The sequence below is a fragment of the Palleronia sp. genome (assembly GCF_042089775.1).
GTDB lineage: Bacteria > Pseudomonadota > Alphaproteobacteria > Rhodobacterales > Rhodobacteraceae > Palleronia.
Genome location: NZ_JBELKF010000016.1, coordinates 1 through 54,752, shown reverse-complemented (window position 1 = coordinate 54,752; position 54,752 = coordinate 1). Strand labels below are relative to the sequence as shown.

Annotated in this window: 56 protein-coding genes (1 of these 56 running past the window's edge); 30 read left to right on the top strand and 26 right to left on the bottom strand. The window is 67.5% G+C overall.

The window, feature by feature from the left end:
- The 6 genes from ACFDS3_RS06540 to ACFDS3_RS06515 form a co-directional block, all read right to left on the bottom strand.
- Positions 1–540, bottom strand: part of the annotated coding region (locus ACFDS3_RS06540) for a molybdopterin-dependent oxidoreductase (RefSeq protein WP_375261541.1) (this coding region is incomplete at its 3' end). The annotated region extends 1,576 nt beyond the left edge of the window; 540 of its 2,116 annotated nt are in view.
- A complete protein-coding gene (locus ACFDS3_RS06535) occupies positions 537–2,219 on the bottom strand; it encodes an NAD(P)H-dependent oxidoreductase subunit E (protein WP_375261540.1) in 1,683 nt (560 codons plus the stop codon). The genes ACFDS3_RS06540 and ACFDS3_RS06535, both read right to left, overlap by 4 nt.
- Positions 2,220–2,257: 38 nt before the next feature.
- Complete coding sequence (gene folD, locus ACFDS3_RS06530) at positions 2,258–3,148, bottom strand: bifunctional methylenetetrahydrofolate dehydrogenase/methenyltetrahydrofolate cyclohydrolase FolD (protein WP_375261539.1); 891 nt, start codon at positions 3,146–3,148, stop codon at positions 2,258–2,260.
- 181 nt (positions 3,149–3,329) lie between these two features.
- Positions 3,330–4,544, bottom strand: a complete 1,215-nt coding sequence (locus ACFDS3_RS06525) for a urate hydroxylase PuuD (RefSeq protein WP_375261538.1) — start codon at positions 4,542–4,544, stop codon at positions 3,330–3,332.
- Between the two features lie 72 nt (positions 4,545–4,616).
- Positions 4,617–5,966: a proline--tRNA ligase gene (gene proS / locus ACFDS3_RS06520; RefSeq protein ID WP_375261537.1), complete on the bottom strand. Its 1,350-nt coding sequence runs from the start codon at positions 5,964–5,966 to the stop codon at positions 4,617–4,619.
- A gap of 64 nt (positions 5,967–6,030) precedes the next feature.
- Complete coding sequence (locus ACFDS3_RS06515) at positions 6,031–6,834, bottom strand: glycosyl transferase (RefSeq protein WP_375261536.1); 804 nt, start codon at positions 6,832–6,834, stop codon at positions 6,031–6,033.
- A gap of 132 nt (positions 6,835–6,966) precedes the next feature.
- Here ACFDS3_RS06515 and ACFDS3_RS06510 point away from each other — a divergent pair, with 132 nt between their 5' ends.
- From ACFDS3_RS06510 to ACFDS3_RS06490, 5 genes are all read left to right on the top strand, one after another.
- Positions 6,967–8,076, top strand: coding sequence for an AI-2E family transporter (locus ACFDS3_RS06510; RefSeq protein ID WP_375261535.1), 1,110 nt, complete (start codon positions 6,967–6,969; stop codon positions 8,074–8,076).
- Positions 8,076–8,789: a chromosomal replication initiator DnaA gene (locus ACFDS3_RS06505; RefSeq protein WP_375261534.1), complete on the top strand. Its 714-nt coding sequence runs from the start codon at positions 8,076–8,078 to the stop codon at positions 8,787–8,789. The genes ACFDS3_RS06510 and ACFDS3_RS06505 overlap by 1 nt, the downstream gene beginning before the upstream one ends.
- A complete protein-coding gene (locus tag ACFDS3_RS06500) occupies positions 8,786–10,963 on the top strand; it encodes an RNA degradosome polyphosphate kinase (RefSeq protein WP_375261533.1) in 2,178 nt (725 codons plus the stop codon). The genes ACFDS3_RS06505 and ACFDS3_RS06500 overlap by 4 nt, the downstream gene beginning before the upstream one ends.
- 66 nt (positions 10,964–11,029) lie before the next feature.
- Positions 11,030–11,761: an NAD(P)-binding domain-containing protein gene (locus tag ACFDS3_RS06495; RefSeq protein ID WP_375261532.1), complete on the top strand. Its 732-nt coding sequence runs from the start codon at positions 11,030–11,032 to the stop codon at positions 11,759–11,761.
- 70 nt (positions 11,762–11,831) lie between these two features.
- Positions 11,832–13,391 carry a Ppx/GppA family phosphatase gene (locus ACFDS3_RS06490; protein WP_375261531.1) on the top strand — a complete coding sequence of 520 codons (1,560 nt, stop codon included), beginning with the start codon at positions 11,832–11,834 and terminating at the stop codon, positions 13,389–13,391.
- On the opposite strand, the gene ACFDS3_RS06485 is transcribed toward ACFDS3_RS06490, so the two are convergent.
- The 4 genes from ACFDS3_RS06485 to puuE are packed head-to-tail and all read right to left on the bottom strand — an operon-like array spanning position 13,388 to position 17,093.
- Positions 13,388–13,723 (bottom strand): hypothetical protein, encoded by a 336-nt coding sequence (locus tag ACFDS3_RS06485; protein WP_375261530.1) that lies wholly within the window; start codon positions 13,721–13,723, stop codon positions 13,388–13,390. The genes ACFDS3_RS06490 and ACFDS3_RS06485 overlap by 4 nt on opposite strands.
- A 57-nt stretch (positions 13,724–13,780) precedes the next feature.
- The gene (xylB, locus tag ACFDS3_RS06480; RefSeq protein WP_375261529.1) at positions 13,781–15,220 is read right to left on the bottom strand and encodes a xylulokinase; all 1,440 of its coding nucleotides are present in this window, start codon (positions 15,218–15,220) and stop codon (positions 13,781–13,783) included.
- 5 nt (positions 15,221–15,225) lie between these two features.
- Positions 15,226–15,699 carry an ureidoglycolate lyase gene (locus ACFDS3_RS06475; RefSeq protein ID WP_375261528.1) on the bottom strand — a complete coding sequence of 158 codons (474 nt, stop codon included), beginning with the start codon at positions 15,697–15,699 and terminating at the stop codon, positions 15,226–15,228.
- Complete coding sequence (gene puuE, locus ACFDS3_RS06470) at positions 15,696–17,093, bottom strand: allantoinase PuuE (protein WP_375261527.1); 1,398 nt, start codon at positions 17,091–17,093, stop codon at positions 15,696–15,698. Before puuE ends, ACFDS3_RS06475 begins: the two co-directional genes overlap by 4 nt.
- A gap of 124 nt (positions 17,094–17,217) precedes the next feature.
- Here puuE and uraH point away from each other — a divergent pair, with 124 nt between their 5' ends.
- A complete protein-coding gene (uraH, locus tag ACFDS3_RS06465; protein WP_375261526.1) occupies positions 17,218–17,568 on the top strand; it encodes a hydroxyisourate hydrolase in 351 nt (116 codons plus the stop codon).
- On the opposite strand, the gene ACFDS3_RS06460 is transcribed toward uraH, so the two are convergent.
- From ACFDS3_RS06460 to ACFDS3_RS06445, 4 genes are all read right to left on the bottom strand, one after another.
- The gene (locus ACFDS3_RS06460; RefSeq protein WP_375261525.1) at positions 17,553–18,401 is read right to left on the bottom strand and encodes an ATP-binding protein; all 849 of its coding nucleotides are present in this window, start codon (positions 18,399–18,401) and stop codon (positions 17,553–17,555) included. The two genes, uraH and ACFDS3_RS06460, sit on opposite strands and share 16 nt — an antisense overlap.
- 105 nt (positions 18,402–18,506) lie before the next feature.
- The gene (gene tatC, locus ACFDS3_RS06455) at positions 18,507–19,427 is read right to left on the bottom strand and encodes a twin-arginine translocase subunit TatC (protein ID WP_375261524.1); all 921 of its coding nucleotides are present in this window, start codon (positions 19,425–19,427) and stop codon (positions 18,507–18,509) included.
- Positions 19,424–19,918, bottom strand: a complete 495-nt coding sequence (tatB, locus tag ACFDS3_RS06450; RefSeq protein WP_375261523.1) for a Sec-independent protein translocase protein TatB — start codon at positions 19,916–19,918, stop codon at positions 19,424–19,426. Before tatB ends, tatC begins: the two co-directional genes overlap by 4 nt.
- A gap of 33 nt (positions 19,919–19,951) precedes the next feature.
- Positions 19,952–20,224 (bottom strand): twin-arginine translocase TatA/TatE family subunit, encoded by a 273-nt coding sequence (locus tag ACFDS3_RS06445; protein WP_375261522.1) that lies wholly within the window; start codon positions 20,222–20,224, stop codon positions 19,952–19,954.
- A gap of 226 nt (positions 20,225–20,450) precedes the next feature.
- Between ACFDS3_RS06445 and ACFDS3_RS06440 the strand changes: the two genes are divergently transcribed.
- The 10 genes from ACFDS3_RS06440 (at position 20,451) to selD (ending at position 30,599) form a co-directional block, all read left to right on the top strand.
- Positions 20,451–21,335, top strand: a complete 885-nt coding sequence (locus tag ACFDS3_RS06440; protein ID WP_375261521.1) for an aldo/keto reductase family oxidoreductase — start codon at positions 20,451–20,453, stop codon at positions 21,333–21,335.
- The gene (locus ACFDS3_RS06435) at positions 21,332–21,814 is read left to right on the top strand and encodes a flavin reductase family protein (RefSeq protein WP_375261520.1); all 483 of its coding nucleotides are present in this window, start codon (positions 21,332–21,334) and stop codon (positions 21,812–21,814) included. The genes ACFDS3_RS06440 and ACFDS3_RS06435 overlap by 4 nt, the downstream gene beginning before the upstream one ends.
- A 116-nt stretch (positions 21,815–21,930) precedes the next feature.
- Positions 21,931–22,080, top strand: a complete 150-nt coding sequence (locus ACFDS3_RS06430) for a hypothetical protein (protein WP_375261519.1) — start codon at positions 21,931–21,933, stop codon at positions 22,078–22,080.
- Between the two features lie 707 nt (positions 22,081–22,787).
- Entirely contained in the window at positions 22,788–23,261 is a 474-nt protein-coding gene (locus tag ACFDS3_RS06425; protein ID WP_375261518.1) for an NUDIX hydrolase, read from the top strand.
- 68 nt (positions 23,262–23,329) lie between these two features.
- Positions 23,330–23,722, top strand: a complete 393-nt coding sequence (locus ACFDS3_RS06420; protein ID WP_375261517.1) for a DUF1178 family protein — start codon at positions 23,330–23,332, stop codon at positions 23,720–23,722.
- A gap of 71 nt (positions 23,723–23,793) precedes the next feature.
- Positions 23,794–24,459: an ABC transporter ATP-binding protein gene (locus ACFDS3_RS06415; protein WP_375261516.1), complete on the top strand. Its 666-nt coding sequence runs from the start codon at positions 23,794–23,796 to the stop codon at positions 24,457–24,459.
- Positions 24,459–26,831, top strand: coding sequence for an FtsX-like permease family protein (locus tag ACFDS3_RS06410; protein ID WP_375261542.1), 2,373 nt, complete (start codon positions 24,459–24,461; stop codon positions 26,829–26,831). The genes ACFDS3_RS06415 and ACFDS3_RS06410 overlap by 1 nt, the downstream gene beginning before the upstream one ends.
- Complete coding sequence (locus tag ACFDS3_RS06405; protein WP_375261515.1) at positions 26,821–27,870, top strand: lipocalin-like domain-containing protein; 1,050 nt, start codon at positions 26,821–26,823, stop codon at positions 27,868–27,870. The genes ACFDS3_RS06410 and ACFDS3_RS06405 overlap by 11 nt, the downstream gene beginning before the upstream one ends.
- Positions 27,863–28,420, top strand: coding sequence for a pyridoxamine 5'-phosphate oxidase family protein (locus ACFDS3_RS06400; RefSeq protein WP_375261514.1), 558 nt, complete (start codon positions 27,863–27,865; stop codon positions 28,418–28,420). Before ACFDS3_RS06405 ends, ACFDS3_RS06400 begins: the two co-directional genes overlap by 8 nt.
- A 25-nt stretch (positions 28,421–28,445) precedes the next feature.
- Complete coding sequence (gene selD / locus ACFDS3_RS06395; protein WP_375261513.1) at positions 28,446–30,599, top strand: selenide, water dikinase SelD; 2,154 nt, start codon at positions 28,446–28,448, stop codon at positions 30,597–30,599.
- Here the strand turns inward: selD and mnmH are convergent.
- The gene (gene mnmH, locus ACFDS3_RS06390) at positions 30,583–31,632 is read right to left on the bottom strand and encodes a tRNA 2-selenouridine(34) synthase MnmH (protein ID WP_375261512.1); all 1,050 of its coding nucleotides are present in this window, start codon (positions 31,630–31,632) and stop codon (positions 30,583–30,585) included. The genes selD and mnmH overlap by 17 nt on opposite strands.
- A 112-nt stretch (positions 31,633–31,744) precedes the next feature.
- On the opposite strand from mnmH, the gene ACFDS3_RS06385 reads away from it, so the two are divergent.
- A complete protein-coding gene (locus ACFDS3_RS06385) occupies positions 31,745–32,545 on the top strand; it encodes a lytic transglycosylase domain-containing protein (RefSeq protein WP_375261511.1) in 801 nt (266 codons plus the stop codon).
- Between the two features lie 20 nt (positions 32,546–32,565).
- Here ACFDS3_RS06385 and ACFDS3_RS06380 read toward each other — a convergent pair whose 3' ends face one another.
- The 3 genes from ACFDS3_RS06380 to ACFDS3_RS06370 are packed head-to-tail and all read right to left on the bottom strand — an operon-like array spanning position 32,566 to position 34,472.
- A complete protein-coding gene (locus ACFDS3_RS06380; RefSeq protein WP_375261510.1) occupies positions 32,566–33,546 on the bottom strand; it encodes a diguanylate cyclase domain-containing protein in 981 nt (326 codons plus the stop codon).
- A gap of 2 nt (positions 33,547–33,548) precedes the next feature.
- Positions 33,549–34,136: a heme NO-binding domain-containing protein gene (locus tag ACFDS3_RS06375; protein ID WP_375261509.1), complete on the bottom strand. Its 588-nt coding sequence runs from the start codon at positions 34,134–34,136 to the stop codon at positions 33,549–33,551.
- A gap of 57 nt (positions 34,137–34,193) precedes the next feature.
- Positions 34,194–34,472 carry a DUF3572 domain-containing protein gene (locus ACFDS3_RS06370; RefSeq protein WP_375261508.1) on the bottom strand — a complete coding sequence of 93 codons (279 nt, stop codon included), beginning with the start codon at positions 34,470–34,472 and terminating at the stop codon, positions 34,194–34,196.
- Positions 34,473–34,574: 102 nt separating this feature from the next.
- Between ACFDS3_RS06370 and ACFDS3_RS06365 the strand changes: the two genes are divergently transcribed.
- The 3 genes from ACFDS3_RS06365 (at position 34,575) to ACFDS3_RS06355 (ending at position 37,167) form a co-directional block, all read left to right on the top strand.
- Complete coding sequence (locus tag ACFDS3_RS06365) at positions 34,575–36,014, top strand: diguanylate cyclase (protein ID WP_375261507.1); 1,440 nt, start codon at positions 34,575–34,577, stop codon at positions 36,012–36,014.
- A gap of 98 nt (positions 36,015–36,112) precedes the next feature.
- Positions 36,113–36,502, top strand: coding sequence for a DUF983 domain-containing protein (locus ACFDS3_RS06360; protein ID WP_375261506.1), 390 nt, complete (start codon positions 36,113–36,115; stop codon positions 36,500–36,502).
- Positions 36,475–37,167 (top strand): NUDIX domain-containing protein, encoded by a 693-nt coding sequence (locus tag ACFDS3_RS06355; protein WP_375261505.1) that lies wholly within the window; start codon positions 36,475–36,477, stop codon positions 37,165–37,167. The genes ACFDS3_RS06360 and ACFDS3_RS06355 overlap by 28 nt, the downstream gene beginning before the upstream one ends.
- A gap of 8 nt (positions 37,168–37,175) precedes the next feature.
- Here ACFDS3_RS06355 and ACFDS3_RS06350 read toward each other — a convergent pair whose 3' ends face one another.
- The 3 genes from ACFDS3_RS06350 to ACFDS3_RS06340 are packed head-to-tail and all read right to left on the bottom strand — an operon-like array spanning position 37,176 to position 39,354.
- A complete protein-coding gene (locus ACFDS3_RS06350; RefSeq protein ID WP_375261504.1) occupies positions 37,176–37,694 on the bottom strand; it encodes a lipocalin family protein in 519 nt (172 codons plus the stop codon).
- Complete coding sequence (locus ACFDS3_RS06345; RefSeq protein WP_375261503.1) at positions 37,694–38,314, bottom strand: GDSL-type esterase/lipase family protein; 621 nt, start codon at positions 38,312–38,314, stop codon at positions 37,694–37,696. The genes ACFDS3_RS06350 and ACFDS3_RS06345 overlap by 1 nt, the downstream gene beginning before the upstream one ends.
- On the bottom strand, positions 38,314–39,354 hold the full coding sequence (locus ACFDS3_RS06340) for an aldo/keto reductase (RefSeq protein WP_375261502.1): 1,041 nt from the start codon (positions 39,352–39,354) through the stop codon (positions 38,314–38,316). Before ACFDS3_RS06340 ends, ACFDS3_RS06345 begins: the two co-directional genes overlap by 1 nt.
- Positions 39,355–39,733: 379 nt before the next feature.
- On the opposite strand from ACFDS3_RS06340, the gene ACFDS3_RS06335 reads away from it, so the two are divergent.
- The 9 genes from ACFDS3_RS06335 (at position 39,734) to ACFDS3_RS06295 (ending at position 49,870) form a co-directional block, all read left to right on the top strand.
- Complete coding sequence (locus ACFDS3_RS06335; protein ID WP_375261501.1) at positions 39,734–40,354, top strand: ImuA family protein; 621 nt, start codon at positions 39,734–39,736, stop codon at positions 40,352–40,354.
- A gap of 175 nt (positions 40,355–40,529) precedes the next feature.
- A complete protein-coding gene (locus ACFDS3_RS06330) occupies positions 40,530–42,116 on the top strand; it encodes a 2-isopropylmalate synthase (protein WP_375261500.1) in 1,587 nt (528 codons plus the stop codon).
- A 126-nt stretch (positions 42,117–42,242) separates the two neighbouring features.
- A complete protein-coding gene (locus ACFDS3_RS06325; RefSeq protein ID WP_375261499.1) occupies positions 42,243–43,226 on the top strand; it encodes an HWE histidine kinase domain-containing protein in 984 nt (327 codons plus the stop codon).
- 154 nt (positions 43,227–43,380) lie between these two features.
- Complete coding sequence (locus tag ACFDS3_RS06320; protein ID WP_375261498.1) at positions 43,381–44,418, top strand: rod shape-determining protein; 1,038 nt, start codon at positions 43,381–43,383, stop codon at positions 44,416–44,418.
- A gap of 27 nt (positions 44,419–44,445) precedes the next feature.
- Positions 44,446–45,351, top strand: coding sequence for a rod shape-determining protein MreC (gene mreC / locus ACFDS3_RS06315; RefSeq protein ID WP_375261497.1), 906 nt, complete (start codon positions 44,446–44,448; stop codon positions 45,349–45,351).
- Positions 45,344–45,880 (top strand): rod shape-determining protein MreD, encoded by a 537-nt coding sequence (locus tag ACFDS3_RS06310; RefSeq protein ID WP_375261496.1) that lies wholly within the window; start codon positions 45,344–45,346, stop codon positions 45,878–45,880. Before mreC ends, ACFDS3_RS06310 begins: the two co-directional genes overlap by 8 nt.
- The gene (gene mrdA / locus ACFDS3_RS06305) at positions 45,877–47,802 is read left to right on the top strand and encodes a penicillin-binding protein 2 (protein ID WP_375261495.1); all 1,926 of its coding nucleotides are present in this window, start codon (positions 45,877–45,879) and stop codon (positions 47,800–47,802) included. The genes ACFDS3_RS06310 and mrdA overlap by 4 nt, the downstream gene beginning before the upstream one ends.
- Positions 47,799–48,944 carry a rod shape-determining protein RodA gene (rodA, locus tag ACFDS3_RS06300; protein WP_375261494.1) on the top strand — a complete coding sequence of 382 codons (1,146 nt, stop codon included), beginning with the start codon at positions 47,799–47,801 and terminating at the stop codon, positions 48,942–48,944. The genes mrdA and rodA overlap by 4 nt, the downstream gene beginning before the upstream one ends.
- Positions 48,941–49,870: a 2-hydroxyacid dehydrogenase gene (locus ACFDS3_RS06295; RefSeq protein WP_375261493.1), complete on the top strand. Its 930-nt coding sequence runs from the start codon at positions 48,941–48,943 to the stop codon at positions 49,868–49,870. The genes rodA and ACFDS3_RS06295 overlap by 4 nt, the downstream gene beginning before the upstream one ends.
- Positions 49,871–49,893: 23 nt before the next feature.
- Here the strand turns inward: ACFDS3_RS06295 and ACFDS3_RS06290 are convergent, their stop codons facing one another.
- Positions 49,894–50,673: an SseB family protein gene (locus tag ACFDS3_RS06290; RefSeq protein WP_375261492.1), complete on the bottom strand. Its 780-nt coding sequence runs from the start codon at positions 50,671–50,673 to the stop codon at positions 49,894–49,896.
- A 350-nt stretch (positions 50,674–51,023) separates the two neighbouring features.
- Between ACFDS3_RS06290 and ACFDS3_RS06285 the strand changes: the two genes are divergently transcribed.
- Positions 51,024–51,176, top strand: coding sequence for a hypothetical protein (locus ACFDS3_RS06285; RefSeq protein WP_375261491.1), 153 nt, complete (start codon positions 51,024–51,026; stop codon positions 51,174–51,176).
- Between the two features lie 32 nt (positions 51,177–51,208).
- Here ACFDS3_RS06285 and ACFDS3_RS06280 read toward each other — a convergent pair whose 3' ends face one another.
- From ACFDS3_RS06280 to ACFDS3_RS06265, 4 genes are all read right to left on the bottom strand, one after another.
- The gene (locus ACFDS3_RS06280; protein WP_375261490.1) at positions 51,209–52,555 is read right to left on the bottom strand and encodes an MmgE/PrpD family protein; all 1,347 of its coding nucleotides are present in this window, start codon (positions 52,553–52,555) and stop codon (positions 51,209–51,211) included.
- Positions 52,556–52,592: 37 nt separating this feature from the next.
- Positions 52,593–53,558: an NAD(P)H-dependent flavin oxidoreductase gene (locus tag ACFDS3_RS06275; RefSeq protein WP_375261489.1), complete on the bottom strand. Its 966-nt coding sequence runs from the start codon at positions 53,556–53,558 to the stop codon at positions 52,593–52,595.
- Positions 53,559–54,494 carry an HpcH/HpaI aldolase/citrate lyase family protein gene (locus ACFDS3_RS06270; protein WP_375261488.1) on the bottom strand — a complete coding sequence of 312 codons (936 nt, stop codon included), beginning with the start codon at positions 54,492–54,494 and terminating at the stop codon, positions 53,559–53,561.
- Positions 54,494–54,752: CoA-transferase (locus tag ACFDS3_RS06265; RefSeq protein WP_375261487.1), on the bottom strand; the 259-nt coding region annotated here is incomplete at its 5' end. The genes ACFDS3_RS06270 and ACFDS3_RS06265, both read right to left, overlap by 1 nt.

Sequence of the window (54,752 nt, the reverse complement as noted above, 5' to 3'; positions counted from 1 at the left end):
ACGTCCCGCCATACCCATCACGTCGTTCACCTGCACCTCGCGGCAGGCGCGGACGCACAGATTGCAAGAGATGCAGGCATCGAGGTTGACCGCGATCGCAGGGTTCGTCGCGTCGTGCTCGGGCAGGTGCGCGCCGCCGAACTTCGACGGTAGCCGGTCGCCCGTGACGCGATCGGTGATGCCCATGTCCCGCGCCCATTCCCAGAACGGCGCCTCGCCGTCGGCGCTGCTCTCGGGCGAGGGCATGTCAGCGCCAAGCAGCTCGAAGACCATCTCGCGCGACTTCCGGGCCCGGTCGCTCGCGGTTTGAACGATCATGCCATCGGTCACCTCGCGCGCGCAGGAGGCGGCGAGCACCCGCTCGCCCTCGACCTCGACCATGCAGGCGCGACAGTTCCCGTCAGCCCTGTATGCCGGCGCGTCGCGCCAGCACAGATGCGGGATTCTTGTGCCGTGGCGCTTTGCCGCCTGCCAGATCGTCTCGCCTTTTTTCGCTGTGATTTCCGAGCCGTCGAGGATGAAGTTGATCCGATCTGTCATGTCAGGTCCTCCCTGAAATACCGCAGCAGGTGTTTGACCGGGTTCGGCACCGCCTGCCCCAGTCCACAGATCGACGCATCGCGCAGCACGTCCTCGAGGTCGCCGATCGCATCCTCGTCCAACGTGTCTTCCCGAAGGAGGTGCGTCAACTTTTCGGTCCCGGCGCGGCAGGGCGTGCACTTGCCGCAGCTCTCATGAGCGAAGAAGTCCACGAGGTTCAGCGCGACGTCGCGCATGTTGTCTTCCTGGCTGAAGATCACGACGGCATGAGAGCCGACGAAGCCCTGCAGCTCGGCCAGCGCGCCCCCGAAGTCGAGCCGCAAGTTGCCTTTGTCAGCGGGCAGGATGCCGCCCGAGGCTCCGCCAGGCAAGAACCCCTTGAACGTGTGGCCGTCGGCCATGCCGCCGCAGGCCGCGATCAGGTCGTTCGCAGTGGACCCCGCCGGCGCCTGGATCAGCCCCGGGGTCTTCACCCGCCCCGAGACGGACCACGAGCGGATGCCCGGATGGTCCGGCAGCCCCATGTCCCGGAACCAGTCGATCCCGTTGGAAAGGATCTGCGGCACCCAGTAGAGCGTCTCGACATTGTTATTCAGCGTGGGGCGGCCGAACAGGCCCACCTGCCCGATCACCGGCGGCCTCAGCCGCGGCATTCCGCGCTTGCCCTCAATGGATTCGACCATCGCCGATTCCTCGCCGCAAATATAGGCGCCCGCCCCGCGGCGAAGCTCGATGAAGCCGCGCCCGATCAGCTCGGCAGCTTCGAGCGCCGCGATCTCGCGGCGGATGACCTCGTAAGCGGCGGCGTATTCCCCGCGCATGTAGATGTAGATACGCTCGGCCTCGACCACATGTGCGCCGATCAGGGCGCCCTCGAGCATGGGGTGCGGGTTGCGCTCCATGTGGTAGCGGTCCTTGAAGGTGCCAGGCTCGCCCTCGTCGGCGTTCACCGTCATCAGCCGCGGACCCGGGTTCTGGCGCACCAGCTCCCATTTCCTGCCGGTCGCGAAGCCGGCGCCGCCAAGACCCCGCAGGCTGGAATCCGTCAGTTCACGGATCACCCGCTCGACCGTCAACTCTTCGTCACGAAGCCGCCGAAGCTGCTCGTATCCGCCTTCCGCGCGATATGTCCGAAGGTCTGTGTATGCCGGAAGGGCAAGGGCCGTCTCTCCCCGCTCGACCATGCGCGTCAGCATCTCGACGTCTGCGCACCCGACCTCGCGGTCCCCCACGCGCGCGGCCGGCGCGACATCGCAGCCCCCCATGCACGGCGCGCGCAGGACGCGGACCCTGGCAGGATCGACGCCGGCCTGCATCTCGGCAATCAGGCGCTCTGCCCCGGCCATCATGCAGGCGATCCCGTCGCAGATCCGGATCGTCAGTTCGGGTGGAGGGATCTCGCCCTCTTTCACCACGTCAAAGTGGTCGTAGAACGTCGCGACCTCGTAAACCTCGGCCTGTCCGATCCGCAGCAGGTCGGCCAGTGCCCGCAGATTGGCTGCGGATATATGCCCGTGCGCGCCCTGGATGGCGTGGAGGTACTCGATCAGACGATCACGCACCGGCACCGGATCAATGAGCGCGCGAATCTCGGCAAGGGCCGCGTCGTCCAGCATCCGCCCCCTGGTCTTGGCGACGGATCGCCCCTCTCGCGGCAGGCCCGCGGCCAGCTCGGTCATGACGTTTCCCCCCTCAGTAGCCCGACCCGACGCGCGAGTCAGACGGTCAGCCCCTCCGGCAGTGGCAGACCATTCGTACGGCAGCATGCCGTAACGGTATTGGCAAGCAAACAGGCAATCGTCATCGGCCCGACGCCACCCGGAACGGGAGTGATGGCGCCCGCCACCTCGTTGGCCGCATCGAAATCCACGTCGCCAACCAGCCGGGTCTTTTCACCCTCGGGGATACGGTTGATCCCGACGTCGATCACGGTCGCCCCCGGTTTGATCCAGTCGCCCTGGACCATCCGGGGCCGCCCCACGGCCGCGACGAGGATGTCGGCGCGCCGCAGAACTTCGGGCAGATCCCGGGTGCGGGAGTGAGCGATCGTCACGGTGCAGTTCTCGTTCAGAAGCAACTGCGCCATTGGCTTACCGACGATGTTGGACCGGCCGAGCACCACGGCGTTCAAGCCGGACATGTCGCCCAGGTGTTCGCGTAGCATCAACAGGCAGCCCAGCGGCGTGCACGGCACCATGCTGTTCTGGCCCGTTCCCAGCAGCCCGACATTCGACACGTGGAACCCGTCAACGTCCTTGTCGGGCGAGATCGCGTCGATCACCGCGCTTGCGTTCATGTGCACCGGAAGCGGAAGTTGCACAAGAATCCCATGAACTTGTGGATCGTTGTTCAACTGATGGACGAGGTTCAGAAGGTCTGCTTCGGTCGTGTCGTCGGGCAGGCGATGCTCGAACGAGGCCATGCCGGCCTCAACCGTCTGTCGATGCTTAGAGCGAACATAAACCTGGCTCGCCGGATCCTCGCCCACGAGGACGACGGCGAGGCCGGGCACCAGGTCGTGCTCGGACCGAAGGCGGGCGACATGGGCAGCCACTCTGTCGCGGATGCGGGCGGAGAAGGCTTTGCCGTCTAGGATCTGCGCGGTCAAACTGCGTCTTCCTTTCGTCAGGGTCCCGGCGTCCGAGCGCGGGAGGATGAGAGCCGGCGCCTGCCAGACGGCGATCGGCACAAGGACTGCCACGACACTTGCCGGACCCACAGACCGGTTGCGACGGCATAGACCACCAAACCGGCGCAGACGCTCCTGCGCGGCAAGTATCGCCGGAGCGTCAGGAGGCGCCCTCGAACCACGCGCGCAGCGTCGCGCGCTCTTGCTCGGTGATGTAGGTCAGGTTCGCCGGAGGCATGGCGTGACTGACTCCGGCCTGCAGGTAAACGCGGCGCGCCTCGCGGGCGATGGCCGCGGGCGTGTCCAGCACCACCCCTTTCGGCGCCCAGTGCATCCCGTCCCAAGCGGGCTCGCGCGCGTGGCACATCGAGCAGCGTCCCATCACGATCGAGCTTGCCTCGTCGAAATGCTCGGCCTCGGCATAGCGCAGGGCGGCACCGCTGAGCGGCGCGGCGTCGGCGGTGGCCGTCCGCAGCGGCGCGGTCGAAAGCCAGGCTAGGATCACGAACAGCACGGCCGTCACGCCCCAGGTCCACCACGGCGCACTGCCGCGAGCGTGCATCGTGTTGAAGAAGTGGCGGATCGAGACGCCGATCAGGAAGACGAGCGACGCGATGATCCAGGCGTTCTCTGTCCCGAAAGCCAGCGGGTAGTGGTTCGACAGCATCAGGAACACGACCGGCAGGGTCAGGTAGTTGTTGTGCGTCGACCGCAGCTTGGCGATCTTGCCGTATTTCGGGTCGGGCTTACGTCCGGCCTTCAGGTCCGCCACCACGATCCGCTGGTTTGGGATGATGACGTGCGCGACGTTGGCCGTCATGATCGTGGCCGTCATCGCGCCCAGGTGCAGCAACGCGGCGCGGCCGGTGAAGACGTGGTTCAGCGCCCAGGACGCCACGACGATCCCCGCAAAGAGGACTAGCATTACCGCCGTCGGACGCTCCTTCAGGGGCGACTTGCACAGCGCGTCATAGGCAATCCAGCCACCCACGATGAACGCGGCCGAGATCAGGATCGCTTGCCACGCCGCGAGGTCGGCCTTCTCGGGGTCGATCAGGTAAAGCTCGGCCCCCGCCCAATATAGGATCGACAGAAGCGCGAAGCCCGACAGCCACGTCCAGTAGCTTTCCCATTTGAACCAGGTGAGGTGCTCGGGCATCTGGGGCGGCGCCACCAGGTATTTCTGGATGTGGTAGAAGCCGCCGCCGTGGACCTGCCATTCCTCGCCATCGGCCGGACCGGGGATGTTCCGGTTCAGCCCCAGGTCCAGCGCGATGAAATAGAACGACGAGCCGATCCACGCGATCGCGGTGATGACGTGGAGCCAGCGGGCAGCGAACGCCCCCCATTCCCACATGACGGCATAATCGTACATCCCGGCCCCTTCGTCTGTCCCGACCGCGCAGTCTTGCCATCCCGCGGCGCCGGTCAAGCGCCGCGGTGCCGATCAACCGGGCGTCTGGCCGATTCCGTAGATCTGGGCGACGCGGTCGATGGCGGCCTCGGGCGACATCTCTTCGCTTGCGCCGCTCCGGCGCGAGGTCAGCTCGACCTTTCCGTCCTTCAGCCCACGCGGGCCGACGGTGATGCGCCAGGGCAGGCCGATCAGGTCAATTGTCGCGAATTTCGCGCCCGCCCGCTCGTTCCGGTCGTCGTAGAGCGGCTCGAGCCCCATGGCGGTCATCGCCGCCAGAAGACGCTCGCACGCTGCATCGCAATCGCCGTCACCCTGGCGGAGGTTCACGATGCCCACGTGGAACGGCGTCACGCCCTCGGGCCAGATGATGCCCTTTTCGTCGTGGTTCGCCTCGATCAGCGCGCCGACGAGGCGGCTTACACCAATTCCGTGCGAGCCCATGTGGACCGGCACCTTCGTCCCGTCCGGTCCGGCGACGGTGGCGCCCATCGGCTCGGAATACTTGGTGCCGAAATAGAAGATCTGCCCTACCTCGATCCCGCGGGATTCGCGGCGGCGGTCCTCGGGGATCTTTTCGAATAGCGCCTGGTCGTGGGTCTCGTCCGTGCGGGCGTAGGGGGTGGTCCAGGTCTCGCAGATGTTTCGCAGTCCGGCGCGGTCGTTGTAGTCGATCTCGCGCTCACCCAGCTTCATGTCGAGGATCGTGCTGTCGTAGAAGACCTCGGATTCGCCCGTGTCGGCCAGCACCAGGAACTCGTGCGTGTCCTCGCCGCCGATCGGACCCGAATCGGCGCGCATCGGAATCGCCCGCAGACCCATGCGCTCGTAGCTGCGCAGGTAGCTGACCATGTGGCGGTCATAGGCGTGCCTCGCGTCCTCGTAGGTGAGGTCGAAATTGTAGCCGTCCTTCATGTAGAACTCGCGCCCGCGCATGACGCCGAACCGGGGACGGACCTCGTCGCGGAATTTCCACTGGATGTGGTACAGTGTCAGCGGCAGGTCGCGATAGCTCGAGACATGGCTGCGGAAGATGTCGGTAATCATCTCCTCGTTGGTCGGACCGTAGAGCATGTCGCGCTCGTGCCGGTCGCGGATTCGCAGCATTTCCGGGCCATAGGCGTCGTAGCGGCCGCTTTCGCGCCACAGGTCAGCCGGCTGCAGCGTCGGCATCAGCATGGGGATGTGGCCGGCCGCGATCTGCTCTTCGTGGACGATGCGCTCGATGTTGCGCAGGACCTTGAAGCCAAGGGGCAGCCACGAATAGATTCCGGCGCTCGCCTGCTTGATCATGCCGGCCCGCAGCATCAGTCGGTGGCTGGCGATCTGCGCGTCCGCAGGGGTCTCCTTCAGGACGGGCAGGAAGTAGCGGGAGAGGCGCATGTGTTCTGGCTCCTTCAGCGCGGTGCGTTGACGGGGTTAGGCGAAAAGGCCCTGCCCCCGCAAGTCACTCTCGCCAGTGCTCGGCCACCCACGGCGCGGGCCGGATGAAGTGGCGTAGATGAGTGATGGGCCCGCCCTTGCGGCGACTGCCGTCGAACAGCAGCCGAAGATGGCCCCCGGCGCTTTCGGCACGCTTGGGGCCATAGCGGCCGGCGATGGCATCCTCGGGGGTGAGGTGACCGGGGAAAATGACGATGCGGGCCTGCGCCGGCAGCTTCGGCGGCAGGAAATAATTGAGCGGCGTCGTCCGGCGACAGTCGCGCCGGAAATGGATCACCCAGCCGCGGGGGAAGAGCTTCACCCCGCCGGGCGCGTTGCGGGTGACGAACCGCTGCTCGTAACGGTAGGTCTCGGCCACGCCCAGGGGATCGACGCGAAACTTCGCCTGCAGCGGCTCGAGCTTGCCCACCGGGAAGCGGAAGACCGAGGTCTGGCCCAGCCGCTCCAGCGGGTTCGAAGGGTTGCGCGACAGGATCACGTCCTCGGGGTCGCCATAGTCGAAGAACGGGTCGAGCGAGCCGGTAATCACCAAGTCGAGGTCGAGGAACAGGACCGGCCCCGACATGTCGGCCAGCCGCGGCCCCCAAAGGCGCGACTTCGGCCATATGCCGGTCTTGGTCTTCGGGATCTCGTAGTCGATCTGGGGCAGCGGTCGTGTCTCGACCTCCTCGCGGATGCCGGCCGGATCGTCACAAAAGCAGACGAAGCGAAAGGGCGGCGTGATGTTGCGTGCCACCATACCGTAAAGTCGATTTATGTAGCGCGGCCCGTATTTCGTGCCCCAGTGGATGCAGATTACCTGTTTCATCGCCACCCCTGATAGGCGCCGCACGAGGGCGCTACAAGCGCGGCCTGACTTGCGGTATGGAACGGCGACGGCCGGATTGATCCTGCCCGCAACTTCCCGATAAGCGCAGCACCGCGCGAGCCACGAGGCCACATGACCCTGCCTGTCCGAGATCAGCTGAAGTACTGGAGCGCCGCGCTTGCGGTATTCCTGTTCATGTTGTGGTGGCTCGGCGACGTGATCCTGCCTTTCCTGCTTGGCGCGGCCGTGGCCTATATCTTCGACCCGATCGCGGACCGGCTGCAGGCGATCGGGCTGGGCCGGGTCGTATCGGTCGCGATCATTACCGTGGTGATGCTGCTGCTGTTCGCGGCGTCGATCCTTTTGGTGATTCCCACGCTCATCAGCCAGGCCGCGGCATTGTCCGACCGCATCGCGCTGTTGATCGAGCATGCGCCGAACACGGTTGCAGGTGCCCAGCAATGGCTGTCGGAAAATCACCCCCGGCTGGTCGAGCATCTGCCCGAAGCAGCCGACATCGAGACTACGCTCGGCACCATGTTGCAGAATGTGACCTCGGGGATGCGCGAGAGGGGGGGCATGCTGCTGGAAGGTGCCCTGGCCAGCGTGACCGGTCTGATCAACGTGCTGGTGCTGGTCCTGATCGTGCCGGTCGTGTCGGTCTACCTGCTGGTGGACTGGGACCGCATGATGGCCAAGATCGACAGCCTCCTGCCCCGTGACCACGCACCGGTGATCCGCACCCTGGCGCGCGAAGTCGACGATACGCTGGCCTCGTTCGTGCGGGGCCAAGGCCTCGTCTGTGCGATCCTCGGTGTATACTACGCCGTCGCGCTGGCGCTGGTGGGCCTGCAGTTCGGGCTGATCGTGGGGGCGATTGCGGGGTTCCTGACATTCATCCCGTATGTCGGCGCGCTGGTGGGCGGCGTGCTGGCGATCGGCCTGGCGCTGTTCCAGTTCTGGGGCGACTGGCTGTGGATCGTGATTGTCTGGGCAATTTTCCAGTCCGGCCAGTTCATCGAGGGCAACTTCCTGACCCCCAAGCTGGTGGGCGACAGCGTAGGCCTGCATCCGGTCTGGCTGCTCTTCGCGCTGTCGGCCTTCGGGTCGGTCTTCGGCTTCGTGGGGCTTTTGGTCGCGGTGCCGCTGGCCGCAGCGCTCGGCGTGATCGCCCGGTTCCTGACCGCCCGCTACCGGGCCAGCGCGCTCTACCAGGGCTCGGGACAGGGGCCGCAATCCTGATGGCAGAGCAACTTCCCCTGAACCTGCAGATCCGCCCCGCGCTTGGCCGCGAGGATTTCGTCGTCACGCCGTCGAACGCAACCGCGCTCGGGCTGCTGGAAAGCCATCGCTGGCCGGGCGGGCGGCTGGCGCTGATCGGACCGCCGGCCAGCGGCAAGACCCACCTCGCGCATGTCTGGGCCGAGCGGGCGGGCGCCGTCGTCGTCTCGGCCAAGGACCTGCCGCGGTTCGACATCGCGACGCTGGCCAGCGCCGGCCGCGTCGCGGTCGAGGAAGTCGCCGCGATCGCGGGGCACCGCGGCGCCGAAACGGCGCTGTTCCACCTCTACAACCGCCTCGCCAGCAGCGGCGGCCGACTGCTGGTGACGGGCCGCGAGCCGCCTGCCCGCTGGCCCGTCGCCCTGCCCGACCTGCGCTCGCGCCTGTCGGCGCTGACCGTTGCCGCCCTCGACGCGCCGGACGATGCGCTGCTGGGGTCGCTCCTCGAGAAGCAGCTGCGCGACCGGGGGCTCGAGCCCGACATGTCGGTGCTGACCTACCTTGTGCCCCGGATGCCGCGCACGGCCGAGGCGGCGCGCGATCTTGCGGCCGAGATCGACCGCCTGACCCTCAGCCGCAAGCGCGGAGTCGGCCGAGAGTTGGCCAAGGAGGCCCTGTCACGTATCGCCGTGTCATCGTCCCGTCACGAACCGGAGGCAAAGGACGCGCCATGACCGTTACCGATTTCCTCTCCGCCCCGTTTCCCGATCCCGTCCCGCCAGCCGAAGGCGAGGACCTGACCGGCCCCGCGCGCTTCTTCAATCGCGAGCTGTCGTGGCTGGCCTTCATCTGGCGCGTCGTGGAAGAGGCCGAAAACCCGCGCGTTCCGCTGCTGGAACGCCTGCGCTTCCTGTCGATCTCGGCCAGCAACCTCGACGAGTTCTATACCGTCCGCGTGGCCGGCCTGCGAGAGCTTGCGCTGAACGGCAATACCACGCCCGCCGCCGACGGCCTGACCCCGGCACAGCAGCTGACGCGCATCAACGAGAACGCGCGCCGGCTGATGGATCGCCAGCAGGTCGTCTTCGCCGAGCTGAAGCGCCTGATGGCCGAAGAGCGCATCCACATCCTGACGCGCGAGGACCTGACGAAAGAGGATCGCGGCCGGCTGGAAGAGGTGTTTCTCAACGAGGTCTTTCCGATCCTGTCGCCCCTTGCGATCGACCCCGCGCACCCGTTCCCCTTCATTCCCTCGACCGGCTATTCGCTGGCGCTGGAGCTCGAACGGACCGCCGATAAGCGCATCCTGCGCGCGCTGGTCCCGATCCCGCAGCAAATCGACCGCTTCATCCGTCTTGGCGGTGCCGAGGGCGAAGCGCGCTTCGTCCCGCTCGAAGAGCTGCTGTTGCTGCATATCGGCACGCTCTACCCGCGCTACAGCGTCAAGGGCCACTGCACCTTCCGCGTCCTGCGTGACAGTGACCTCGAGGTCGAGGAAGAGGCCGAAGATCTTGTCCGCGAATTCGAGGTCGCGCTGAAGCGCCGCCGCCGCGGCGAGGTCGTGCGGCTGAACATCTCGGCCAACGCGCCGAGTTCCCTCAAGCGCCTCATCATGGACGAACTGCCCGTGAAGGAGGACGAGACGATCGAGACCGGCGGCCTGATCGGCGTCAGCCACGTATCCGAGCTTGTCCTGAAAGAGCGCCCGGACCTCCTCTGGCCAACCTTCATCCCGCGCGTCCCCGAGCGGGTCCAGGACCATGACGGCGACATGTTCGCTGCGATCCGCCAGAAGGACATGCTGCTGCACCACCCCTACGAGACGTTCGACATGGTGGTCCGCTTCCTCAAACAGGCGGCGGCCGATCCGAACGTGGTCGCGATCAAGCAGACGCTCTATCGCACGAGCCACGACAGCCCGATCGTCGACGCACTGTGCGAGGCCGCCGAATCCGGCAAGCAGGTCACCGCCCTGATCGAGCTGAAGGCGCGCTTCGACGAGGCCGCGAACATCCGCCAGTCCCGCAAGATGGAGCGGTCGGGCGTGCACGTCGTCTACGGGTTCATCAACCTCAAGACGCACGCCAAGCTCAGTGCCGTGATCCGGCGCGAGGGCGACAAGACCGTCACCTACAGTCATTTCGGCACGGGCAACTACCATCACATCACCGCACGCATCTATACCGACCTGTCGTTCTTCACGACAGACCCGGCGCTGGGGCGCGATATGACGCGGCTCTTCAACTACCTGTCGGGCTATGCGCAACCCGAGGACCTCGAGAATCTTGGCGTCTCGCCCCTGACGCTGAAGCAGAAGCTTCTCGACATGTTCGAGCAGGAAGCGAAGAACGCCGAAGCCGGCAAGCCCGCGGCAATCTGGGCCAAGATGAACTCGATCATCGAGACTGACGTGATCGACAAGCTCTACGAGGTCAGCCAGCGCGGTGTGAAGGTCAGCCTGATCGTCCGCGGGATCTGCGGCGTGCGCCCCGGCATCAAGGGCTTCTCGGAAAACATCCGCATCAAGTCGATCATCGGCCGCTTCCTCGAACACTCGCGCATCGTCTGCGTGGGCAACGGGTCGGAGCTTCCCTCGGGGAAGAGCCGGGTTTTCATCTCGTCCGCGGACTGGATGGGCCGGAACCTCAACCGCCGGGTCGAGACATTGGTCGAGTGCAAGAACGCCACGGTGAAGGCCCAGATCGTCAGCCAGATCATGGCCGCGAACCTCGCCGACACGGCCCAAAGCTGGATCCTGCGCCCCGACGGTACCTTCGACCGTCCCGGTCCCGACCAGGACGCCCGCCCTTTTTCGTGCCACCGCTTCTTCATGGAAAATCCCTCCCTCTCGGGCCGCGGCTCTGCCGGAGCGAAGGACGTGCCCGAACTCACACATGCCGAGATCTAGCGCCAAGATTGCCTTCCCGGGGCCGAGCGTGCATCACTCGGCCCCGGGGCAATGCAAGGGGGGTGCATGCGCATCGGCATCATCGGGACCGGGGCGATTGCTGCGGCTGTGGTCGAAGGCATCGCCGGCGACGGCCACCGCATCACCGTTTCCGAACGCAGCCGCACACGGTCGGGTGATCTTGCAGCACGCTTTCCCAACGTAACGGTGGCCGACAATCAGGCAGCAATCGACGCCAGCGACGTGGTGCTGATCGGTCTGATGGCCGATGCTGCCCGGGACGTACTGGCGTCGCTGCGTTTTCGGGAGGGGCAGCGGGTCGTCTCGCTCATGGCCGATGTCACGCTCGACGACATCGCGCCGATCGTCGCTCCGGCCGTGGCCGCAGTGGTGATGATCCCGTTCCCTGCCATTTCAAACGGCGGCTCGCCCATCCTGACCTTCGGCGATACCGCCCTGATCGAGGACCTCGCCGGCCACCGCAACACCGTCGTCCCCGTCGCGACCGAGGCCGAGCTTGGTGCCTACATGGCCGCACAGTCGGTCGCTTCGGGTGCTGCGCTGGTCGTTGCCGAGGCGAAGCGGTGGCTTGCGCCGCAGGTCGGCGACCCCGAGGCCGCGGACGCCTTCCTGCGCCGGCTCGTCACCTCGGCCTTCGACGCGCAGGGGGCCGAGGAAGTGCTTTCGAGCCTCGACACGCCCGGCGGCTACAACCAGCGAATGCGCAACGCGCTGCAGGGAGCCGGGACAGCCGACGTCCTTCACGCCACATTCGACAGACTTTCTGGCAACTCCTGACGGCCGGTCACGGTTGACCCGCAAGCACCCGGCGCCAACATCGCGCGCGCATGGACCCGGAGACACGACGATGGCCCCGCCCTCACCGCCTTCTGACGAGTTCGGACCCTTTGGACCGCCCCTCTTCGACGATCCCTCCGCCCGCGCCGTCAGCCGGGTGGCCGTGATCGACATCGGCTCGAACTCGATCCGGATGGTGATATTCGACGGAGCCGCACGGTCGCCCGCCTATTTCTTCAACGAGAAAGTCATGGCCGGCCTCGGCGCCGGGTTTGCCGAAACCGGGCGCCTGAACCCCGCCGGCAAAGAGCGCGCCATGGCCGCCATGCGCCGCTTTGCGCAGCTGGTGAAGGGCATGGGTGCCTCGCCCGTGATTGCCGTGGCCACCGCCGCCATGCGCGAGGCCGAGGACGGTCCGAGTTTCCGCGACGAGGTCGAGCGCGAGACCGGGATCGCCATCACCATCATCAACGGTGAGGAAGAGGCGCGCCTGTCGGCCCAAGGAGTCTTCGTCGGCTGGCCGGGCGCCGAGGGACTCGTCTGCGACATCGGCGGCTCGTCGATGGAGCTTGCGCGGATCGGGGGCGGAAAGGTGGGCACGCGGCTGACCTCACCGCTCGGGCCGCTGCGCCTGCAAGGGATCAAGGGCAGCAAGAAGGCGCTTGCCGCGCATATCCGCGGGATCGTCGACGGGTTGCGCGACGAGGTCGGCGTCCGCCACGACCGCCTGTTCCTCGTTGGCGGCTCGTGGCGGGCGATCGCCCGGATCGACATGGAGCGTCGCGGCTATCCACTCCACGTCCTGCACGAATACCGCATGACGCCCAAGCAGGTGCGGGAAACGGTAAAGTTCATCCAGAAGACCCCGGTCGCCGACCTGCGCCGCGCAACCGATATCGGCGAAAGCCGCATGTCGCTGGTGCCGCTGGCCAGCCTCGTCCTGAAAGAGGTCGTGAGCCGCCTGAAGCCCAGCGAGATCGCCGTCTCGTCCTACGGCATCCGCGAGGGTGTCCTCTACGAGCAGATGCCCCAGGCCCTGCGCGACCGCGACCCGCTGATCGAGTCCTGTCGGTTTTCGGAGCAGAAGGACGCGCGCCAGCCGGGCTTCGGACGCGCGCTCTATCATTTCATCCTGCCGCTCTTTCGCTCGCGCCCCGCCTCGCGGCTCAGGATCGTTCGGGCGGCTTGCCTTCTGCACGACGTGAACTGGCGCGCCCATCCCGACTACCGGCACGAGGCCTGCTTTGACAGCGCCACCCGCGCCAACCTCGGTGGCCTGACGCACGAAGAGCGTCTGTATCTCGGGCTTGCGCTTCTGCACCGCTACAAGGGCTCTCATAAGGGGACGCGCTTCGATCAGATGACGGGCATCCTGGACGAGGACGAGATGCGCGAGGCCGAGGTGGTGGGCCGCGCCATGCGCTTCGGAGCGATGTTTTCGGCCACCGAGCCCCTTGGTCACGGAGAGATGCGGTGGTTCCCTAAGCGGCGCCACCTGGAGCTGCGGCTGACCGACGACGCGCTCGACCTGTTCGGAGAGGTCGCGCAATCGCGCTTCAACGCGCTCGTAGGCGCCCTGAACGCCACGTCCGAGGTCAAGCGGTTCCGGCGCGCGCGGGCGACAGGCTAGATCTCGATCTCGTTGTCCATTGGCGCCGAGTCATCCGCGGGACGCTTGCGGCGAATGATGATGTCTCCGTTCGGCAACCGCTCCGGAGGGTGATAGGCGCTCAGGTCGTCCACGTTCAGCTGGTCGAAGTCGAACTCCCGCAGGGCATCGGCAAGGTCGCGCATCCGCGGTTCGACCTCGCCCACGAGCCCGTCGAGCAGTCGTCGGGCGCCCTCGCTCATCATGTCCATCCCCTCTTCGAGGTCAGAGGCGCGGTCTTGGTCGGGCTCCTGCGCGAGGGACGGCGTGGCGAGCAGAAGCATGCTGAGGCAAAGGGCGATGGCGTGTTTCATGTTCAAAGAACGCGCGAGGCGGCACCATGTCACCCGCCTCACGCAAGCGTGATCGCCTCAGGCCGACAAGCGGACCCAGGCGTCGCGATAGCGGGCGTAGGCGTCGCCATACGCGTTCACCAATGCGGGGTCCGGCGTAATTTCGGACTGCACATCGGGCGCGGTCAGCACCTCTGCCGGATCAGCACCAGCGGCCAGTGCGCCAAGACGGGCTGCCCCGAAGGCGGCACCGAAGTCGCCCGAGACGGGCTTGAGCAGTGTCAGCCCGGTGGCCGCCGCGGCGATTTTAAGCCACGCGTCCGAGCGTGCCCCCCCACCCACGGCGAAGGCGCTGTCGATCTCGGTGCCCGCGTCACGCAGGGCGGCGGCGCAATCGGCGAAGGCGAAGGCAACGCCGTCCAGCACGCCATGCACAAGGTCCGGTAGCGCCATCCCGCGCTGAAGGCCAAGAAAGGCTCCTGTCGCGTCGGGTGCGTTGTGCGGCGTCCGCTCGCCCGACAGGTACGGCAGGAAGGTCGCGGCCGAGGGGCCCTTGATCCGCTCGGGCAGCAGGGCCGTCAGCTCGGGGCCTGTCTTGCCGGTGATCTCGCCCAGCCAGGTCAGGCTGTCCACCGCCGACAGGATCACGCCCATCTGGTGCCAGGTGTCCGGCACCGCATGGCAGAATGCGTGAACCGCCGCCTCGGTGTTCGGCGCGAACCGGTCCGTCGTTGCAAAAAGCACGCCCGACGTGCCCAGCGACAGAAAGCCCGTGCCTGGCTTGGTCAGCCCCATCCCGCAGGCGGTCGCGGCGTTGTCGCCGCCGCCGCCAGCCACCGGCACCTCGCCCACGCCCCAACGCTTGGCCAGCGCGGCGCGAAGCGTGCCCGAGCTTTCGGAACCCTCGACGAGGTCCGGCATCTGACTGCGGCTCAGGTTCGTCGCCTCGAGCAGCCGGTCCGACCAGTCCCGCGCGCCGACGTCCAACCATAGCGTTCCCGCCGCGTCGCTCATGTCGCCGGTATGTCCACCCGTCAGCCACAGGCGCACATAGTCCTTCGGCAGCAGGACCTTGGCGATCTTGGCGAAGACCTCGGGCTCGTGCTTTTCGATCCAGCGCAGCTTGGGGGCAGTGAAGCCCGCCATGACGATGTTGCCGCCGATCCCGCGGAAATCGGCGCGCTCTTCCAGCTCGCCGCACTCAACCGCGCTGCGCCCGTCGTTCCACAGGATCGCGGGACGCAGGGGCTTGTCGTCCGCGCCAAGGCAGGTCGCGCCGTGCATCTGGCCCGACAGGCCGATCCCGCGCAGCTGGCGCATCGCGTCGGGCTGCTCTTTGGCCAGCGCGTCGATGGCGCTTTCGCAGGCGGCGATCCAGTGATCTGGGTCCTGCTCGGACCATCCGGGATGGGGGCGCGAGACCGCAAGCTCGGCATGCGCCTGCCCCACCGAACTGCCGCGTTCGTCGATCAAGAGCGCCTTCACGCCCGAAGTACCGATATCCAGTCCGAGATACATGCCTGTCATCCGATCATCATGGGTGTTTCAAACCAGTGCTCTTCCAGATTGGCGTCTTCGCCGATCCGGTCGATCACCGCGAAAAGTCCGGGCGCGTGCAGGGGCGTCAGAACCCCGTGCCACGTCCCGCGGAGGAAGTTGATCGCCTGCCCCGGCGCCGTGACGAAGGCGTGGACAGGCCCCGGCGCGGCGCCGGCGCCCTCGGCCACGACCACCAGGAACGGGGCCTGCGTCATGGGGACGAAGGCCTGGCTGCCCTCGGGGTGCCGCTCGACCATGTCGAGCTGATAGGGCAGCGACCGCGGCACCGCGTGGAAGATTGAAACGCCGGCCCGCCCGTTCCCGAAATTCAGCCGTGCGCGGTCGTGGAAGCGGCCGCAGAGCCCCTGGTTAATCAGTCGGTCAGGCTCGCCCGTGGCCTCCAGAACATCACCGAAAGGCCGGAACGCCTCAGCCGTCAGGGGGCGCGGAGAGATCATCCCAGCATCGCCCCCAGCCGCAGACGCGCGATACGCTCGACCTGGCGGCAAGCCTCGGCGAACTCTGTCTCGCGATCGTTGTCGACACGCCGCTCGAAGGCGGACAGGATGCCCGCCTTGTCGTGGTCGCGCACCGCGATGATGAAGGGGAAGCCATGGGTGGCCGTGTAGCGCTCGTTCAGCTCGGTGAACCGCGCGCGTTCTTCATCGGTCAGCGCATCAAGGCCGGCGCTCGCCTGTTCCCCGGTCGACTCGGCCGTCAGACGTTTCGCTGCCGCCAGTTTTCCGGCAAGGTCCGGATGCGCGCGCAGCACCTCAAGCCGCTCGGTCTGCGCCGCTGCGCGGAAGGCACGGCACAAGGCGTTGTGAACCCCGGCAGCGCAGTCATGGGCGGGGCCAAGCTCCAGCGCATGGGCGCGTTCGGCAACCCAGGAGGAATGTTCGAAAACCCCGCCGAAGCGGTCGACGAAGGTGTCGCGGTCCATTTCGGAAGGACGCTCGCGCCGTTGATGGGGATGGGTCTTTGCCCAATGGCTGGCGATCTCGGCGCGGGTGGCGACCCAGACCCCGTCATGCCCGCGCACGTGATCGAGGAACCGCTTCAGCGCCGCGACCCGTCCCGGCCGTCCGGCAAGGCGGCAATGCAGGCCGACCGACATCATCCGCCCACCCTCGGCATAGAGCGTGTCGAACGAATCGATCAGATAGCGTTCCCACGAGGCCCCGTCGGGGTGACCCGCCTGAATCGCAAAGCGCATGTCGTTAGCGTCGAGCGTGTAGGGCAGGATCAGCTGGTCCCGCTCACCGATCTCGACCCAGTAGGGCAAGTCGTCGGCGTAGCTGTCCGAGACGTAGTCCATCAGCCCCGTCTCGCCCACCAGCCGCACCGTATTCATCGAGCAGCGCCCGGTATACCAGCCCTTTGGCGCCTCGCCCGTCACCTCGGCGTGCAGGCGGATGGCCTCGGCGATCTGGGCGCGCTCCTCGGCCTCGGGCATGTCCTTGTGCTCGACCCATTTCAGGCCATGGCTGGCTATTTCCCATCCAGCGCCCTGCATTGCCTCGACCTGCTCGGGACTGCGAGCCAGCGCGTCGGCCACGCCGTAAACCGTGACGACCGTTTCGGACAGCAGCCGGTGCAGCCGCCAGAAACCTGCCCGCGCGCCGTATTCATAGATCGACTCCATGTTCCAATGCCGCTGCCCGGGCCAAGGCGCGGCACCCGTGATCTCGGACAGGAAAGCTTCGGACGCCGCGTCGCCGTGAAGTATATTGTTTTCGCCGCCTTCTTCGTAGTTCAGGACGAGCGAAATCGCGATCCGCGCGCCGTTCGGCCAGAGCGCCTCGGGCGGGGTCGGGCCGTGGCCTCTCATGTCGCGGGGATATCTTTTCATGGCGGAGTCTCCTGTCGCGGCGCACCCTAGCCCCATCCTGGCGCCGGGGAAAAGGCCCGGTGCAAGGCTTGCCCCGACGGCCGCGTGCGCTCTACTGCGGGCGACATCATGGAAGGAGGCCCCCATGCCCGGATACCTGACGACCCACGTTCTGGACACCGCCCGCGGATGCCCCGCTTCCGGGCTTCAGATAACGCTGTTCCGCATCGGCCAGAGCCGGGCCGAGGTCGCGACGAGCGTGACCAACGCGGACGGCCGCACCGACGGACCGATCCTGCCCAAGGCTAAGTTCATCCCCGGCACCTACGAGCTGCTGTTCCACGCTGGCGATTACCTGCGCGCCACGGGGCAGGACCTTCCCAACCCGCTTTTCCTCGACGAGGTGCCGATCCGCTTCGGCATGGCGGCAGAAGATCACTACCACGTGCCCCTGCTGCTTTCACCTTTCGGCTATTCGACCTACCGCGGCAGCTGAACGCCCCGCCGCCCGGCCAGATCGGTAAAGAACTGCCACGCGACCCGGCCCGAGCGGCTGCCCCGCGTGGCCTGCCACTCGATCGCCTCGGCGCGCAGGGCAGCGTCGTCGATCTCGAGCCCGGCAGCGTCGCAATAGCCGCGGATCATGCAAAGGTAGTCGTCCTGGTCGCACGGGTGGAAGCCCAGCCACAGCCCGAACCGGTCGGATAGCGAGACCTTCTCTTCCACGGCCTCGGCCGCGTGGATCGCGCGGCCGGCCTCGTTCTCGATCATGTCGCGGGGCATCAGGTGCCGCCGGTTGGATGTTGCGTAGAAAAGCACGTTCTCCGGCCGCCCGGCGATCCCCCCATCCAGAACCGCCTTCAGCGACTTGTAGTGCTGGTCGTCATGGCTGAACGACAGGTCGTCGCAATAGAGCAGGAACCGCATGTCCGGCGCCGCCCGCAGCAGGTCCAGAAGCCGCACGACCGAGGGCAGATCCTCGCGCGACAGCTCCACGATCTTCAGCGGATGTTCTTTAGCAGCTTCGGCATGTACGGCCTTGACGAGAGACGATTTTCCCATCCCTCGCGCGCCCCAGAGCAGCGCGTTGTTTGCCGGTAGCCCCCGCGCGAACTGGCGCGTATTCTCGAGCAGGGTTCCCTTCGAGCGCTCGATCCCCACCAGGAGCGACAGGTCGACCCGATTCACACGCTCCACCGGGGTCAGCCGATCCGGCGCGGTCTGCCACAGGAACGCGTCCGCCAACGTCATGTCCGGCATCGGCGCCGGCGGCGGCGACATCCGCTCAAGCGCCTCGGCAATCCGCGTCAGCTCGGTCCCGTCACTCATCCCGCCATGCCCCCCTGTCAGCCGCTTCGCACTGCGTATGCCACGACGCAAAGACGGGCAAGGTTGCCCCTGCCCGTCCGTGTTTTCCGCTACAGTAATGGCCCGTCAGGGACGCTTGGTGTCGTCCTCGGGCTCTTCATCGGCAAGTTCTTCATCGTCGAAGTCGACGCCGCCAAGGTCGTCGAGATCCTCGTCCTCGCCCAGCACACCCTCGGCGCGCAGTTGCTCAACCCGCTTCTTCTCCACCCGGCGCACGAGGAAGATCGACACCTCGTAGAGGCCATAGACCACGACAAAGAGGATGATCTGCGTGATGACGTCAGGCGGCGTGACCAGCGCGGCGAGCACCAGAATGCCCACGACCGCGTATTTCCGCACGTCCGCCAGCCCGCGGGACGAGACGAGGCCCGCCTTTCCAAGCAGGGTCAACAGCACCGGCAGCTGGAAACACAGGCCGAAGGCGACGATGAACTTCATCGTCAGGTTCAGATATTCCTGAGCCGAGCCCTGGAATACCACCGACAGGGGCGCGCCGACCTCGGGCGTCACGGCCTCGCCCTCGGCCCCGAATTGCTGGAACCCCAGGAAGAAGTCGTAGGCCAGCGGCGTGACGACATAGAAGGCGAAGGCCGCGCCGATCACGAACATGAAGGGCGAGGCGACGAGGAAGGGCAGCATCGCCCCCTTCTCGGAGCGGTAGAGCCCCGGCGCCACGAAGCGCCACAGCTGGTAGGCGATCATCGGAAAGGACAGGAACAATCCGCCCAGAAGCGAGACCTTGACGGCGACGAAGAAGCCTTCCTGCGGCGAGATGAAGATCAGCTCGCAATCCTGCCCGCGCTGCGCCAGCTGCTGGCACAGGGGCTGGGTCAGGAAGTTGAAGATGGGCGTGGCGACGGTGAAGCAGATCACCATGCCGACGGTGAAGGCCAGGACGGCGCGGATCAGGCGCGTGCGCAGCTCTGCAAGGTGTTCGATCAGCGGGGCCGAACTGTCCTCGATCTCGTCACGGTCGGCTGCGCTCATGCGTTGTCGTCCTCGGGGGTGGTCAGCGGCGTGTCGGCCGCCGCGCCGGTATCCTTGACCGGCGCCTGTGCCTCGGCCGCCTCACGGTCGCGCCGGGCCTGCGCGCGATCACCCGCCGCCTGCTTGATCCGCTCGGCCTTCTCGCGGCGCTCCTCGCTGAGCGCCTGCGTCGCAGGGCCGCGCCCGGTGCTACCCTTCTTGGCGGGCTCCTTCATCGGGTCCCACTTCTCGAAGCTGTCGGCCGCCTCGTTCAGCTTGTCGAGGCCGAACTTTTTCGGATTCGAGTAGCCCTTGAGATCCTTGTGGATGTCGCGGACGCCCGACTCGTCGGCGGCGTCCTCCATGGCGCGCTGGAACTCGCGCGCCATGCCCCGCATCTTGCCGGTGAAGCGGCCGAGCGTGCGGAACATGCCCGGCAGGTCCTTCGGCCCCACCACGATCAACGCGACGATGCCGATGACCAGAAGCTCGGTCATCCCGATGTCGAACATGGGTGCGCGCCTCCCGGGGCGGTCAGGTCAGGATCAGCTGTTGCGGCTTTCGACCGTCTCGCGCTCGGCGGTGTTCGACGCGGGCGCGACGGACTCGTTCCGGGGCGACGGTGCGGCGAGTTCCTTGTTCGCCTCGGCGGTCTTGTCGTTCTCGTCTTCCTTCGAGCCTTCGCTCACGCCGCGCTTGAAGGCGGTGATGCCCTTGCCGACCTCGCCCATGAGGGACGAGATCTTGCCCCGGCCGAAGAGGACCAGCACCACGATCGCGATGAGCAGCAGGCCCGGCAGGCCGATGTTGTTGAGCATGGGTATCTCCCTAATCCCCCGGCTGTAACGGCCTCTATGTAGAGGATCGCCGGGGCGAGTTGAAGGACAATCCGATCACGTCTTGGGAGACGGTTCGAGCCGGACGAATTGTCGCGCCCGGGGCGCGCTGCTATGGCTCGCCCCGAACCGGCGGAGTTGACGGGTGGCGCGCCGCCCCATGTTTACGTCCTGCACCGCCACCGGAACCTTGGGGAGAGCGCCACCGATGGATCGCATCCGCCTGTCGCAGGACCTTTCGCTCAGCCGCATCGCCTATGGCATGTGGCGGCTGGCCGACGATGCCGATACCGCGCCCGGCCATGTCGAGGCCAAGATCGACGCTTGCCTCGACCAAGGCATCACCACGATGGACCAAGCCGACATCTATGGCGGCTATGCCGCCGAAGAGGTGCTGGGCCGCGCGCTGACCTCCTCCCTGCGCGATCGGATCGAGATCGTTACGAAATGCGGCATCGTCGCTCCGGTCGGACGGCACGCGGGGGCGCGGATCAAGCACTATGACACGTCGCGGGCCCATATCGAGGCGTCGGTGGACCACTCGCTGAGGCTGATGGGGATCGAGGCGATCGACCTTCTGCTGATCCACCGGCCCGACCCGTTCATGGACCCGGCCGAAACGGGCGGCACGCTCGACGCCCTCGTCCGCGCAGGGAAGGTCCGCGCCGTCGGCGTATCGAACTTCCGGCCCCACGACATGACCCTCCTGCAGTCGGCGATGGAGAGTCCCATTGTCACCAATCAGGTGGAGCTGAGCCTTGCCAACACCGCCCCCTTCACCAATGGCGACCTCGCCTTCCTGCAAGAGCGCAGGCTCCTGCCGATGGCCTGGTCGCCCCTGGGCGGCGGCCGCCTGATGACCGACGAGGGGTCGCTGCAGCAGGCGATGGACCGCGTTGCCGAGGCGACCGGCACCGACCGCGCCGCCGTTGCGGTTGCCTGGCTTCTGGCGCATCCGGCGGGGATCGTGCCGGTGGTCGGCACCAACAGCCTCGACCGGCTCGCCCGCGTCGGCGCAGCCGCACAGATCAAGCTGGACCGCGAGACGTGGTTCGAACTCTACACGCTGGCCCTGGGACACGAGGTAGCATGACGCTGGAACCCTTCACCGGACGCGAGCTTCGCGACGCCTTTTCGCGCTTTGCCACCGGCGTGACGGTGGTGACGACGCGCACGGCGAACGGGCCGCTCGGGATCACCGCGAACTCCTTCGCGTCGGTCTCGCTCGACCCGCCGCTGGTGCTGTGGCAGCCCGCCCGCTCTTCGGGTCGGTTTGCGCCCTTCACGAAGTGCGAGCGCTTCGCGATCCACGTCATGGGCGCCGGTCAGCACGCCATCTCGCAGCATTTCGTCCGCGAGGGCGAGATGCCCGGAGGCGTCGCCTGGTCCGAGGCCGAGGACCGCACGCCGCTTCTCGACGACTGCCTCGCCCGCTTCCACTGCGCGACCTACGCCGTCCACGACGCCGGGGACCACGCCATCGTCGTCGGCCGCGTCCTCGACGCCCAGCACCGCGAAGGCGAGCCGCTGGTCTTTGCGGGTGGACGCTATGGGGTGTTCGCGGCCCATTGATCGCGACCTGCGCCCCCGGGACCCCCAGCCTGTGCGCCAGCGCACGAAACAACCCTGTGGGCGCCGTGTTTCTCGGCTGATATGCGGGCGATCCGCCAAGACCGAGAGTACACAACATGACAAAGACACTCAGAACTGCGGCCCTTGCCACGATTATCGGGCTGGGGGCCGTCGCCGCCGGTGCCGGAATAAGGGACACCGTTCCGACCTTCGAAAGAACGCACGCCACCCCGGCCATGCAGGCCGCGCACCCGGATCTCTTCTGATCACACGGCTGTCCGCGCCCGCGCGGACAGAACGCCGAGCCGCTCGCACATCCCATCGCCGGTCGTCCCCTCGCGGGGGCCACCGACGAGGGTCGTGAACCACGCCTTGGGCGGGTCCACCACAGCCTGTGGTGGTCGAAGGCGAGCGCGCGCAGCACCGCCTCGGCCTCTGGCGGCAGGCGGTCCGGCATGTCCTCTCCAGCGAGTGTCTCCCAGATACCGGTCCAGAGCCGCCCCACCGACCACGGATTGCATACGCCGCCCAGGACAAGCAGGCGCGGCGCCAGCGCCCCCATGACTGCCCGGGCCGCGTTGTTCGACATCGAAAGGCGCGACGGGGGCCCTCGACGACCCCGCCCGTTGCGGCGCGGCCACACAATCCGCCGTGTGCCCCGCCGTGAGCGCGGCAGGCCTGACGCGGGGCGAAGTCAGAGAGCGCTCCAGCGGCAGCCAACCCAGAGCCCGGGCTAGGTCGATCACGGTCGATACGCGCGGAATGCGCAACGGATGCGACTGCCATAGCTCCACCCGCGGTAGATCTCGGACCCGATGAACCGGGCCGCCGGAGGCGCGGTGTGGCGTTGCGGCATGGGTGCGAAGTATTTTCGCCACCCCACCCCGTCAAGAACAGTTGCATTTGAAAGGGGTGGTCCTACGCTCGACGAAAAAACTCCGGCCTTCACGAACAAGGCAGCGAGGCGAGCACAATGGGACGAGGTTTCGAGACAGTCCGGCCCATCGACATGGCGGACCAGGGCAAGCGGGACATGCGTGCGCAATTCGCGGCCCTTCCATGGAGGCGCAACGACGGTCGGATCGAGGTCCTGCTCGTCACCACCCGCGATGGCGACCGCTGGGTCATTCCGAAGGGTTGGCCGATGGACGGCAAGACCCCCGCCGCCTGTGCCGCGACCGAGGCCTACGAGGAAGCCGGCGTGATCGGCGTCGCCTCCGAGCGCTGCGTGGGCGTCTTCACCTACCGAAAGCGCGCGAGCGAGGGCGGCCTGCCGGTGATCGCCGCGATCTTCCCGCTCGAGGTCACGCGGCTCCTGTCCGACTGGGACGAGCGAAAGTCGCGCCGGCGCAAGTGGGTCTCGCCGAAGAAGGCGGCGCGGCTGGTTTCAGACCCCGAACTCGCGCGGGTGCTGTCCGACCCGACGCTTTTGACCTTTCTGCGCTGATCCGACCGATTGCGCGACGGCAGGCCGTCGATTATGTGAAGTGCCTTGTTCAGTCACGGTTTTTGTCGATGATCCGATACGCCCTGAAATGCCGCGAGGCACATTCCTTCGACAGCTGGTTCCGATCGGCAGAGGCCTTCGACAGTCTGCGGGCGGCGGGGCAGCTTTCGTGCCCGGAATGCGGCGCGAGCGAGGTTCAAAAGGCGCCGATGGCACCCGGCGTTGCCACGCGGGACGACAGCAAGACCGAACACCCCCTCGCCCGGCTCCGGCGCGAGATAGAGGCCAAGGCCGACTACGTGGGCGACCGCTTCGCCAGGGAGGCCCGCGCCATCCACGACGGGAAGGCGCCCGAACGCCCGATCTGGGGCGAGGCCCGCCTGTCCGAGGCTCGTGCGCTGATCGAGGACGGCATTCCCGCCGCACCCCTGCCCTTCCTGCCGAAGTCAAAGGCGAACTGATCCGCGACCGGGGCAGCGCCTCTCGGTCGCACCCCCTGTCCCGACCGGCGCCTGCGGCCTAGGTTCCGCACATGAGCGTCCCCCTTCTTTCCGTGCGCGAACTGCACAAGTCGTTTGCCAGTGCGGACGGCCCCGTGCCGGTCCTGCGCGGCGTGTCCTTCGACCTCGCCGCTGGCCGGACGCTGGCCCTGACGGGCGAAAGCGGCTCGGGCAAGTCCACGCTGCTGCACGTGGTCGGCGGGCTGGACACCGCCGATAGGGGCACCGTCCGGCTGGGCGGGACGGAGGTGACCGCGCTCGACGACCGGGGGCGCGCGGCGCTCAGGCGGTCGCGCGTGTCCGTGGTGTTCCAGCAGTTCAACCTGATCCCCTCGCTCGACGTGCGGGCAAACCTTGCCTTCCAGGCCCGGCTCTCCGGGCGCCACGACACCGCCTGGAGCGAGACGCTGGCCGAGCGGCTGGGACTGACGGCGCAACTGTCGAAATACCCCGAACAACTGTCCGGGGGGCAGCAGCAGCGTGTCGCCATCGGCCGGACCCTTGCGGCGAGGCCCGAGCTGGTGCTGGCGGACGAGCCTACGGGGAACCTCGACGAGGAAACGGGGCGGCGGGTGGTCGAACTGATGCTCGAGCTGGTGGCCGAGACCGGCGCGGCGCTGCTCTGCGCGACCCACTCCACCGCGCTGGCCGACCGGATGGAGCAGCACCTGAGCCTTTCGCGCGGGGTTCTGGGGTGATCGGCGCCACGCTCGGCGCGCTCTTGTCCCACTGGTGGCGCCGGCCTTTCCAGCTGGTGACGCTGATGGTGGGGCTTGCCACCGCCACGGCGCTCTGGTCGGGGGTGCAGGCGATCAACGCCGAGGCCCGGGCCAGCTACGACCGCGCCGCCACCACGCTGGCCGCCGGCACCCGCCCGCGCCTCGTCACGGACGGCCCGATCCCGCAGGAGACCTTCGTCGCGTTGCGCCGCGCCGGCCATGACGTCAGCCCCGTGCTGGAGGATCGTGCGCAGGGGCTGCGGATCATCGGGATCGACCCCTTCACCCTGCCTCCCGCCGACCTGCCACAGGGCACGGGGGCGCAGAGCATCGGACCCGACTTCATCGCCGAACCCGGCCAGCTTCTCGTCGCGCCGGGAACGGATCTGCCCGAGGGCTTTCCACCCGCGGTCGAGACACCGGGCATCCCCGGTGGGACAGCCTATACCGATATCGGCACCGCCCAGCGCATTCTCGACCGTTCCGGCGAGCTGTCGGCCCTGATCATCGCGGGCGAGCCGTCGCTGGTCGCGCCGCCCCTGTCCGAACTCGTCCCGAACCTGCGCCGGACCGATGGCGCGGGTGGCGACGTATCGCGTCTGACCGAGAGCTTTCACCTGAACCTGACGGCCTTCGGCTTCCTGTCCTTCGCCGTGGGCCTCTTTATCGTGCGCGGCGCCATCGGACTCGCGTTCGAGCAGCGCCGGGGCGTGTTCCGTACACTGCGCGCACTCGGCCTGCCGCGGCGGACGCTGCTGGCGCTGCTGTCGGCCGAGCTTCTGATCCTGTCGCTGGTCGCCGGCGCGATCGGCATCGCTCTTGGCTATCTCGTCGCGTCGCTGTTGATCCCGGACGTCGCCGCTACGCTGCGCGGGCTCTACGGGGCCGAGGTCGCGGGAACCCTGTCGCTGCGACCTTCGTGGTGGCTGTCGGGCTTTGTCATCGCCACGCTCGGCACGGCCGTCGCGGCGGCGGCCTCCTTGTGGCGGACCGCGCAGATGCCGCTTTTGGCGCCAGCCAACCCGCGCGCCTGGTCTCGCGTCTCGGCACAGGCTCTGCGGCTTCAGACCGGTGGGGCGGCGGCTTTCTGGATTGTCGCGGGCGTCGCGTGGGCGGCATTCGACGGGCTCGCGGCGGGGTTCGTCCTGCTGGGTGCGCTGCTCCTCGGTGCGGCGCTGACATTGCCCCTGATCCTGCGGGCCGTCCTGCGCGGCGCCGCGCGCACCGCTCGTGGCCCGCGGGCCGAGTGGTTCTGGGCCGACTCCGTGCAACAGCTTCCCGGCCTGTCGCTGGCGCTGATGGCCCTTCTGCTGGCGCTCGCGGCGAATATCGGCGTCGGCACGATGGTCTCGTCCTTCCGGCTGACTTTCACGGGCTGGCTCGACCAGCGGCTTGCGGCCGAGTTGAACGTCCGCGCCGCCACCGAAGAGCAGGCCGAGGACATCGCCGCCTTCCTCGCCCCCCGCGTCGACGCGGTCCTGCCGATCCGCTCGACCGACACTCCCCTTGCCGGCGCACCCGGAGAGCTCACGGGCGTCGCCGATCACCCGACCTACAGCAAGACCTGGCCCCTGATTGCCCGCCAGCCCGACACATGGGAGCAGGTCAGCGCCGGCGAGGCCGCGCTGGTCAACGAACAACTCGCCCGCCGCAACGACCTCTGGCCCGGCGACGCCATCACGATCGCCGGGCACGAGATTCCGATCGCCGGCGTCTACAGTGACTACGGAAATCCGCGCGGACAGGCGATGGTCGGGCTTAACCGCTTCGAGCGGCTGTTCCCCGAGGTGCCGACGCTGAACCTTGCCTTGCGGCTCGACCCTGCACGCGTCGACGAAGTGGCCGACGACCTGCGCGACCGGTTCGACCTGCCGCCGGGCAGCCTCAATGACCAGGCGTCGATCAAGCGAGCGTCGATCGAGGTGTTCGAGAGGACGTTTACCGTCACCGGCGCCTTGAACGTGCTGACGCTCGGGGTGGCCGGGCTGGCGATACTCACGTCGCTTCTGACAATTGCGAACATGCGCCTGCCGCAGCTCGCGCCGGTCTGGGCGCTGGGTTTCACGCGCCGCCGACTTGCCGTGCTGGACCTCGGGCGGGCGGTGATGCTGGCCGCGCTGACCTTCCTTCTGTCGCTGCCCGTGGGCCTCGTGCTCGCCTGGGTGCTGCTGTCGGTCATCAATGTCGAGGCGTTCGGCTGGAGGCTTTCGCTGCATCTCTTCCCGCTCGACTGGGTGAGGCTGTTCGTGCTGTCGCTGCTTGCAGCCGTGCTGGCCGCGCTGCTTCCTGCCCGCAAGCTGTCGCGCACGCCGCCGTCCGAGCTTCTGAAGGTCTTCGCCCATGAACGCTAGGATCACACGCCGCACCCTGATGCTGGCCGCCTTGCCCCGCCTCGCCCGCGCACAAGGCTTCGCCGGCCTGGGCATCGCGTCCGAAGGTTTCGCCACCCCCACCCCGGACCCCACCTTCCGCTTCCCCGCGGATCATGGACCCCACCCGCGCTTTCGGATCGAGTGGTGGTACGTCACCGCGAACCTGATCGGATCCGACGGCATCGATTACGGCATTCAGTGGACGCTGTTCCGATCCGCCCTCGCACCGCGGGACGGCAGCGGCTGGACCACGCCGCAAGCCTGGCTCGGCCATGCCGCGCTGACCACGCCCGACACTCACCGCGCGACCGAGCGCCTGGCCCGCGGTGGCATCGGCCAGGCCGGCGTCACCGCGGACCCGTTCGAGGCGTGGATTGACGAATGGCAAATGGCCGGCCCGTCCCTGACGGACGTGCGACTGACCGCAGCGGGGAGTGACTTCGCCTACGATCTGCGCCTTTCGACCGACAAGCCCTTCGTCCCCCAGGGTGCGGGCGGTTATTCGGTGAAGTCGGCCGAAGGGCAGGCCAGCTACTACTATTCGCAGCCTTTCTACAGGGCCGAGGGCACGCTGACCCTGCCCGAGGGCGACATTCCCGTGAAGGGGCGCGCATGGCTCGACCGGGAGTGGTCATCGGCACCGCTCGCCGAGACGCAGACGGGGTGGGACTGGTTCTCGCTGCACCTCGGCACCGGCGAAAAGCTGATGGCGTTCCGCCTGCGCGACCGGGACAACAGCGCCTATACCTCGGCCACCTGGATCGCACCCGACGGCACACCCACCCCCTACGGCGACGGCGCGCTGATGGCCGAACCGCTGGCCACCACACAAGTCGCGGGGCGCGAGGTGCCGACGCGCTGGCGGCTGCGCCTGCCTGACCGGGGCCTTGAGGTCGAGGTGGCGGCAGCGAACCCGATGGCATGGATGGACCTACTCTACGCGTATTGGGAGGGGCCGGTGCGTGTCTCGGGCTCGCATGACGGAATGGGTTACCTGGAGATGACGGGTTATGAGTGACTGGTTCGAAACGCTGGACGGCTTGCGCGACAGGACTTGGCAATTGTTGGGCGACGGTGCGGCCGACCCGGGAAGCGCGCTGCACACCGCGTCACTTGCGACCAAGGGCTTGGGCGGCGCGGCCGAAGCGCGGATGGTGGTGCTGCGCGGCGCGTCGGCATCCGAGGCGACACTCGAAGTCCATACCGACCGCGCAAGCCGCAAGGTAAGCGAGCTGGAGGCCGATCCGAAGGGGACGCTTCTGTTTTGGGACGCCTTGCACGCCTTGCAGATCCGTGCGCGGGTGGAGGTCGAGATCCTGACCGGCGCCGCGGTCGAGGATCGCTGGCAGAGCCTGTCCGATGAAGCGCGGAAGAACTACGGCGGCCATCCTCCGCCCTCGACCCCCGTGCCCGCGGCCGAGGACTACCGCGAGACGACCGAGCGCGATCGCTTTTGCGTGCTCATCGGCCACGTCACCTCGTTGGACGCGGTGCATCTGGGCCAATTGCACCGCCGCGCGCTGTTCGAGGCGAAGGACGGCTTTGCGGGGATGTGGCTGGCGCCCTGAGCCTGCCCCCGCTATCCCGCGCCCCATGAGACAGACCTTCCCCGCGACCCGCGACATCGTCCTGATCGGCGGCGGCCACGCCCACGCGCTGCTGCTACGCATGTGGGGGATGAGGCCGCTGGCAGGCGCGCGGCTGACGCTGGTGAACCCCGGTCCCACCGCGCCCTACACAGGGATGCTGCCGGGCTTCGTCGCCGGTCACTACGATCGGGAAACGCTGGAAATCGACCTCGTCCGCCTTGCCCGCTTCGCCGGCGCACGGCTGATCCTGGGCCAGGCCGTGGGGATCGACCGTGCGGCCCGCGAGGTGGTGATCGAGGACAGCCTGATCGGCCGCCGCCGGGTCGGCTATGACGTCGCCTCGCTCGACATCGGCATCCATTCCGAGATGCCGGCCATCCCCGGTTTCGCCGAACACGCCGTCGCCGCCAAGCCCTTGGGACGCTTCGCCGAGGCCTGGGCGCGGCACCGGGCGGCGGGCGGCCGCGACGCCGGCATCGCCGTAATAGGCGCCGGCGTCGGCGGATGCGAGCTTGCCATGGCGATGAGCTTTGGCATGGGCGGGGCTCCGGTGACGGTGATCGAGCACGGGCAGGCGCTGACCGGCATGGGAGCGCGAGCGCGGCGGCGCCTGCTGGACGAGCTTAAGCGGAACCACGTCACCCTGATCGAGCACGCGGGCGTCGCGCGGATTGATGCCGAGGGACTCGACCTGACCGACGGCCGGCGCATTCCCGCCCGCTTCGTGACGGGTGCAGCGGGCGCGCATCCCCACACATGGCTCGCGAGGACGGGGCTCGACCTCACCGACGGCTTCGTCACGGTGGACGCGCATCTGCGCAGCTCGGACCCCGCGATCTTTGCCGCGGGAGACTGCGCGCACCTGTCGCACGCGCCCCGGCCCAAGGCGGGGGTCTTCGCAGTGCGGCAGGCCCCGGTTCTGCACGCCAACCTGCGCGCTGCTGTCTCGGGCGGAAGGATCGGGCGCTACAGGCCGCAGCGGGACTACCTCAAGCTCATCTCGACGGGGCGCAAGGCGGCGGTGGCCGAGAAGTTCGGCCACGCGTTCTCGGGTGCGCTTCTCTGGACGTGGAAGGACCGGATCGACCGCAAGTTCATGCGCAAGCTCGACGAGCTGCCCCGGATGGCCCAGTTCAATCTGCCGGCGGATCATGCCGAGGGGCTCGACCGGCTGACCCGGCAGGCCCCCTGTGCCGGCTGCGGCGCCAAGGTCGGCCGGGGCACGCTGGCTGCCGCGCTGTCGCGGATGCCGGCGGTCCCACACGACGACCTTGAGGCCGGGCCGGGCGACGACGCCGCGATCCTGCGCATGGGCGCCATGCGCCAAGTCGTGACGGTGGACCAGCTCCGCGCCTTCACCGAGGATGCGGGCCTTCTGGCGCGGATCGCGGCGCTGCACGCACTTGGCGACTGCCACGCAATGGGGGCCGAACCGCAGGCGCTGCTGCCGGTCCTGACCCTGCCCCGCCAGTCCCCCCGGCTCGAGGCGCGGATGCTAAGCGAAATCATGGCCGCCCTCGCGCCCGTGGCGCAGGACAGTGGCGCGGCCATCGCGGGCGGACACTCGGCCACCGGCGCCGAAATGCAGATCGGACTGACGGTGACGGGCCTGCTCGACGGTCCCGGCACCCCCCTTGGTGCGGGCCGCCCCGGAGACGTTCTGATCCTGACCAAGCCCCTCGGCACCGGCGTCGTTCTGGCCGGAGAGATGGCGCTAGACGCGCGGGGGGCCGAGGTCGCCGCGACGTGGACCGCGATGGCAGACAGTCATCTGACGCTCGACCTGTCGGCGGCGCGTGCGGTAACGGACGTGACGGGCTTTGGCCTGGCCGGACATCTCATGGGACTCTGCGAAGCGTCCGGCACCGGGGCCGAGCTGTCGCTGGACGCCCTGCCCCTCCTGCCGGGGGCAGAGAGGCTGCTGCGCGCCGGCACCCGATCGACCTTGCACGAGCAGAACCGCGAAGTGGCCGCGACCATGACGCTGCCCGACGATCCGAGGATCGAGATCCTGTTCGATCCGCAGACGGCGGGGGGCTACCTCTGCGCCGTGCCGCCCGAGGCCGCCGAGGGCTTCCCCGGGACGCGCATCGGCCGCCTGACGGACGGCCCGCCCTTCATCAAGGTGACTAGCCGCCCGATCACATCCGCGACATGAGCGTCGCCAGCTCCGCGCCCAAGGCCTCGATCTCGGCGGCATCCAGACGCTCGGCCCGCAGGCGTCCGGCATCGGGCGTCGCCTGCCGGTCGGCCTGCTTGGCGTAGCGGGGATCGTAGTGATGCTCCATCAGGTCGGCCGCCAGCGGCTCGATCTGGCCAGCGCGCGCCATTTGCCGCCATTGCTCCACCCGCTCGTGGCCCTGAAGGCGCGTGAGGCTGGCCAGGATCGCGTCCAGCCGCTGCGGATCGGCGACGATGTCGGCATAGGCCCGGGCGAGATAGCCTGTGCGCACGGTGCGCGGTGCCTCGATCGTGATGCGGGGCGCGGCCTGCATCGCCTTCCACAGACCCGGCGGCACCACGCGCTCGCCGACCTTGCTGCTTTCGGCCTCGACCAGCACGGGCCGACCGGGATCGAGCCCGCGCACCAGCTCGGCCAGGGCCGACTCGAACCCCTTTTGCGCCGGCTGTGCGCCCATTGCCCCGAAGAGCGAGCCGCGGTGGTTCGCCAGCCCCTCGAGGTCGATAACCTGCGCACCGCGCCGCTGCGCGACCTGCAGCAGGTCGGTCTTGGCCGTCCCCGTGAACCCGTCGAGCAGCACAACGCGGCACGGAAACGGCCGGTCGTAGAGCGCATCCTTCACGAGCCTGCGATAGCATTGATAGCCACCTTCCAGGACATCGACCCGCCAGCCGATCTGCGCAAGGATCGAGGCGAAGCTGTTCGATCGCTGCCCGCCCCGCCAGCAATAGACCAGCGGACGCCAGCCGCCGTCATGATGTGAAAGCGGCCCCTCTATATGCCGCGCCGCGTTGCGCGCCACGAGTGCTGCGCCCAGCTTGCGGGCCAGGAAGGCGCTGTCCTGCACATAGATGGTGCCGACGCGAGCGCGCTCTTCGTCGTCGAGAACCGGCAGGTTGATCGCACCGGGCACGTGATCCTCGGCAAACTCCGAGGGCGAGCGCACGTCGATGACGGTGTCGAAACCGGCCGCGGGAATGGCCGAAAGATCGGGGGGCGCAAAGGACATGCGCGCGGCCTAGCGCGTTTCCGCGCGTTTGCCCAGAACCGCCGCAACTGTGGCCGAGGCCGCTCTGCGTCCTAGTGTTGTGGCAACATTCGTCATTTGTCTGGAGATAGCCATGCGTCCCCGTTTCGCTCTTCGTCTGGCCGCGGTCCTGTCCGCGACCGCCCTGCCCGCCCTCGCCGCGCCGTGCTACGACACCGGCGCCCAATACGAGCAGTGGAAGCCCCGGTTCGCCCAGGAAGCCCGCGCCGCCGGCGTGGGCGAGCGTGGCATCCAGGCGCTGATGAACAGCTCTTATGCGCAATCCACGATCAACGCGGACCGCAATCAGAAGAGCTTCAACTACTCGCTCGACAAGTTCATGGAGGTCCGCGGCGCCAACACGATCGTTTCGCAGGGGCGGCAGAAGCTTGCCTCGAATCCCGGCTTCTATCAGTCGCTCGAGCAGGCCTACGGCGTGCCCGCCGGCGTGCTGCTGGCGATCCACGGGATGGAGACGGGCTTCGGCAACTTCATGGGCGACAGCCCCGTGGTCTCGTCGATCCTGACGCTGGCCTATGACTGCCGCCGTTCCGACTTCTTCACGCCGCATGCCATCGCGGCGCTGCAGCTCGTGGATCGCGGGGCGATGAGTGCGAATTCCGTGGGGGCGCGGCATGGAGAGTGGGGGCACACACAGTTCCTGCCCGGGAATGTCGTGCGCTACGGCGTCGATGGCAACGGAGACGGCCGCGCGGACCTGACGAACCTGACCGACGCGCTGGCATCGACCGCGAACTTCCTGCGCCAGAAGGGCTGGCAGCCCGGAGCCGGATACCAGCAGGGCCAACCGAACTATCGCGTGATTCAGGAATGGAACGCCGCGGGGGTCTATCAGCAAGCCATCGCCATCATGGCCGCGCAAATCGAGGGATGAGGCACTTGCCCGGCCCGGGCCTAGACTGGGTCGGGAGCGTCGACCGCGTGGATCGTGTATCGCGCTCGGCCGGCCGACTTTGACTGGTAGAGCGCGGCATCAGCGTCGGCCATCATGACATGCGCGTCGGGGGCGGCATAGGTGCTGGAGACGGCGATGCCAACGCTGGCCGAGATCCGACACTGCCGCCCCATGTGAGAGACGGGCCGCTCGAGTTCCTCCACGATACGCGCAGCAAGGTCGTCGAGCACCGCCCGCTCGGTCAGGTCGGGCAACACGATGAGAAACTCATCCCCACCGATCCGCGCAACCGCATCGCTGGGCCGCACGATCCGCGTCAGACGACGCGCTACGGCCCGCAGCACTGCGTCGCCTGCACAATGCCCGAAGCTGTCGTTGACCCTCTTGAAGTAGTCCAAGTCCACCTGGCAGATCGAAAACGGACTTGAGAGGCTGGTCTGTTGCAGCACCCGGTCGAGCCCCCGGCGGTTCATCAGCCCGGTCAGCGTGTCGGTCAGCGCCGCCACCTCTGCACGGTCGCGCGCCTCTTGTAACCTTCCAACAAGGCGCAGCGCCTCGCTCATGGCCAGCGCCTTGGCCTCCATCAGGTAGAGCATGTCGAGCGTGCGGTCGGTGGGCGGGAAATCTGCTGCGGTCAGGGGTGCACCGCCGAGATCGGCGAGTTCCGCGAGTTCAAGAGCGAGGTCGAACAGCGCAGTTCCGTCAGGCAGCATCGCGGCGTGCCCGCGAAGACCGATGGTGCGCCCGATGCGAAAGCGCAGGCGAACCATCGGCGCGGCAGCCATCGCGGCAATCTCGGCCGCGCCGCAGGGAAACACGCACTCGAAAAGATCGAAGAAGTTCGCGCTTGGGACCACGCGGTGCCGCGCCACCTGAGCGAGGGTCGAGCCGACCGACAGCACGCGACCCGCGGGATCCGTGCGCAGGTGCATCGGCATAAGCCGGTCGAGAGCGGCGGCGTCGAGCGTGATCGGCTCCACCTTCACTCCGCCCGCGCCGCCAGATCGAAGGCGCGGCCCTCGGAAAAGTGGTCCGACAGGATCGCGACGTCGAGGCGGTGATCGGAACCGTCATCTGGTCCCAGTTCGACCGTGACAAGCGCGCCGTAGTCATCCGCCATCGCGCAAACGGCGCCACGGATCACGTGCACCATCCCTCGCGGCTCACGGCCGCAGAAGATCGTCCACCGCCCGCCCCCTTCGTTGACGGGGCTGATCGGCGGAAGTGTCGCGTGGGGCAGCACCATCCGCGCGCGTTCGGGCAAATCGCCCATCGACTGCACGAAATTGGCAAAATCCGTTCCGCCGAACCGCAACAGCCGGCAGAGCGGCTGCATGTCGGGGTGCGAAACCAGGAAGATGCCGAGATCCTCCAGCACCTCTTCGGGCGCGCGCGCAAGGTGAGCCGCCGCGGAGGCAAGCACCCGTTCGCTCGTCACGGGCGGGTAGTTCAGCATTAGCTCGAAGGACGCAACGTTCACCTGCGAATCGGCGAGCACGGCGGCCCATACTTCGTCCCCGTACGTTCTGCGGACGAAACTTTGCAGTGCACGAGCCGTTAAGCCATTCATGTGTCCCACCTCCGTGAGACCGTGTAGCGCGAGGCGGTTAACAAGGTCCTTCGGCGTTCAGGTCCAATGTGTCTCGGCACCGCCCGGCAGCGCCGCACGCGCGCGCGCCGGCCGATCGTACGGCATCCCGATTGCGTCGCAACAGGCCACGACCCAAGCATCGTCCATCATCAGGAAGTCCAGCACGGCAGCGAGGAAAAACGGGTCATTCACGCCATTTCTGATCGATTCCGCGTCGCCGCCGGTGGAATTGAGGAAGACCAGCAACAGATCGTCGTGCGCCGCGAGCCAGAGCAATACATCCTTCGAAAGGGCTTCGGCATCTTCTTGCTTCATGGCACCACCGGCGGAAATTAGGTAATGAACCGTTAAGGATCAGAGAGTAGGTCGTATTGATCTGGCAAGACCGCATGATGGCGGTTTTTCCGAGGAGTGGGAATGCCCAGACGCGTCTTGATCGCTGATGGCACGGCGACGAACAGGATCGCCTTGCGCGCCGCGCTGTCCGCGGCCCGCTACGAGGTCACGGCGGTGGCTTCGGCGGCGGATGCAGCGCGTGAACTCGAAGAGAACGGCGCGGATGTCGTGATCGCCGATGCGAGCCTGCCCGACTTGACCCGCGCGCCGCTGCTCAGGCGCGTCGGGCCGACGTTCGACGAAGTGACACCGACGATCGTCATCACCAATGCAGACGACACCGAGACGAAGGCGGACTGGCTGGAACGTGGCGCGGCGACTGTTCTGTCGCGTCCCGTTGATCGCGGGTGGCTTCTGACCAACCTTCGCGCGCTCCTGCGTCGTCAGGATGCCGAGGCCGAGTTGGCCCGCCAGGTGGAAACTGCCGAGCGGCTGGGCTTTGCCGAGAGTTCGCTGCCCTTTCTCCCTTCTCTCAGCCTCGGAGTCATTGCAGCCGACCGCATCGCCGCCGGACGCCTCTTGCGCGGCGTGCCCGAGATTGCCGGTGCTCCGTTCATTCATTCGACGGCCGAGGAAGTACTTGCGGATACCACCGGCCGGACTCCCGACGTGTTGATCCTGTCCTGTGCCCACGACCCCGAAGAGGGCCTGTGGCTGCTGGCCGAACTGCGGTCGAATCCGCGCACGCGGCGCGCCGGGATCATCGTTGAGTGCGACCGCGCCGACACCGTGACTGCCGGCCGCGCGCTCGACACCGGGGCGACCGGAGTGATCGTTGATGACGCCGGGCCGCGCGAGCGCGCGGCAGTGCTGACCCGTGCCCTCGCCCAGAAGCGCAAGGTGGATGTGATGCGTCTGCGGCTGGCCGAGTGCCTGCGCATGGCCGCCAAGGACCATCTGACCGGGCTGTTCAACCGTCGCTACGCGATGCAGTATCTCGAGGATCTTGCCAGGAGTTCCTACGCCGAGGGCCGTCAGTTCGGCGTGATCCTGATCGACGTGGACCATTTCAAGCGCATCAACGATCAACTCGGCCACCACGCGGGTGACCAGATCCTGGCCGAGGTGGCCCGGCGGCTCAATGCCAACCTGCGCGAGCACGACCTGGTCTCTCGGTTTGGCGGCGAGGAATTCCTCGTGATCCTGTCGGACACGACTCCGGCCGAAGCATTCGTGGCGGCCGAGCGCCTGCGGTCCGCCATCCACAAGCCAGCATTCCGGGCAGACGATACCGCGCTCGACGTGACTGTAAGCTTGGGCGTTGCCTGCGATGTCCGGCGTCCCGAGCACGTGATCGCCCGCGCGGACAGCGCGCTGTACCGGGCCAAGCGCGAAGGGCGCAACCGCACCTGCCTCGCCGACGAAGAAGAGCCCGAGCCGGGTTGGGATGCGCCGGCGCGGCCGCGGTCGATCGTGGCGACCGATCCCATCCTGCGCCGTGCCGTCCCGAAGGTAACCTGAGGGAGCCGTTTGCGACAAAGGCGCGCAAGGACGATGCGCCCACTGGTCCCGCCCGGATTTGCACCCTAGCTCGGGATGACGACAGCGGAAGGCGACGAATGTTCGACACCTCGAGCCAACAGGCCGACACAAGCTCTGAGCGCCCGATCCGTCCGGCGCTGCTGCGCGGTTTCCGCCGCACGTGTCCCAATTGCGGATCTGGTCCTCTGCTGCGCAGCTATCTCAAGCTGCGCCACAACTGCGTGATCTGCGGCGAGGATTTATCGCCCGCACGGGCGGATGACGGGCCAGCCTATCTTACGATCCTGATCGTGGGCCACCTGATGGCGCCCTTCATGCACGTGATCTTCGTCGCTTTCCGCCCCGAACCTATCGTACTTGCCACGATCTTCTGCATAGCATGTGTTGGCCTCTCGCTGTACCTTTTGCCGCGGATCAAGGGCGCGATCGTGGGATTCCAATGGGCCAAGAGGATGCACGGGTTCTGAGGCCTGACCGGATTCGGGACGCCGCCACCGTCATCGTGGTGCGCGACGCGGCGAACCGTCCTCGCATCCTCATGGGGCAGCGCGGCCGGGCGGCGGCCTTCATGCCGAACAAGGTGGTGTTTCCCGGCGGCGCGGTAGATGCCGCCGATGCCGAGGTGCCGCTGGCCTTCCCCCTCGCCGATCCATGCCGCAGCCGCCTCGACCAACCCGGAGAGGCCGCACCCGAGGCCCTCGCCGCCGCCGCGATCCGCGAGCTGTGGGAGGAAACCGGGCAGATCGCCGGCGTCCGGGGCGCGTGGGACGACGCGCCCCCCGGATGGCGAGACTTCGCCGCCACCGGACACCGGCCGGACCCGCGCCACTTGCGCTACGTGTTTCGCGCGATCACTCCACCAGGCCGCCCCCGGCGCTTCGACGCGCGGTTCTTCCTGCTTCCGGCCGAGCGGCTGGCCACGGACCCCGACGATGTCTCGCGCGCCGATGGAGAGCTGCGGCACCTTGCCTGGGTCGAGCTGGACGCCGCGCGCAAGCTCGACCTGCCCTTTGTGACAGCGGTGGCATTGGGCGAGATTGCAGCACACTTGCCCAGGCTGACCGCACCAGACCGGGTCCCGTTCTTCGGCGACGACCGCGGGGTGACGGATGCGGCACGCCCCCGCGATTAGCCGCAGCTTTACGGGATCATCCGCAGGCGCGACACGTCATAGCCGTTGAAGTCGAGGATTTCTCTTGCGGCGGCTAAGCGGTCTGCAGGGATCACAGGGTTGCGGTTCAGGATCCAGCCCATCTGCCCCGAGGGCGTGCCGATGACCGCCGTTCGATACCCCTCGTCCACCCACAGCACCCAGTACGGCTCTGGACCGGGCTGCACGTCGAAGCGCCCCGGGCCGGTCATCCTCGCCAGGCTCTGGGTCCGCGCGACCTCGCCGTTCCGGGTGCAGGTGTTAACGATCCGCAGGTCCTCTGCCGTGGGGAAGTAGGCGACCCGGTTGTCCGTGCAGCCGTCCTGCGCTTGTGTGGGGAACGAGGCAACCAGATGCCACTCGCCGGCAAAGCGCGCAGGATCGAAGGACGCGATGGACGAGATCATCGCCCCGCTGTCGCGGTAGCCGGGCGGGGTAACCTGCGGCCGATCGGTCGAACAGGCGGCGAACACGAGAGGCACCAGCGCAAGGAAGCGAGCGTGACCCATCACGTGAACTGCTTGCGGAACGCAGGAGCAAGCGCGCGGCCCAAGGCGGCGTGGGCTTCGGGGCCGAAATGCACGCCCTCTTCCGCATCGGTCGAGATGACGGTGTTGGCGTCGAAGAAGCCGGCGCCCTCGACGGCCGCGATCTCGGCCATGTGCGCCGGAAGATCGGCGCAGCGGTCGGTCGCGCCGCGGAAGATCGGGGTCGAGAGGCCGGTCTCCTGCACCGCGGGCGGACAGACGACGAGGATGCGCGCGCCCGGCGCAAGCCGGTCAACCATGTGCAGAAGCGGACGAAGGCCGTAAGCAATCTCGAGCCCCGAGAGCGCGAAACGCGCCTTCTGGTCGTTCGTGCCCAGCATGATCGCCACCCCGTCGAGCGGCGCGTGGGTCTGCAGGCTGGCGGGCAGAACCCTCGACCCGTTCTTCCACGCCCCTTCGATAGGGTCGTCCAGAACGCAGGTGCGGCCCGGCAGACCATCCACGGTCAGCCGCCAGTCGGCGCCAAGCTCGCGCGCGACGTGGCCGGCCCAGCGGTCCTCGGGCGACAGGCGGTCGACATCTGCACCGTCGGGTTGGCTGCCGTGGGTGTTGCTGTCGCCGAAGATGAGGACGTGCGGCATCAGAAGGGCATCGGATGGGCGCGGTGCGCGGCTTCGATCTCGTCCAGCGCCTCCTGCGGGATTGGCGTCTCAAGGCCGGCCATCGCGTGCTCCATCTGCTCGGTGGTGGTGGCGCCAAAGATCGGGATCGACAGCACCGGGCGCGTCGTGACCCAGGCAAAGGCCATGTGGACGGGGTCGAGCCCGTGGCGCCGCGCGATGTCGAGGTAGGCGTCGATGGCGGCGGCGGTGCGCGGCCCGACACGGCCGTTCAGCCCGTCATTGATCGACCGGCGCGAGCCTTCGGGAACGTCGCCGCCCTGATACTTGCCCGACAGCAGTCCGCAGGCAAGCGGCGAGTAGGCCAGCAGCGTGACGTCCTCGTGGTGGCAGGCTTCGGCGACGTCGGTGTCGAACAGGCGGCAGAGCAGCGAGTACTCGTTCTGGATCGTGGTCACGCGGGGGCCGCCGGCTTCTTCGGCGGCGCGGCACCAGCGGGCGATGCCCCAGGCCGTATCGTTCGACAGGCCGAAGGCGCGGATCTTGCCCTGGTGCTGTAGGTCCTTCAGCGCGGACATGACCTCGTCGATGTTGTCGCTGACCCCAGCCGGGTCCTGCCCGGTGGGGTCATAGGTCCAGTTCTGGCGGAAGTGGTAGGACCCGCGGTTCGGCCAGTGGAACTGGTAGACATCCAAGTGGTCGGTGCCGAGCCGCTTCAGCGATCCGTCCAGCGCCTCGCGCAGGTGGGCGGCGGTGATCGGTGCGCCGTCGCGAACCATGTCCGACGGCCCGAGCATCTTGGTGGCGATGGTCAGCTCATCGCGGCGGCCGGTGCGCCTGATCCAGTTGCCGATGATCTGCTCGGTGTCGCCCACCGTCTCGGCCTTGGCAGGGTTCACCGGGTACATCTCGGCCGTGTCGAGGAAGTCGATCCCGTGGTCGAGCGCCATATCGATCTGGCGGTGGCCGTCCTCTTCCGAGGTCTGCCGCCCCCAGGTCATCGTGCCGAGGCACCAGTTCGGCACCTCGATCCCGCTCCGGCCAAGTTCGATGCGTTTCATGTGGGCTCCGTTTCCGCGTCTGTCGCGCGCAGGGTGCGGCTTGGGACGGGAAACGCAAGAGGGCCGCGGATTTTCCTTCGAAAATCCGGGCGCGCCGAAGCGTCGGCCGACCTCTTGGGCCGCCGGGGAAATGAGGATAACGAAGAGAGGCGGCCGCCGTGAGGTTGCGAGGGCGGGACGGGGCGTCACCCCCGGCCTGTGATTTCACCGGTGAAACCTGTGGTCGAGGCATGCCCGGATTGCCCGGCCGGGCGGCCTCTCCCTGTCTCGAATCTTCGTTTGCGCGCAGGGTGAGTTTGCGCCGACGGAGGTGAAGATCGGGTATGCGCACCGTGCGGCGGACTTGAGAACATAAGCGGAACACTCTAGGTTCTCGGACATGAACGCCCTTGCCGCTCATATCCTGTCGAACCGTCCGGCGCGGGCCGCGCACCCGCCGCTTGTCCCGGCCGAGGGGGCGGAGCTGACCACCGCCCGCGCGCACGAGGTCTGCGGGCCGGCGCGGCGGTATCTTGCGTTCCTTGCGGCCGCCGCCAGTCGTGGGCCAATCTTCTGGATTGCGCCCGCCTGGTGCCGGGTGCGCCCGAACCCGCCGGGCTTTGCGCATCTTTTCGATCCCGGGCGGCTGACCCTTGTGTCGCCCACGCGGGTCGAAGACGTGCTGTGGACGCTGGAAGAGGTGCTGCGCTCGGGCGCGGTGCCGCTGGTCGTGGCCGACCTGCCGGACCCGCCGGGGCTGACCCCGATCAGGCGGCTGCACCTTGCAGCCGAGACCGGCGCGGCCGAGGGTGCGCATGTCCCCACCGCGCTGATCCTGACGCCCGATGGCGACGCGCCGGGGGTGGAAAGCCGCTGGGCGCTGTCGCCCGCCTGCGATCCCGTGCGCACCGCCTGGCGGATCGAGCGGCTGCGCGCCCGCCAGGCGCCCCCGAAGACGTGGGAGATCGACGCGACCGGCCGAACGCTCGCCCCTGCGCAAGGGGTCGCCCGTTCGCGGTAAATGAGGGGTTTTCATCCGCGATCACGCAGCTATGATCGGCCCCATGACGATCCTTCAGGGCCTCGGCCTCCTCCTGCTTACTCGCCTCTGAGCGTGCCAGCCCGGCGCGCCGCTCAGGGGTGGACACAGCGCCGGACGAGACAGCAGAGAGACACCAGAGCCGAAGGACATCCTCATGAATCCCGATACCGCCGCCATCGCCCGCGAGCCGCAACGCGTGCTGATCTTCGACACGACCCTGCGTGACGGAGAGCAGTCACCCGGCGCGACCATGTCCCATGTCGAGAAGCTCGAGATCGCCGAGCTGCTGGACGAGATGGGCGTCGACATCATCGAGGCCGGCTTCCCCATCGCCTCCGAGGGCGATTTCGCCGCCGTGTCCGAGATCGCGCAGCGTTCGAAGAACGCCACGATCTGCGGACTGGCACGCGCCAACCTCAAGGATATCGACCGCTGCTGGGAAGCGGTGAAGCATGCGGGCAGCCCCCGCATCCACACCTTCATCGGCACCTCGCCCCTGCACCGCGCCATCCCGAACCTGACGAAGGAAGAGATGGCCGACCGCATCCACGAAACGGTCACCCACGCCCGCAACCTCTGCGACAACGTGCAATGGTCGCCGATGGACGCCACCCGGACCGAATGGGACTACCTGCGGCACACGGTCGAGATCGCGATCAAGGCTGGCGCCACGACGATCAACATCCCCGACACCGTCGGCTACACCGCGCCCGTCGAATCCGCCGATCTGATCCGGCGCCTGATCGCCGAGGTCGAAGGCGGCGAGGACGTGATCTTCGCGACCCACTGCCACAACGACCTGGGTATGGCGACGGCGAACAGCCTGGCCGCGGTCGAGGGTGGCGCGCGGCAGATCGAGTGCACGATCAACGGCCTGGGCGAGCGCGCCGGCAACACGGCGCTCGAAGAGGTCGTGATGGCGATGAAGGTGCGGGGCGACATCATCCCGTATTCGACCCAAATCGACACAAAGCGGATCATGCACATCTCGCGCAGGGTCGCGACGGTCTCGGGCTTTCCGGTTCAGTACAACAAGGCCATCGTCGGCAAGAACGCCTTCGCCCATGAATCGGGTATCCATCAGGACGGCATGCTGAAGAACGCCGAGACGTTCGAGATCATGCGCCCCGAGGATGTCGGCCTGTCCCAGACGAGCCTGGTGATGGGCAAGCATTCGGGCCGCGCCGCGCTGCGGTCCAAGCTGAAAGAGATGGGCCACGACGTCGAAGGCAACCAGCTGCAGGACATCTTCGTGCGGTTCAAGGCGTTGGCCGACCGCAAGAAAGAGGTTTACGACGAGGATATCGAGGCGCTCGTGCAGGCGCAGGGCGCTGCCGAGGATGCGCTGGAGCTGAAGTTCCTCCGGGTGATCTGCGGCACCGAGGCGCCGCAATCCGCCGACCTGACGCTGACCATCGACGGCGTCGACAGGCAGGTCACGGCCCAAGGCGACGGCCCGGTTGACGCGACCTTCAACGCGATCAAGGCGCTGGTGGACCACACGGCCACACTGCAACTCTATCAGGTGCACGCCGTCACCGAAGGCACCGACGCGCAGGCCACCGTGACCGTGCGGCTGGAAGAAGCCGGGCGGATCGTGTCCGGCCAGTCAGCCGATACGGACACGGTCGTGGCAAGCGCACGGGCTTACATCGCGGCGCTGAACCGCCTGCTGGTCAAGCGGCGCACCTCGCCCGAAGGCGCAGACACCCGCGCGGTCAGCTACAAGGATACGGTCTGACCGTGCCGCCCTGACGCAATAGGCGAAAACCGGCTAGCGCCATCGATCAGCGTGGCGCCAGCCGACCCGCATGGTATCCTGTTTGAAGGGTCTGGTCGGGGACGATCTGCGTCGGGGAGCAACATAGTGGACGGCGGTTTTGTGCGCACTCTCGAGCCGAGTCTCGACAGTGCCATGCTTGCGATTCTCGACCAGAGCCGTGACTGCATCACGGTCATCGAGACGGACGGTTCGCTGTCCTTCATCAGCACCAATGGCCTTCTCGGCACGGGCATCGACAGGTTCGACGCGGTGCTGGGCGAGCCGTGGCACACGCTCTGGTCCGGACAGAGCCGCGCGCAGGCCGCCGACGTCCTGTCGCGTGCCGCAGAGGGCGAAGATGCCCGGTTCGAAGCGTGGCGCGATGACGGGCAGCGGTGGGAGGTTGCCGTCTCGCCCGTGCGGGACCGGACGGGGCGGATCACGCACCTGATCTCGACCGCGTGGCCCGTCTCGACCCCAGGGGCGAAGGTCGCCGCAGCCGAGCGCAATGCCGAGATGCAGACCACGGTCGCGCGCGAGTCGCAACACAGGCTGAAGAACCTCATCACCGTCATCGGCTCGATCTCAAAGCTGATCGCACGGCGCAGCCGGACGGTGGACGAGTTCGAGCGCAGCTTTCAGCGCCAGCTCCTCCACCTCGATCGGGCGCAGGCCCTTCTGACGGAAGGGGCCGAGGATGACGGTTCTCTGGGCCAGGTGGTGGCGGTCGTGCTCGAAGGCGAAGGAAACGACCCGCGAGTGACGGTCAACCCGCTGCCCACGGGGCGGATCGGCGATCGGGCCGTGCAGTTGCTGGCCCTCGTGCTGGGAGAGCTGCGTACGAACGCGATCAAGTACGGCGCGCTATCGGAAGAGGCTGGCCGCGTGCTGTTGAATATCGAGGCCGACGGTCCCGATCTGCACGTCGTCTGGACCGAGGACACCGGCCACGAGAGGCCCTCTCCGACGCTCTCCGGGGGATCGGGGCTGGAGCTGATCCGGAGGATGATCTCGACCGGCGGTTCTGAGCCGGAAATCAGTTGGACCGGCCGCGGCATCCAAGTCGCCTTCGACACGCCCGGCATCTGAGAAACGTGAGCCGGTTCCTGCCGGTTTTCGCCGCGCAAGCGAAATTGCCTTCGGCGCCGCATTTTTTCGCGGGCCGCGACCCTTTTCCATCGCTGCTCTACTGTTATAAGGCCCGGACTTGTGGCGCGCCGCAGCGTGGAAGTGGGGACAGGATATGAGCAGCTTCACCGGCCTTTTTTCGTCGGACATGGCGATAGATCTCGGGACGGCGAACACCCTTGTCTACGTCAAGGGGCGCGGGATCGTCCTGAACGAACCGTCGGTGGTGGCCTTCCACGTGAAGGACGGACGAAAGCAGGTCCTGGCCGTGGGCGAGGATGCCAAGCTGATGCTCGGCCGCACACCAGGTTCGATCCAGGCGATCCGGCCGATGCGCGAGGGCGTGATCGCGGACTTCGACGTCGCGGAAGAGATGATAAAGCACTTCATCCGCAAGGTTCACAAGCGCACGACTTTCTCGAAGCCGAAGATCGTCGTTTGCGTGCCCCACGGCGCCACACCGGTGGAAAAGCGCGCAATCCGTCAATCCGTGATCTCGGCCGGTGCACGACGTGCCGGGCTGATCCCCGAACCGATCGCCGCGGCCATCGGCGCGGGGATGCCGATCACCGATCCGACGGGCAACATGGTCGTCGATATCGGCGGCGGCACCACCGAGGTTGCCGTCCTGTCGCTGGGCGACATCGTCTATGCCCGCTCGGTCCGCGTCGGCGGTGACCGGATGGACGAGGCCATCGTAAGCTACCTGCGACGCCAGCAGAACCTCTTGATCGGCGACGCCACGGCGGAACGCATCAAGACCACGATCGGCTCGGCGCGAATGCCCGATGATGGGCGCGGTTCAGCGATTCAGATCCGCGGGCGCGACCTCGTGAACGGCGTCCCGAAGGAAATCGAGATCACGCAGGCCCAGGTCGCCGAGGCGCTGGCGGAGCCGGTGCAGCAGATCTGCGAGGCCGTGATGACCGCGCTCGAGACGACGCCGCCCGACCTTGCCGCCGACATCGTGGACCGGGGCGTCATGCTGACCGGGGGCGGCGCGCTTCTGGGCGAATTGGACCTCGCGCTGCGGGAACAGACTGGCCTGGCCGTGTCGATCGCCGACGAGTCACTCAATTGTGTGGCTCTGGGGACCGGGAAGGCCCTCGAATATGAAAAACAGCTTCGGCATGTGATAGACTACGACAGCTGATCGCACCTGCTGCGGGATACGCACCGCATGGCCAGACACACCTACGACCGTGAACAATTCACGCGGCCGGTCCGACGCATCCTCGTCGGGACGCTGGTGGTGCTGTTCGTCGCGATCTTCCTGTTCTGGCGCATCGACGGTCCCAGGGCCGAACGGATCCGCGCGCAAATCGTCGACCAGGTCGTGCCGTCGATGGACTGGGCGCTGCTGCCCGTGACGCGCCTGTCGGGGATGGTGGACAACTTCCACAGCTACGCCCGCATCCACGAGCAGAACCGCCAGTTGCGTCGCGAACTTCAGCAGATGAAGGCGTGGAAAGAGGCCGCGCTGCAGCTCGAGCAGGAGAACGCCAAACTTCTGGACCTGAACAAGGTGCGGCTCGACCCCAAGCTGACTTTCATCACCGGTGTCGTGCTGGCCGATAGCGGCTCGCCCTTCCGTAAGTCGGTGCTGCTGAACATCGGGGCACGTGACGGCATTCAGGACGGCTGGGCAGCGACGGATGGACTGGGCCTCGTCGGGCGCATCTCGGGCGTGGGTCGTACGTCGAGCCGCGTGGTGCTGCTGACCGATTCGAACAGCCGGGTGCCGGTGGCGATTCAGCCCTCCGGGCAGCGGGCGATCGTGGCGGGCGACAACTCGCCCGTTCCACCTCTCGATTTCCTGGAAAGCCATGAAAGAGTGCGCCCTGGCGACCGGATCGTGACCTCGGGCGACGGCGGCGTGTTGCCGGCAGGGCTGCTTGTCGGAACCGTGGTTCAAGGGTCGGATGACAGGCTGCGCGTCCGGCTCGCCGCCGATTACGAACGGCTAGAGTTCCTGCGCGTGTTGCGCTCCTCACCAGCCGAGGGCATCGCCGCGACCGGCGGTCTGGTTGCGCCCGCCCGCGAAAAACAGACCGTGGCCCTGCCGACCGAGGCGGCCGATGGTTGATCCGGTCACGCTGCGCCGCGCAGGATTCCGCACCCTGTTCGTCGCCGTCGCCTTTGCCTTCGTCTTCGTGCGGATCCTGCCGTTCATGGGCCCCTCGGGCGGCTGGCCGGCGCCCGATCTGATCGTCATCCTAGCCTTCGCGTGGATCCTGCGGCGGCCCGAGTATCTGCCCCTGTGGCTGGTCGCCATCGTGGTCCTTTTCGCGGACGTGATCTTCATGCGGCCGCTGGGGGTATGGGCGCTTGCGACGGTCCTCGGCACCGAGTTCCTGCGCCGCCGCAGCCATACGACGCTCGAGCAGCCCTTCCCGGTGGAGTGGTTTCGCATCGCGTCGGTTCTTCTGGTGATGCACGCGGGCGAGGCGCTGATCCTTGCGGTAACCCTGGTGCCGCAGCCCGGACTTGGCGCAACGCTGCTCGAATACCTCACGACCGTCGCCTTCTATCCGTTGGCGGTGGTGGCGACGGCCTTCGTCTTTGGCGTGAGACCGCCCAGTCCCAACGAACGCGATGCGGAGGCCCGCACATGAAACGCACCAAACGCGATACCGAAGCCTCGGCCGGCCGCGTCACGCGCCGCAGCCTGGTGCTGGGCGGCGTGCAGCTTGGCGTCGTAGGCGCTTTGGGCTGGCGGATGCAGCAGATGCAGGTCGAGCAGGCTGACCAGTTCCGCCTGCTGGCCGAAGAGAACCGCATCAACATGCGACTGCTCGCCCCGGCACGGGGACTGATCTTCGACCGCAACGGGGTGCCGCTGGCCGAGAACGCGCAGAACTATCGCATCGTCATCGTCCGCGAGGATGCCGGCGACGTGGAAGCCGCGCTCGAAAAGCTGCGCCAGCTCATCTATATCGGCGATGACGAGATCGAGCGCACGCTCAAGGAGGTCTCGCGCCGGTCGTCTTTCGTGCCCGTCACGATCACCGACCAGCGCACGTGGGAAGACGTTGCGGCCGTGGCGGTGAACACGCCCGCCCTGCCCGGCATCACCCCCGATGTCGGCCTGACGCGGAACTATCCGCTGGGGCAAGACTACGCCCACGTGGTGGGGTATGTCGGCCCGGTCTCGGATTACGACCTCAGCAAGATGGACGACGACGATCCGCTTCTTCAGATCCCGAAGTTCCAGATCGGCAAGACGGGCGTCGAGCAGAAGTATGAGCATCAGCTACGCGGCAAGGCCGGCGCCCGGAAGATCGAGGTCAACGCGGCCGGCCGCGTCATGCGCGAGCTCGACCGCAACGAGGGCGTGCCCGGCACCGACCTGCAACTGACGGTCGAGAGCCGCTTGCAGAACTTTGCCGAGGCAAGGCTGGCGCTTGGTCTTTCAGCCGCGGCGGTGGTGATGGACGTGCGTACGGGCGATCTGGTGGCGGTGGGCAACGCGCCGTCCTTCGATCCCAACAAGTTCGTCCGCGGCATCTCGGTCAGCGATTACGGTGCGCTGACGGGGGACAAGCATCGCCCGCTGGCCAACAAGGCGGTGCAGGGCGCCTACCCGCCTGGCTCGACCTTCAAGATGCTCGTCAGCCTTGCCGCAGTCGAACACGGGCTCCTGTCCTCGGACGAGACGATCTATTGCGGCGGCTATACCGAGTTAGGCAACCGGCGGTTCCACTGCTGGAAGCGCGGCGGCCACGGCCGGATGAACCTGGAACAGAGCCTCCAGCAATCCTGCGACGTGTTCTACTACGAGCTCGCGCAGCGTGTCGGCATCGACCGCATAGCCGACATGGCGCGCAAGTTCGGCATAGGGGAGCAGTTCGACCTGCCCATGTCGGCCGTGACCTCGGGCGTCATGCCCGACAAGCAATGGAAGCGGTCGCGCTACGGTCAGGAATGGCGGGTCGGCGACAGCCTCAACGCCGCCATCGGCCAAGGCTACGTCCTGTCCTCGCCGCTGCAGCTGGCGGTGATGACGGCGCGGATCGCGTCGGGCAATCGCATCCAGCCGCGGCTGGTCAAGTCCATCAACGGGATCGAGACGCCCGTGGTCGGTGCCGAGCCGCTGGATGTGAACGAGGGGCACCTGCGGCTGGTGCGCAAGGGCATGTTCGCCGTGTCGAACACCAGCCGCGGAACCGGCTACCGTTCGCGGATCGAGGGCGAGGGCCTCGCGATGGCGGGCAAGAGCGGCACCAGCCAAGTGCGGTCGGTCGTGGTCAATAACGCGACCGTCCCGTGGGAGGAACGCGACCACGGGCTCTTTGTCTGCTATGCGCCGTACGACAATCCAAAATACGCGGTTTCGGTCATCGTCGAACACGGCGGCGGCGGGTCCAGCGCCGCGGCGCCGGTGGCACGCGACATCCTGCTCTTTGCGCTGCATGGCGAACTGCCCCCGCTCGAGTCCTATCCGTCAAGTGACCGGGGCAAGATAGAAGAGCTGTTCGCCGGTCTGGACCTGCGCAACGACTTCCGCCCGTCGAGCACCCGCAGGAGCCGCGCGTGAGCTACCTCGAGAACAACGTCAAGCGCGTGCCTTCGGGCCTGTCCAAGGTGCTCTACCTGAACTGGCCGCTTTTCCTCCTGCTCTGTGCGGTGGCATCGGCGGGCTTTCTGATGCTCTACTCCGTCGCGGGCGGGTCGATCGAGCGCTGGGCCGAGCCGCAGATGGAGCGTTTCGCCCTCGGCTGCGCGGCCATGTTCGTGATCGCGATGGTCCCGATCTGGTTCTGGCGGAACATGGCGGGCCTGGCCTACCTGACCTCGCTTGCGCTTCTGGTCGGGGTCGAGGTCGCGGGCACGACCGGGATGGGCGCGACACGCTGGATCGACCTGGGCTTCATGCGCCTCCAGCCGTCCGAGCTGATGAAGATCGGGCTCGTCATGATTCTGGCGGCCTACTACGACTGGCTCGACGTGAAGAAGGTATCGAACCCGATCTGGGTGATCCCGCCGCTGATCCTGATCGCGCTGCCGACGCTTCTGGTCCTGAAGCAGCCCGACCTTGGTACGGCGCTGCTGCTGATCATGGGAGGCGGCGCGGTGATGTTCTGCGCGGGCGTCTCGTGGTGGTACTGGGGCGTCGCCATCGCCAGCGGCGTCGGCGCGGTGTCGGCGGTGTTCAACTCGCGCGGGACAACGTGGCAGTTGCTGAAGGACTACCAGTATCGCCGGATCGACACGTTCCTCGATCCGGCCTCCGATCCGCTAGGCTCCGGCTATCACATCACCCAGTCCAAGATCGCGCTCGGGTCGGGCGGCTGGACAGGCCGCGGGTTCATGCAAGGCACGCAGTCGCGGCTGAACTTCCTGCCCGAGAAGCACACCGACTTCATCTTCACGACTCTGGCCGAAGAGTTCGGCTTCATCGGCGCGGCATCCCTTCTGGCAGTTTATATGGGCATCGTGATGTTCTGCATCGTCTCGGCCATGCAGAACCGCGACCGTTTCGGGGCGCTGGTGACGCTTGGGATCGGTGCGACGTTCTTCCTGTTCTTTGCGGTGAACATGGCGATGGTCATGGGACTCGCGCCGGTGGTAGGCGTGCCCCTGCCGCTGGTCAGTTATGGAGGGTCGGCAATGCTGGTGCTGATGTGCGGATTCGGGCTGGTTCAGTCCGCCCATATCCACAGGCCACGCGGCCGATGATCCGGGTCCTGTTCGCTGCCGACGACGCGATCTGGCCCGAGTGGAGCAGTCCGCTGCGCGACGCCTTTGCCGCGCGGGGGCTTGAGGTCGACCTGAATCGCCACCATCGCCCCGAGGACGTGGACGCCATCGTCTGCGCTCCGAACGGCCCGGTGCAGGACTTCCGCCCCTATGACCGCGCACGGCTCGTGCAGACCCTGTGGGCGGGGGTCGAAGGGATCGTGGGCAACGAGACACTGGCTCAGCCGCTGGCGCGCATGGTCGATCCGGGCCTGACCGAGGGCATGGTCGAATACGTGATCGCCCACGTCCTGCGTCATCATCTCGGAATCGACCGGATCCTGCGGTCGCAGGACGGCCACTGGAACCCGACGGTGCCGCCGCTGGCCCGCGACCGCAAGGTCACGGTGCTGGGGCTGGGGGCGCTCGGGGCCGCCTCGGCGGTGCAGCTTGCCGCGCTGAGGTTCAAGGTGACGGGGTGGTCGGCCTCGCAGAAGGACATCGCCGGCGTCAGCTGCCTGTCCGGACCCGAGACGCTGAAGGATGCGTTGCGCTCGGCCGAGATCCTGGTCCTGCTCCTGCCGCTGACCTCCGAGACCGAGGGGCTGATCGACGCCGCGGCCCTGGGCCACCTGCCGACAGGCGCGGTCATCATCAATCCCGGGCGCGGTGGCCTGATCGTTGACGCGGATCTCCTCGCGGCGCTCGAAACCGGCGCCGTCCGACACGCCACGCTCGACACGTTCCGGGTGGAACCCCTGCCGCACGACCACCCCTTCTGGTCCCATCCCGGCGTGACCGTGACGCCGCACATCGCCTCGGCCACGCGGCCCGAGACCGCCGCCGCAGTGGTGGCCGAGAATCTGGCCCGTGCCATGACGGACAAGCCGATCCTGCATCTCGTGGACCGCACGCGGGGCTACTGAACCATTCCTGCCGTGCGCAGCCGTCAGCGCAGGCGCGGTGGAGCGTTCGGGTCGCTTCCCGGCGCTTTTCGATCCGCAGGCTCGAACTTCGGGATGTCAAATCGCAGGCCAACGCGGGCGAGCCGCGCCGCGACAGGGCTGTGGGCGGGGAAGAACGTGACGTCGAGCGCGCCGGCCTCGAGCCCCGAGAACACGAGCGCCTCGCGCACCGCGCGGGCGAGCGCGCCTTCGGCCCCCGGTGCCGCGTCGATGAACGCCAGCAGGTGGCCCTTGGCGCCGCTCTCCCACGTCACGCCGGTCAGGTAGGCCATCCGCGCCAGCCCCTGCGCCGAGGCAAGCTTGCCGTCCAATGCCGTCAGCAGCCGCTCGGGCAGCTCCTTGGGCGCAGTCAGGTCCTTCGGCACTTCCTCGGCCTCGGCGGGCGCATCGGCCACCGTTTCGGCCAGCCAGGTCACCGCGTCGGGAGCCATCAAGTGCGACGACGGCGCCACGCCGGGATTCAGCGCAAGGCCGATCCCCCGCCCGGTCAGCATCTGCACCAGCGTCCGCCCCGGAAGCGCAGCATAGGGCGAGCCACCCTCGGCAAATTCGGTCAGCCGCTCCAGGCGGTCGAAGGCCAGCACGAAGCGCCCCTCGGACGTGTCGAAGAGCCTCGGGTCCAGCGCGTCGCCGCGCTCGGGCTCTTGCGTCAACAGCAAGAACATCTCGGACGAGGCGATGCGATCATGGAAGGCAAGCCGGGCCGTGTCGTCATCGGGCGCGGCCTCCATCGCGGCATGGGCGTCATCGAGCGGGGTCGTCATCCATTACCTCCTTCACCCTGACGCGCAGGACTGGCAGACATCCCGCCTCGCGCCAAAGTTTTTCCTCAACCACGCGGTATTGCGCCAAGGCGGATGCGACAAGGGGAAGACCTGCGACGCATGGTTTCGTCCAGCCCCCGCAGATATCACTCCTCTTGCCCCTCGCATCACATGCACCGCGGACCAATGTGGCTAGCGGGGTTTGCCTCAGGAAGGGTAAAGCTGCTTGATGTGGGTCCTTCTTGCCTGATCGAGAGCCACCAAGCCAGGCCCGATCGTGCCCCCGCCTGCCCTTTGATGCGCCGCTACCCCAAGGTCTGCTGCCATCGGCCATCGAGGCCGAAGTCGGCGTGACGCTGCTCGCGAAGCGCCGTGAGACCGGAACCTTCGACGCGGTTGGCGGCACGGTCTTCTTCCTGAGCATTCGAACGCCGCTCGTCCCGATCCGGCAGGTAATCTGCGGCGGCCGAACTCGCGCGACCAGTGCGGCGACCTTCGACTGATGTCCGCTCTTTGTTCAGCGGTCCGAAGGCAGTCAGCCCTGCACCGCCAGGTCCGCGTCCCATCGAGCGGCTGGAGCACCGATGCGCGAGGTCAGTGCCGCAACGTCGCCATGCCCGTCGATGGTGCAGATCTCCTGCCAGACTGTCGCACTGACATCACGGCCCAAAAGCGTCGCGGATTTCTCGCGCAGTCGCGGCTCGATAACGTCGGGATCGCTGTCTTTCAGCACGTCATGCTCCGCCTCGTGCACCTGCCCCGCCGAAGTCACGCGGACCTTGGACGCTGTATCGGAGACCATCTCGTCAGCGATCACCGTCACCCGGTCGCGCAGCGCAATCAGGTTCGCGCGTGCGCAGGTCGCGTCGGTGTAAACGTCGAGCGCCGCGGTATCGAGGCCGGCCAGGCTCATCGCGGCGGTCAGGCGATAGCTGAACTTGGCCTGCAGTCCGGTAGCCGGCTTGGGCTGGTTGCACACGGCGAGCCAGCGCGGATGAGTACGAACCTCGACGGCCTCGACCGAGGTTGCGTCCAGACCGTCCGCCTTCACCTTTCGCAGCGCCTCGAGCATTGCGTGCAATCCGTGGCAGCAGGCGTGAAACTTGTACGAGATGTCGGGGAACACCCAGCTTTCGCCAAGTCCGGCCAGCGCGGTGTCATCGGCAAGCCCAGAATGGGTCGGACCGAAGCCCTGCATGCCCTCGATGGCATCGGGGGCAGAGCCCGCCCCGGCCTCTGCCAACAGCGCGCAGGTGACGCCGACCTCGGCGGCGAATCCCGCATTGAGAGGCTTTCCCATCGTCCCGAACTGGCTCTTGAGTCCGGCGGCACGGGTCGCCGCAAGGCTCAGCGCCTGCGTCATCTGCGTCGTGTCCAGCCCGAGGATGCGCCCCGCCGCAGCGGTGGCCCCGAAGGCGCCAGAGGTGCCGGTCTGGTGGAACCCCGCCTCGTAATGCGGCCGCCCGAGCCATGCGCCGACGCGGCAGGCGGTCTCGAGCCCCGCCGCCAGCGCCTGCATCAATCGGGCGCCGTCGGCGCCGCGTGCCTCGGCAAGTGCCAGCGCGGCAGGAATGACCGCGACACTCGGGTGACCGATATGGCCGAAATGCGTGTCGTCGTAATCAAGCGCGTGGCTGGTCGCGCCGTTGGCCAAAGCGGCCGCGGCAGGTGCCGCATGGCCGCCGCCAAAGAGCGTCGCCCCGCCCTTTGCCTGCGCGCCGCCAAGCGCCACCTGGCGCGCCGCTCGGGCGACAGGCTCGTCGCATCCGGCGAGGCCGACGGTGGTCCAGTCGAAAAGCGAGAAGCGGACGAAGCGCGCCATGCGCGGATCTTCGGCGGGGCTGGCAGCGGCGAAGCTGCCGAGGGTCTGTGCGAGTGTCATGTCTGCCCTTGTTCTGCAATGTCGTCGAATGCGCCGTTCAACCGCACAGCGCGGCGCGGGCGGCGCTGTACTCTCGTTCAAGGCGCGCCACCACATCGGCGGCAGGCTCCAGCGCCTGCGACTGCCCAACCGCTTGGCCGGCGCTCCAGACCTGCGACCACGCCTTGGGGCGATCCGGGTCGGTCTTGGCGCCCATCCGCCGGGGCTGCGCCAGCCGTGCCTCATCGAGATCGACGCCGGCGGCCTCGATGCTCTGCATCAGGTAGTTGGCATGAGTACCCGAGAACATCGGCGTATAGAGGATTCCATCGGACTCGGCTTCGACGATCATCTGCTTGTGGGCCTCGGGCGCGATCGCCTCTTCGGTTGGAATGAAGACGGTGCCGGCATAGGCGAAGTCGCAGCCCAGCACCTGCGCCGCCAGAACCGAGCGACCGTTGGCAATGGCCCCCGCGAGCGCCAGCGGTCCATCCCAGAAGGCCCGTACCTCTTCGACAAGCGCGAAGGGGCTGAGGGTGCCCGCATGGCCACCCGCGCCGGCACCGACCAGGATCAGGCCGTCGACCCCTGCCGCGGCGGCGCGGCGCGCGTGGCGCGCCTTGACCACGTCGTGGAACACCAGGCCGCCATAGCCATGCACCGCCTCGACCACCTTGTCAGGCGCGGAAAGCGAGGTGATGACCAGCGGCACCTCGTGGCGCACTATGGTCTTCAGGTCCTCATCAAGCCGAGTGTTGTAGTCGTTGACGATTAGGTTGATCCCATAGGGCGCCGCAGCCGTTCCGGTGTTGCGTCGATGGGCCTCGATCCGAGTGCCGATCTCGGTCAGCCACTCGTCGAGCTGCGCCGAAGGGCGCGCGTTGAGTGCAGGAAACGTGCCGATCACCCCCGCGCGGCACTGCGCCACGACCAGTTCGACGCCCGAGGCTAGAAACATCGGCGCGCCGATCAGCGGCAGCTTGAGCCCGGCTCCGAGCTGCTCAATGGCGCTTCGCATGATCATTCATTCGCTCCCAGTGATGGAACCGCATGGCAAAGGCTTGCTGCGGTTCAACATTCGGCGGGCACGGGACGCTACCGGTGATTGCAGCGGCTCGGCCTCTTCCCCGATCTCGATGCGGCCGCCCTCCGCCACGATCACGTTGCGCGCCCAGTCGAGGTCCTCGGGCTCGGCCTGGAAACCGGCCCATACCGGCGCGAACTGGGCCGGATGGATCAGGCATTTCCCACCAAAGCCAAGCTCGCAGGCATGCATCGCCTCGTCGGTGATGAGAGCGGCATCCTCAATCGAGATCGAGACGCCGTCCAAAGGCGCCGGCCGCCGGGCCAGCCGCGCTGCCTGCACGACGCGGCTGCGCAGGGGCAGCAAGGCCAGTCGTGTGTGAGCACAGCCCAGATCCTCGCACAGGTCGATAGAACCCAAGGCCAGGCGGTCGGCGATCTGCGCGATCTGCTCCACCTGGGACAGCCCCTGCACCGTCTCGACCAGGGCGATGATCCTCTGCCGCTCGCCCAGTGTCTCACGCAGGGCGGCCACCTGCGCGGCGGTTTCAGCCTTGGGCAGGATCACACCGTCAAATCCCGCGACCCGCGCAAAGGCCACGTCATCGCGGTGCCACGCGGTGCCGACACCATTGATCCGCAGGTAGAGCGGGATCGAGCGCTGCACCGGCAGCGCGCTCTGCGGGATACGGCGGACGCCCGCCTTGCTCTCGGGCGGCACGGAGTCCTCGAAGTCGATCACCACCGCGTCGGCTCCGGCGGTACAGGCCCGCTCGAGAAGATCCGGACGTTCGGCAGAGACGAAGAGCGGAAACCTCGGCATCTCGACCCGCTCGGGAGCAGCGTCAATGCGCCCAGGTTCACCCTGCGCCGGCGCCTCGCGGGCGTTGCCGCCGCGCATCTTCGCAGCGGGCCCGGATAGTTTGCGGCGCCCCATCAGGTCAGGATACGCGCCTCGGTCACGGCCTGCACCGCGTCGAGGCTGTTGCCGGGGGTCAGCTCGACGAGCCGGAAGCCGTCGGGCGTCACGTCGAGCACCGCGAGATCCGTGTAGACGCGGCTCACGACGCCCAGCCCGGTGAGCGGATAGGTGCACCTCTTCAGCAGCTTGGGACTGCCATCGCGGTTCACGTGGCGCATCATAACGAAAATCGTCGGCACACCGACAACCAGATCCATCGCGCCGCCCACCGCC

What these genes read in the sequence shown, in the direction of transcription:
- ACFDS3_RS06490 (WP_375261531.1), top strand. Translation starts at nt 11,832, where the DNA reads ATGGCCCCGCCCTCACCGCCTTCTGACGAGTTCGGACCCTTTGGACCG.
- proS (WP_375261537.1), bottom strand. Translation starts at nt 5,966, where the DNA reads ATGCGCCTCTCCCGCTACTTCCTGCCCGTCCTGAAGGAGACCCCTGCG.
- mreC (WP_375261497.1), top strand. Translation starts at nt 44,446, where the DNA reads ATGGCCAGACACACCTACGACCGTGAACAATTCACGCGGCCGGTCCGA.
- ACFDS3_RS06500 (WP_375261533.1), top strand. Translation starts at nt 8,786, where the DNA reads ATGACCGTTACCGATTTCCTCTCCGCCCCGTTTCCCGATCCCGTCCCG.
- ACFDS3_RS06295 (WP_375261493.1), top strand. Translation starts at nt 48,941, where the DNA reads ATGATCCGGGTCCTGTTCGCTGCCGACGACGCGATCTGGCCCGAGTGG.
- ACFDS3_RS06310 (WP_375261496.1), top strand. Translation starts at nt 45,344, where the DNA reads ATGGTTGATCCGGTCACGCTGCGCCGCGCAGGATTCCGCACCCTGTTC.
- ACFDS3_RS06445 (WP_375261522.1), bottom strand. Translation starts at nt 20,224, where the DNA reads ATGCTCAACAACATCGGCCTGCCGGGCCTGCTGCTCATCGCGATCGTG.
- ACFDS3_RS06400 (WP_375261514.1), top strand. Translation starts at nt 27,863, where the DNA reads ATGAGTGACTGGTTCGAAACGCTGGACGGCTTGCGCGACAGGACTTGG.
- ACFDS3_RS06375 (WP_375261509.1), bottom strand. Translation starts at nt 34,136, where the DNA reads ATGAATGGCTTAACGGCTCGTGCACTGCAAAGTTTCGTCCGCAGAACG.
- puuE (WP_375261527.1), bottom strand. Translation starts at nt 17,093, where the DNA reads ATGAAAAGATATCCCCGCGACATGAGAGGCCACGGCCCGACCCCGCCC.
- ACFDS3_RS06425 (WP_375261518.1), top strand. Translation starts at nt 22,788, where the DNA reads ATGGGACGAGGTTTCGAGACAGTCCGGCCCATCGACATGGCGGACCAG.
- ACFDS3_RS06525 (WP_375261538.1), bottom strand. Translation starts at nt 4,544, where the DNA reads ATGTACGATTATGCCGTCATGTGGGAATGGGGGGCGTTCGCTGCCCGC.
- ACFDS3_RS06475 (WP_375261528.1), bottom strand. Translation starts at nt 15,699, where the DNA reads ATGATCTCTCCGCGCCCCCTGACGGCTGAGGCGTTCCGGCCTTTCGGT.
- ACFDS3_RS06420 (WP_375261517.1), top strand. Translation starts at nt 23,330, where the DNA reads ATGATCCGATACGCCCTGAAATGCCGCGAGGCACATTCCTTCGACAGC.
- tatB (WP_375261523.1), bottom strand. Translation starts at nt 19,918, where the DNA reads ATGTTCGACATCGGGATGACCGAGCTTCTGGTCATCGGCATCGTCGCG.
- ACFDS3_RS06350 (WP_375261504.1), bottom strand. Translation starts at nt 37,694, where the DNA reads ATGGGTCACGCTCGCTTCCTTGCGCTGGTGCCTCTCGTGTTCGCCGCC.
- ACFDS3_RS06415 (WP_375261516.1), top strand. Translation starts at nt 23,794, where the DNA reads ATGAGCGTCCCCCTTCTTTCCGTGCGCGAACTGCACAAGTCGTTTGCC.
- ACFDS3_RS06330 (WP_375261500.1), top strand. Translation starts at nt 40,530, where the DNA reads ATGAATCCCGATACCGCCGCCATCGCCCGCGAGCCGCAACGCGTGCTG.
- ACFDS3_RS06535 (WP_375261540.1), bottom strand. Translation starts at nt 2,219, where the DNA reads ATGACCGAGCTGGCCGCGGGCCTGCCGCGAGAGGGGCGATCCGTCGCC.
- selD (WP_375261513.1), top strand. Translation starts at nt 28,446, where the DNA reads ATGAGACAGACCTTCCCCGCGACCCGCGACATCGTCCTGATCGGCGGC.
- mrdA (WP_375261495.1), top strand. Translation starts at nt 45,877, where the DNA reads ATGAAACGCACCAAACGCGATACCGAAGCCTCGGCCGGCCGCGTCACG.
- ACFDS3_RS06515 (WP_375261536.1), bottom strand. Translation starts at nt 6,834, where the DNA reads ATGAAACAGGTAATCTGCATCCACTGGGGCACGAAATACGGGCCGCGC.
- mnmH (WP_375261512.1), bottom strand. Translation starts at nt 31,632, where the DNA reads ATGTCCTTTGCGCCCCCCGATCTTTCGGCCATTCCCGCGGCCGGTTTC.
- ACFDS3_RS06280 (WP_375261490.1), bottom strand. Translation starts at nt 52,555, where the DNA reads ATGACACTCGCACAGACCCTCGGCAGCTTCGCCGCTGCCAGCCCCGCC.
- ACFDS3_RS06435 (WP_375261520.1), top strand. Translation starts at nt 21,332, where the DNA reads ATGACGCTGGAACCCTTCACCGGACGCGAGCTTCGCGACGCCTTTTCG.
- ACFDS3_RS06510 (WP_375261535.1), top strand. Translation starts at nt 6,967, where the DNA reads ATGACCCTGCCTGTCCGAGATCAGCTGAAGTACTGGAGCGCCGCGCTT.
- ACFDS3_RS06270 (WP_375261488.1), bottom strand. Translation starts at nt 54,494, where the DNA reads ATGGGGCGCCGCAAACTATCCGGGCCCGCTGCGAAGATGCGCGGCGGC.
- ACFDS3_RS06340 (WP_375261502.1), bottom strand. Translation starts at nt 39,354, where the DNA reads ATGAAACGCATCGAACTTGGCCGGAGCGGGATCGAGGTGCCGAACTGG.
- ACFDS3_RS06385 (WP_375261511.1), top strand. Translation starts at nt 31,745, where the DNA reads ATGCGTCCCCGTTTCGCTCTTCGTCTGGCCGCGGTCCTGTCCGCGACC.
- ACFDS3_RS06365 (WP_375261507.1), top strand. Translation starts at nt 34,575, where the DNA reads ATGCCCAGACGCGTCTTGATCGCTGATGGCACGGCGACGAACAGGATC.
- ACFDS3_RS06345 (WP_375261503.1), bottom strand. Translation starts at nt 38,314, where the DNA reads ATGCCGCACGTCCTCATCTTCGGCGACAGCAACACCCACGGCAGCCAA.
- ACFDS3_RS06360 (WP_375261506.1), top strand. Translation starts at nt 36,113, where the DNA reads ATGTTCGACACCTCGAGCCAACAGGCCGACACAAGCTCTGAGCGCCCG.
- ACFDS3_RS06495 (WP_375261532.1), top strand. Translation starts at nt 11,030, where the DNA reads ATGCGCATCGGCATCATCGGGACCGGGGCGATTGCTGCGGCTGTGGTC.
- ACFDS3_RS06335 (WP_375261501.1), top strand. Translation starts at nt 39,734, where the DNA reads ATGAACGCCCTTGCCGCTCATATCCTGTCGAACCGTCCGGCGCGGGCC.
- ACFDS3_RS06355 (WP_375261505.1), top strand. Translation starts at nt 36,475, where the DNA reads ATGGGCCAAGAGGATGCACGGGTTCTGAGGCCTGACCGGATTCGGGAC.
- ACFDS3_RS06370 (WP_375261508.1), bottom strand. Translation starts at nt 34,472, where the DNA reads ATGAAGCAAGAAGATGCCGAAGCCCTTTCGAAGGATGTATTGCTCTGG.
- xylB (WP_375261529.1), bottom strand. Translation starts at nt 15,220, where the DNA reads ATGTATCTCGGACTGGATATCGGTACTTCGGGCGTGAAGGCGCTCTTG.
- ACFDS3_RS06505 (WP_375261534.1), top strand. Translation starts at nt 8,076, where the DNA reads ATGGCAGAGCAACTTCCCCTGAACCTGCAGATCCGCCCCGCGCTTGGC.
- ACFDS3_RS06430 (WP_375261519.1), top strand. Translation starts at nt 21,931, where the DNA reads ATGACAAAGACACTCAGAACTGCGGCCCTTGCCACGATTATCGGGCTG.
- ACFDS3_RS06320 (WP_375261498.1), top strand. Translation starts at nt 43,381, where the DNA reads ATGAGCAGCTTCACCGGCCTTTTTTCGTCGGACATGGCGATAGATCTC.
- ACFDS3_RS06275 (WP_375261489.1), bottom strand. Translation starts at nt 53,558, where the DNA reads ATGATCATGCGAAGCGCCATTGAGCAGCTCGGAGCCGGGCTCAAGCTG.
- ACFDS3_RS06440 (WP_375261521.1), top strand. Translation starts at nt 20,451, where the DNA reads ATGGATCGCATCCGCCTGTCGCAGGACCTTTCGCTCAGCCGCATCGCC.
- ACFDS3_RS06460 (WP_375261525.1), bottom strand. Translation starts at nt 18,401, where the DNA reads ATGAGTGACGGGACCGAGCTGACGCGGATTGCCGAGGCGCTTGAGCGG.
- tatC (WP_375261524.1), bottom strand. Translation starts at nt 19,427, where the DNA reads ATGAGCGCAGCCGACCGTGACGAGATCGAGGACAGTTCGGCCCCGCTG.
- ACFDS3_RS06290 (WP_375261492.1), bottom strand. Translation starts at nt 50,673, where the DNA reads ATGACGACCCCGCTCGATGACGCCCATGCCGCGATGGAGGCCGCGCCC.
- ACFDS3_RS06405 (WP_375261515.1), top strand. Translation starts at nt 26,821, where the DNA reads ATGAACGCTAGGATCACACGCCGCACCCTGATGCTGGCCGCCTTGCCC.
- ACFDS3_RS06485 (WP_375261530.1), bottom strand. Translation starts at nt 13,723, where the DNA reads ATGAAACACGCCATCGCCCTTTGCCTCAGCATGCTTCTGCTCGCCACG.
- uraH (WP_375261526.1), top strand. Translation starts at nt 17,218, where the DNA reads ATGCCCGGATACCTGACGACCCACGTTCTGGACACCGCCCGCGGATGC.